Annotated in this window: 45 protein-coding genes and 2 pseudogenes (1 of these 47 only partly in view); 10 read left to right on the top strand and 37 right to left on the bottom strand. The window is 70.6% G+C overall.

Going from position 1 to position 57,671, the window contains the following annotated elements; genetic code table 11:
- Window positions 1–2,355 precede the first annotated feature (2,355 nt).
- Entirely contained in the window at window positions 2,356–2,898 is a 543-nt protein-coding gene (locus ABD808_RS10300) for a hypothetical protein (protein WP_344893541.1), read from the top strand.
- 42 nt (window positions 2,899–2,940) lie between these two features.
- Here ABD808_RS10300 and ABD808_RS10295 read toward each other — a convergent pair whose 3' ends face one another.
- From ABD808_RS10295 to ABD808_RS10275, 5 genes are all read right to left on the bottom strand, one after another.
- Window positions 2,941–3,081 (bottom strand): hypothetical protein, encoded by a 141-nt coding sequence (locus ABD808_RS10295; protein ID WP_344893538.1) that lies wholly within the window; start codon window positions 3,079–3,081, stop codon window positions 2,941–2,943.
- 63 nt (window positions 3,082–3,144) lie between these two features.
- Window positions 3,145–4,497 carry a sensor histidine kinase gene (locus ABD808_RS10290; RefSeq protein ID WP_344893535.1) on the bottom strand — a complete coding sequence of 451 codons (1,353 nt, stop codon included), beginning with the start codon at window positions 4,495–4,497 and terminating at the stop codon, window positions 3,145–3,147.
- On the bottom strand, window positions 4,494–5,180 hold the full coding sequence (locus ABD808_RS10285; protein WP_344893532.1) for a response regulator transcription factor: 687 nt from the start codon (window positions 5,178–5,180) through the stop codon (window positions 4,494–4,496). Before ABD808_RS10285 ends, ABD808_RS10290 begins: the two co-directional genes overlap by 4 nt.
- 62 nt (window positions 5,181–5,242) lie before the next feature.
- A complete protein-coding gene (locus tag ABD808_RS10280; RefSeq protein ID WP_344893529.1) occupies window positions 5,243–5,905 on the bottom strand; it encodes a PaaI family thioesterase in 663 nt (220 codons plus the stop codon).
- Window positions 5,906–6,004: 99 nt separating this feature from the next.
- Entirely contained in the window at window positions 6,005–6,925 is a 921-nt protein-coding gene (locus ABD808_RS10275; RefSeq protein ID WP_344893526.1) for a DUF8017 domain-containing protein, read from the bottom strand.
- Window positions 6,926–6,958: 33 nt separating this feature from the next.
- On the opposite strand from ABD808_RS10275, the gene ABD808_RS10270 reads away from it, so the two are divergent.
- Window positions 6,959–7,687 (top strand): DUF4870 domain-containing protein, encoded by a 729-nt coding sequence (locus ABD808_RS10270; protein ID WP_344893523.1) that lies wholly within the window; start codon window positions 6,959–6,961, stop codon window positions 7,685–7,687.
- Window positions 7,688–7,705: 18 nt separating this feature from the next.
- On the opposite strand, the gene ABD808_RS10265 is transcribed toward ABD808_RS10270, so the two are convergent.
- On the bottom strand, window positions 7,706–8,389 hold the full coding sequence (locus ABD808_RS10265; protein WP_344893520.1) for a cyclase family protein: 684 nt from the start codon (window positions 8,387–8,389) through the stop codon (window positions 7,706–7,708).
- Between the two features lie 43 nt (window positions 8,390–8,432).
- On the opposite strand from ABD808_RS10265, the gene ABD808_RS10260 reads away from it, so the two are divergent.
- Together ABD808_RS10260 and ABD808_RS10255 are read left to right on the top strand one after the other, a co-directional pair.
- On the top strand, window positions 8,433–9,308 hold the full coding sequence (locus ABD808_RS10260; protein WP_344893517.1) for a HipA family kinase: 876 nt from the start codon (window positions 8,433–8,435) through the stop codon (window positions 9,306–9,308).
- Window positions 9,305–9,709, top strand: a complete 405-nt coding sequence (locus ABD808_RS10255; protein WP_344893515.1) for a DUF3037 domain-containing protein — start codon at window positions 9,305–9,307, stop codon at window positions 9,707–9,709. Before ABD808_RS10260 ends, ABD808_RS10255 begins: the two co-directional genes overlap by 4 nt.
- Window positions 9,710–9,843: 134 nt before the next feature.
- Here the strand turns inward: ABD808_RS10255 and ABD808_RS10250 are convergent, their stop codons facing one another.
- The 11 genes and pseudogenes from ABD808_RS10250 to ABD808_RS38490 all read right to left on the bottom strand — a co-directional run.
- Window positions 9,844–10,752: a hypothetical protein gene (locus ABD808_RS10250; RefSeq protein WP_344893512.1), complete on the bottom strand. Its 909-nt coding sequence runs from the start codon at window positions 10,750–10,752 to the stop codon at window positions 9,844–9,846.
- Window positions 10,753–11,043: 291 nt separating this feature from the next.
- Entirely contained in the window at window positions 11,044–12,141 is a 1,098-nt protein-coding gene (locus tag ABD808_RS10245; RefSeq protein ID WP_344893510.1) for a helix-turn-helix domain-containing protein, read from the bottom strand.
- A 91-nt stretch (window positions 12,142–12,232) separates the two neighbouring features.
- Window positions 12,233–13,075, bottom strand: a complete 843-nt coding sequence (locus tag ABD808_RS10240; RefSeq protein ID WP_344893508.1) for a GNAT family N-acetyltransferase — start codon at window positions 13,073–13,075, stop codon at window positions 12,233–12,235.
- 174 nt (window positions 13,076–13,249) lie between these two features.
- Window positions 13,250–14,857 (bottom strand): alpha/beta hydrolase, encoded by a 1,608-nt coding sequence (locus tag ABD808_RS10235; protein WP_344893506.1) that lies wholly within the window; start codon window positions 14,855–14,857, stop codon window positions 13,250–13,252.
- Between the two features lie 141 nt (window positions 14,858–14,998).
- On the bottom strand, window positions 14,999–16,600 hold the full coding sequence (locus ABD808_RS10230) for an alpha/beta hydrolase (RefSeq protein ID WP_344893503.1): 1,602 nt from the start codon (window positions 16,598–16,600) through the stop codon (window positions 14,999–15,001).
- Window positions 16,601–16,919: 319 nt separating this feature from the next.
- A complete protein-coding gene (locus ABD808_RS10225) occupies window positions 16,920–18,569 on the bottom strand; it encodes an alpha/beta hydrolase (RefSeq protein ID WP_344893501.1) in 1,650 nt (549 codons plus the stop codon).
- Between the two features lie 322 nt (window positions 18,570–18,891).
- Window positions 18,892–20,085, bottom strand: a complete 1,194-nt coding sequence (gene ispG, locus ABD808_RS10220) for a flavodoxin-dependent (E)-4-hydroxy-3-methylbut-2-enyl-diphosphate synthase (RefSeq protein ID WP_425548908.1) — start codon at window positions 20,083–20,085, stop codon at window positions 18,892–18,894.
- 116 nt (window positions 20,086–20,201) lie between these two features.
- Window positions 20,202–21,446 (bottom strand): M50 family metallopeptidase, encoded by a 1,245-nt coding sequence (locus ABD808_RS10215; protein WP_344893499.1) that lies wholly within the window; start codon window positions 21,444–21,446, stop codon window positions 20,202–20,204.
- A 45-nt stretch (window positions 21,447–21,491) separates the two neighbouring features.
- Window positions 21,492–22,721 carry a 1-deoxy-D-xylulose-5-phosphate reductoisomerase gene (dxr, locus tag ABD808_RS10210; RefSeq protein ID WP_344895349.1) on the bottom strand — a complete coding sequence of 410 codons (1,230 nt, stop codon included), beginning with the start codon at window positions 22,719–22,721 and terminating at the stop codon, window positions 21,492–21,494.
- A gap of 78 nt (window positions 22,722–22,799) precedes the next feature.
- Window positions 22,800–23,123: pseudogene (locus ABD808_RS38495) on the bottom strand (ATP-binding protein); the annotation flags it as partial.
- 141 nt (window positions 23,124–23,264) lie between these two features.
- Window positions 23,265–23,597 (bottom strand): annotated as a pseudogene (locus tag ABD808_RS38490) (histidine kinase dimerization/phospho-acceptor domain-containing protein); the annotation flags it as partial.
- A gap of 240 nt (window positions 23,598–23,837) precedes the next feature.
- On the opposite strand from ABD808_RS38490, the gene ABD808_RS10200 reads away from it, so the two are divergent.
- Window positions 23,838–24,152 carry a hypothetical protein gene (locus ABD808_RS10200; protein ID WP_344893495.1) on the top strand — a complete coding sequence of 105 codons (315 nt, stop codon included), beginning with the start codon at window positions 23,838–23,840 and terminating at the stop codon, window positions 24,150–24,152.
- Between the two features lie 154 nt (window positions 24,153–24,306).
- On the opposite strand, the gene ABD808_RS10195 is transcribed toward ABD808_RS10200, so the two are convergent.
- From ABD808_RS10195 to ABD808_RS10180, 4 genes are all read right to left on the bottom strand, one after another.
- On the bottom strand, window positions 24,307–25,497 hold the full coding sequence (locus ABD808_RS10195) for an ABC transporter substrate-binding protein (protein ID WP_344893494.1): 1,191 nt from the start codon (window positions 25,495–25,497) through the stop codon (window positions 24,307–24,309).
- Window positions 25,498–26,021: 524 nt separating this feature from the next.
- Entirely contained in the window at window positions 26,022–26,399 is a 378-nt protein-coding gene (locus tag ABD808_RS10190) for a hypothetical protein (protein WP_344893492.1), read from the bottom strand.
- Between the two features lie 215 nt (window positions 26,400–26,614).
- Complete coding sequence (locus ABD808_RS10185; protein ID WP_344893490.1) at window positions 26,615–28,150, bottom strand: CoA-acylating methylmalonate-semialdehyde dehydrogenase; 1,536 nt, start codon at window positions 28,148–28,150, stop codon at window positions 26,615–26,617.
- Between the two features lie 86 nt (window positions 28,151–28,236).
- Entirely contained in the window at window positions 28,237–29,544 is a 1,308-nt protein-coding gene (locus ABD808_RS10180; RefSeq protein WP_344893488.1) for an aspartate aminotransferase family protein, read from the bottom strand.
- A 186-nt stretch (window positions 29,545–29,730) separates the two neighbouring features.
- Here ABD808_RS10180 and ABD808_RS10175 point away from each other — a divergent pair, with 186 nt between their 5' ends.
- Window positions 29,731–31,359 carry a PucR family transcriptional regulator gene (locus tag ABD808_RS10175; protein WP_344893486.1) on the top strand — a complete coding sequence of 543 codons (1,629 nt, stop codon included), beginning with the start codon at window positions 29,731–29,733 and terminating at the stop codon, window positions 31,357–31,359.
- Window positions 31,360–31,369: 10 nt separating this feature from the next.
- Here ABD808_RS10175 and ABD808_RS10170 read toward each other — a convergent pair whose 3' ends face one another.
- The 15 genes from ABD808_RS10170 to ABD808_RS10100 form a co-directional block, all read right to left on the bottom strand.
- On the bottom strand, window positions 31,370–32,755 hold the full coding sequence (locus ABD808_RS10170; RefSeq protein ID WP_344893484.1) for a DHA2 family efflux MFS transporter permease subunit: 1,386 nt from the start codon (window positions 32,753–32,755) through the stop codon (window positions 31,370–31,372).
- A gap of 59 nt (window positions 32,756–32,814) precedes the next feature.
- Window positions 32,815–33,555, bottom strand: a complete 741-nt coding sequence (gene fabG, locus ABD808_RS10165) for a 3-oxoacyl-ACP reductase FabG (RefSeq protein WP_344893482.1) — start codon at window positions 33,553–33,555, stop codon at window positions 32,815–32,817.
- A gap of 22 nt (window positions 33,556–33,577) precedes the next feature.
- Window positions 33,578–34,624 (bottom strand): beta-ketoacyl synthase N-terminal-like domain-containing protein, encoded by a 1,047-nt coding sequence (locus tag ABD808_RS10160; protein ID WP_344893480.1) that lies wholly within the window; start codon window positions 34,622–34,624, stop codon window positions 33,578–33,580.
- Window positions 34,621–35,865, bottom strand: a complete 1,245-nt coding sequence (locus ABD808_RS10155; protein WP_344893478.1) for a beta-ketoacyl-[acyl-carrier-protein] synthase family protein — start codon at window positions 35,863–35,865, stop codon at window positions 34,621–34,623. The genes ABD808_RS10160 and ABD808_RS10155 overlap by 4 nt, the downstream gene beginning before the upstream one ends.
- Window positions 35,855–36,130: an acyl carrier protein gene (locus ABD808_RS10150; protein WP_344893476.1), complete on the bottom strand. Its 276-nt coding sequence runs from the start codon at window positions 36,128–36,130 to the stop codon at window positions 35,855–35,857. Before ABD808_RS10150 ends, ABD808_RS10155 begins: the two co-directional genes overlap by 11 nt.
- A gap of 34 nt (window positions 36,131–36,164) precedes the next feature.
- Complete coding sequence (locus tag ABD808_RS10145; protein WP_344893474.1) at window positions 36,165–36,998, bottom strand: alpha/beta fold hydrolase; 834 nt, start codon at window positions 36,996–36,998, stop codon at window positions 36,165–36,167.
- 35 nt (window positions 36,999–37,033) lie between these two features.
- Window positions 37,034–38,605, bottom strand: a complete 1,572-nt coding sequence (locus ABD808_RS10140) for a long-chain-fatty-acid--CoA ligase (RefSeq protein ID WP_344893472.1) — start codon at window positions 38,603–38,605, stop codon at window positions 37,034–37,036.
- A 15-nt stretch (window positions 38,606–38,620) separates the two neighbouring features.
- Window positions 38,621–40,066 (bottom strand): beta-ketoacyl [acyl carrier protein] synthase domain-containing protein, encoded by a 1,446-nt coding sequence (locus ABD808_RS10135; RefSeq protein ID WP_344893469.1) that lies wholly within the window; start codon window positions 40,064–40,066, stop codon window positions 38,621–38,623.
- Between the two features lie 3 nt (window positions 40,067–40,069).
- Entirely contained in the window at window positions 40,070–46,423 is a 6,354-nt protein-coding gene (locus tag ABD808_RS10130; protein ID WP_344893464.1) for a type I polyketide synthase, read from the bottom strand.
- 77 nt (window positions 46,424–46,500) lie between these two features.
- Complete coding sequence (locus tag ABD808_RS10125; RefSeq protein ID WP_344893461.1) at window positions 46,501–46,884, bottom strand: acyl carrier protein; 384 nt, start codon at window positions 46,882–46,884, stop codon at window positions 46,501–46,503.
- Window positions 46,881–47,420 carry an FcoT family thioesterase gene (locus tag ABD808_RS10120; protein WP_344893458.1) on the bottom strand — a complete coding sequence of 180 codons (540 nt, stop codon included), beginning with the start codon at window positions 47,418–47,420 and terminating at the stop codon, window positions 46,881–46,883. Before ABD808_RS10120 ends, ABD808_RS10125 begins: the two co-directional genes overlap by 4 nt.
- 15 nt (window positions 47,421–47,435) lie before the next feature.
- The gene (locus ABD808_RS10115; RefSeq protein ID WP_344893455.1) at window positions 47,436–48,632 is read right to left on the bottom strand and encodes a cytochrome P450 family protein; all 1,197 of its coding nucleotides are present in this window, start codon (window positions 48,630–48,632) and stop codon (window positions 47,436–47,438) included.
- 14 nt (window positions 48,633–48,646) lie between these two features.
- Window positions 48,647–49,825 carry a cytochrome P450 family protein gene (locus tag ABD808_RS10110; protein WP_344893452.1) on the bottom strand — a complete coding sequence of 393 codons (1,179 nt, stop codon included), beginning with the start codon at window positions 49,823–49,825 and terminating at the stop codon, window positions 48,647–48,649.
- Window positions 49,826–49,859: 34 nt separating this feature from the next.
- A complete protein-coding gene (gene scoE, locus ABD808_RS10105; protein WP_344893449.1) occupies window positions 49,860–50,735 on the bottom strand; it encodes a (3R)-3-[(carboxymethyl)amino]fatty acid oxygenase/decarboxylase in 876 nt (291 codons plus the stop codon).
- 273 nt (window positions 50,736–51,008) lie between these two features.
- The gene (locus tag ABD808_RS10100; RefSeq protein ID WP_344893447.1) at window positions 51,009–51,803 is read right to left on the bottom strand and encodes an AfsR/SARP family transcriptional regulator; all 795 of its coding nucleotides are present in this window, start codon (window positions 51,801–51,803) and stop codon (window positions 51,009–51,011) included.
- Between the two features lie 349 nt (window positions 51,804–52,152).
- Here ABD808_RS10100 and ABD808_RS10095 point away from each other — a divergent pair, with 349 nt between their 5' ends.
- Window positions 52,153–52,803 carry a class I SAM-dependent methyltransferase gene (locus ABD808_RS10095; protein ID WP_344893445.1) on the top strand — a complete coding sequence of 217 codons (651 nt, stop codon included), beginning with the start codon at window positions 52,153–52,155 and terminating at the stop codon, window positions 52,801–52,803.
- A 245-nt stretch (window positions 52,804–53,048) separates the two neighbouring features.
- Here ABD808_RS10095 and ABD808_RS10090 read toward each other — a convergent pair whose 3' ends face one another.
- Window positions 53,049–53,549 carry a helix-turn-helix transcriptional regulator gene (locus ABD808_RS10090; RefSeq protein WP_344893442.1) on the bottom strand — a complete coding sequence of 167 codons (501 nt, stop codon included), beginning with the start codon at window positions 53,547–53,549 and terminating at the stop codon, window positions 53,049–53,051.
- A 233-nt stretch (window positions 53,550–53,782) separates the two neighbouring features.
- On the opposite strand from ABD808_RS10090, the gene ABD808_RS10085 reads away from it, so the two are divergent.
- The 3 genes in view from ABD808_RS10085 to ABD808_RS10075 are tightly spaced (each overlapping or abutting the next) and all read left to right on the top strand, a layout consistent with a single transcriptional unit that may run on beyond the window.
- Entirely contained in the window at window positions 53,783–54,988 is a 1,206-nt protein-coding gene (locus ABD808_RS10085; RefSeq protein ID WP_344893439.1) for a hypothetical protein, read from the top strand.
- Window positions 54,985–57,444: a serine/threonine-protein kinase gene (locus tag ABD808_RS10080; RefSeq protein ID WP_344893436.1), complete on the top strand. Its 2,460-nt coding sequence runs from the start codon at window positions 54,985–54,987 to the stop codon at window positions 57,442–57,444. The genes ABD808_RS10085 and ABD808_RS10080 overlap by 4 nt, the downstream gene beginning before the upstream one ends.
- Window positions 57,441–57,671: the 5' portion of a protein phosphatase 2C domain-containing protein gene (locus ABD808_RS10075; RefSeq protein ID WP_344893434.1), read on the top strand. 1,077 nt of this gene lie beyond the right edge of the window; the window shows 231 of its 1,308 coding nt (coding positions 1–231); it begins with the start codon at window positions 57,441–57,443; its stop codon lies off the right edge, out of view. The genes ABD808_RS10080 and ABD808_RS10075 overlap by 4 nt, the downstream gene beginning before the upstream one ends.

The raw sequence follows: 57,671 nt of genomic DNA, 5'->3' as shown, positions 1-57,671 counted from the left end.
CCGACTGGCGTTGGCTCCCCAAATTGGCCCCCGTGGCTCCCCCCTCAGCAGGGAGAAGGCCACCCCCATGGCCGTAGAAATCACCGCAACCACGATGACCGCCACAACAGCCGGCAAGGTCATCGCCACCGCCACACGACCGACTGCGGATCGCACGTCACCAGCTACCCTCACCTACTCGACCACAACGCAGCCATCACGGCCCTCATGCTCGCCAAGCGCCACATCACCCACGGCGAGGACGACCCATGCGCGCAGGAGTGGCGAAGGGAGCTGGCCCGTAGCTGACCGCCTCATCCGAATCACAACCGCACTCGCCGTGCTATTTGCTCTCAATGCGGTCTCGGCCCGCTTGAATCCCGCTTGCGCCTCCGTTGACAGAGGGTTGGTGGGCCAGCCCGAACGATTTGACTTACCCGCACCCCTATTCAGAAGCTTCATACCACCAAAGCCGATAGTTACAATCCCCACTATAACAACAGCGACGACGACGAAAATCCTCATTCCAACGGGTCCATGATTGTTGTATTCAGCACTTCTGAACCGCCTACCAGGACTCCTCCCCCAATGTCCCCTCACCCACCGTCCGCCCCGGAAATGACCTCGCACCCAATGTGACATCCGATACTCCTGGATATGAGATGGGCAAAGCACCATGAGTTCTGATGGTTACTTATCACAGCCCATGGCGAGGCCGCCACTATCCCGGACGTGCGAACAATGTATTCTGTCCACAATCGGCTACCCGCTTGCCAAAATTTCTGATCAATATCATTCAACTCGGTGCACCGAGAGAGCACCCAATGAAAGACAATAGTCAGGCTGGAGCCCTTTATCGTGGTGAGACCGTTGTAGCCGCCGAGCCGGACGGACGCGAGCTTGAGCGGGGGCAGACTCGCAGCCTGAACCGCCGGGCGGGCTGACGTCACCTCCCGCCCCGCATTGGGCCCATCACGAGGCCCGCGCAGAACTCCGCGGAGGGCGGGAACGAGCCAGCGGCGTGGACGAGGGAGTTCGGCCCTACGGGGCACACAGCAGAGGCCAAGGGTCAGACACCGAGTCGATAACTCATGCAGCCGATTGTCGAGCCACTTGAAGATGCGCAAGGGGCTTGACGGGTTCAGGTGTCAAATTCCAGGCACTAGGCCACGGCCTAGCTCACGAAGGACACCCCAGACCGGACGCGCTCAGAATTCTCCAAGGACGTCTGCAACTCCGTCCACCTCCGGCAGCGCGCGATAGTGGACCAAAGGCGTTCCGGATCATCGCCTGCCATGCAGTCGCCCATGCCCATGCACGTCCGTGCGGTGCGGACACGCGACGGAGTTGCCGTTCACGCCATGCTCAGTGCCTCGGACGGCGTGTGCGTTGTCGAACGCGGCTGTGCTCGGACGCTCGCATGTCGAGGTGCGGCCGCTGGTCGGCCTCGTCTCGTCCGACCAGTGACGCTAACCGGTTCCGCTGGCGTGGAGGGCACGCGCCCCGCGATCCAGCTCTGGACGGCCTTAGGACCGACACGCAACCGCGCTGCAACGTCGGCTTCGTTCATCGGACGGACACACTTGACACGCCGGACGGCAGGTCTGCGCGTAAGTTGCGTTCGCTCAGCCTCAAGCAGGCGAGCGCGCTCGCCCAAGAGGTGAGCAAGCCGGACCACAGGTTCGGGGCGTGTGGCGTCCTGGCGATCTTCTTGGGGCTCTGTGCGGAGGGACTCTGCACTCCCGAGTGGAGTGACGGCGATCCCGACGAGGCGACCGTGTACGTTCTGTGCGCCGATCGGCGCAGAGGCGAGACGAAGGCGAAGCTGAGGCGACGCGGTCTCGGCGTGGCCAACATGGCCGTGGACGCGCTTCACCTCAGGGCCACGGTCTTCTGTCACGAGGACGGTGGGGCGTGCACCCGTGTAGCAGTCTGCCGCGGTTGCGTGTGGTCCTTAGGGTGGGGAGGCTCGACGTCGGCGAGTGGTGTCACGCGGGCTGCGGCACACAGTCTTGGCCATCATGAGCGGGCGGGACGTTCTCGTGGAGGAGATCAGTGGGCTCGTTGGGTGCTCCAACAGCGAGGTCACTGAAACCGTTTACCGGTACTGGCTCAAGCCCGAGATTTGCGATGGTGCTGAGCGCGTGAACGACATCTTCAAGTTCGTGTAGGTGCGCGGGTCGCGACTTGGCCTCTCCAGGGCGTTGGGTGGCCCGGCGCCTCTTCTCCAGGTGGGGGCTCGGCCTCTAGGGCTTGCTTGGGGTGGTGGAGTTATTCGGGAGTGGTTACTCAAGAAGAGTTTTCGTTACTCTGGGTGTTGGTTTTGTGACTCCGGGTAATGCCGGTTGTGTAGGTCGGACCAACCTGGAGGAAGACATGCAAGTAGGGGTGAAGCTCGGTGTCGGGGTGGCCGCCGCCGTCATGGCCGGGAGCGCGCTGAGCGTCGGGGCGGTCGCCGGGGCTACGGAGCCGCCGCCGAACCCGGGCCAGGAGGAGTCGATCCAGCAGCCTGGGGCTCAGCAGGAGGAGGCTCAGGGGCAGGACGTCGAGGAGGCCGAGGGGCAGGAGCAGGCTCAGCCTCAGGGTGAAGAAGAGGGGCAGGGCTCCGGGGCCATCTTCGTGGGGGCCGAAGGCGATGCCGCCGCGCTCGCGCGGCTCCAGTACTACAAGGCTCAGCGGGCTCGCTGGTGCCACGGGACGGTTGTCGTCTCGACGCTGAACGTCCGGAACGGTGCGGGGCTCGAGCACCAGGTCGTGGGCAAGTACCACCGGGGCACGCACGTCACCGCCAACTGGAGCAGCATCGTCCGCGAGGACGGGTACCTGTGGGTGCGGCTCTCCAACGGTCGCTGGATCGCCGACTACATTCTCGGCAACGGCAACGGCAAGTGGTACGTCAAGTACTCCGACTGCCACTGACGGGTCGGGGCCGGCGCCCTGCGTCGGCCCCGTTTCCCGGCGTCAGATGTTGATGAGATAGCCGCTCGGGGCGGTGGGGACGTAGCCGCTCGCGAGGAGGCCGAGGACGGCGATTGTCGCGGCGACCACGAGGCCCGCGATGCCGATGAGCCCTGCGGCTGCGTATCGGGTGCGGCGGTTCATGGTGGGGACGGTAGGGGCTTCGTGGTTCTGGGTTTGGGTGTTAAGGCGGTTTTAAGCGCGTGCTTATGGCGTGCGGGAGTGGCGGCGGCGGACTAGGCGGCGGGAGCGGGGGCGGCGGGTGGGTGGTAGCCATTTGGTGCGGAACCACATCTGGATCTGGGCGCCGCCGAGGACGCTGCGATGGATGCGCAGGTAGCCGCCGGTGGATTCGGCGGCGCGGCGGGCTATGTCCAGGCCGAGGCCGGTGGAGCCGCCGCCGCTGATGCCCCGTTTGAGGGCGGCGTCCGGGTCGGCTATGCCTGGGCCGCCGTCTGCTACGAGGATGCCGGTCACGCCTTGGCCCTGGTGGAGGGTGACGACGAAGCCTGTGCCTTCGGATGTGTGACGGAAGATGTTGCCCAGGAGGGCGTCTACTGCGGCTGCTAGTTCGGTGCCGGGCACGCGGAGGGGGGCCGGGGTTTCGGCGCCCACCAGTTCGCAGGAGCGGCCCTCGTCTTCGGCCAGGACGGACCAGAACGCGACGCGGTCGCGGAGGACTTTCGCGGCGTCGCAGCTGCCTCGGCCGGTGGGGCGCCGGACGGTGCGGATGATCTGGTCAACCTCGCGTTCGATGCGGTCTACGGCCTGGCGGGTTTGTTCGGCGACCGGGCCGTCGCCGAGAGCTTCGGCGTTGAGGCGGAGGGCGGCGAGGGGGGTGCGGAGGCGGTGGGAGAGGTCTGCGGCCATTTCGCGTTCCGCCGAGAGGAGTTGGACGACGTGGTCGGCCATCGCGTTGAACGCCAGGCCCGCTTCGAGCAGTTCGGGTGGGCCGTCGGGTTCGATGCGGACTGATAGTTCGCCGTCCCCGAAAGCTGCGGCGGCTTCGGCCAAGCGGCGGGTGGAGCGGATCATGCGGTTGCCCAAGCGGTCGGCGACGGCTACGGAACCGGCGACCAGGGCGGCGGCGACCGTTGTCATGACCAGCCATGCCTTCCACACGCCTCGGGTCAGGTCGCCGTCGGGGAGGTACACCTCGACCACGGCGGTGCGGCCAGCGTCCAGGGACACCGGTTGCAGCAGCGCGTAGCCGTCGTCCACGCGGGCGGTGTAGGAGCGGCCACGGCGTTCTGCCTCGGCCAGTTGGTCAGGGTGAGCGCCGGTGCCGTCGCGGGGGCCGGTCGGGACGAGTTCGTCGTCCGGCATGTGCACGGTCATCCGGCCGGCGGCGCCCGCCTGGGTGCTGGCGACGGCGCGTTCGAGGGCGGCGCGGTCCTCGGTGACGACCAGGACGGGGCCGAGCGCGCTGGCCTGGCGTTCGGCGGTGGTGACGGCCCGGTCCCTGGCGATCTCCCGGACGGTCAGCGCGAGCGGGATGAGGAACGCCAGCGCCACCATGGAGGTGACCGCCAGCGAGACCAGGACCAGGGTCCGTCTCATGGTCGCGGGTCGGGTTCGGCCAGCCGGACCCCGACGCCGCGCACCGTGTGCAGGTAGCGGGGGGCGGCGGCGGTCTCGCCGAGTTTGCGGCGCAGCCACGACAGGTGGACGTCGATGGTCTGGTCGTCGCCGTAGGCCTGCCGCCACACCTCGGCGAGCAGCTCGCGTCGCGCGACGACCCGTCCGGGACGGGCGGCGAGGTAGGCGAGCAGGTCGAACTCGCGGCGGGTCAGTTCGAGGGCGTCGCCGTTGAGGGTGGCCTGCCGCCGGTCCAGGTCGATGTGCAGGCCGCCGACGCTGAGCTCGTTGGTCGGGCCGGACCGCGCCGACCTGCGCAGCACGGCGGCGAGCCGGGCGCTGAGGTGCTCGATGGAGAACGGCTTGATGAGGTAGTCGTCGGCGCCCGCGTTCAGCAACCGGACGATCTCCGGCTCGTCGTCCCTGGCCGTCGCGATGATGACGGGAATGTCGGAGATGCCGCGCAGCATCTTCAGCACCTCCGCGCCGTCGAGGTCGGGGAGCCCGAGGTCGAGGACGACGACGTCCGGCGGCGACTGCGTCACCTCGCGCAGCGCGTCCATCGCGGTGCCGACGCTGCGCACGACATGCGAACGGGCGCTCAGTTCCCTGATCAAGGCGGTTCGGACGTTCGCGTCGTCCTCGACCACCAGAACACTCGCCATGGCGGAACCGTATGCCACCAAATGCTCATGCGTCGCGCAATGTCGTATCTTGCCCCGTCGAATCAGGGGGGCGTGCCGGGGCCGTTCTCGGCGGGACGGTACCGGGAGGTGACGAACCGCTGTGGCATGACGAACATCGCGGTGGCCTCCACGGTAACGCGGCCGTCCGGCGCGGCGATCGTCCCGGACGCGAACACCTTGCGGCCCTCGACGTGGCTCGCCTTCGCCTCGACGAGGAGCGGGACGGCGAGCGGGGTGGGACGCCGGTACCGCAGTTCCAGGTTCGCGGTCATGCCAGGCGTGCCGGTCGCGAGGGCGGCCATCCCGAGGGCCTGGTCGAGCACCATCGCGGAGACGCCGCCGTGCGCGTACGACGGCGGGCCCTCGTAGAGGGGGCCGAGCGTGAACTCGCCGCGGACGATGCCGTCCGCGGTGACCTCCAGGTCGACGGGCGGCGCGAGCGGGTTGAGATGCCCGGAGACGGGGCTGCCGAGCTGCCGGTCCACGCGGTCGGCGGAGGGCGCGGCGAACGGCGGGTCGTCCCGGCGTTCGGTTTCGAGGCGCGCGGTCAGTGAGCGGACCTCGTCGGCCACTGTGGCGGCCTCGGCGGCGCCGATCCCGGTGAGGAGGGCGGCCTCCGCCAGCTCGCGGACGCGGGCCGCGAGGCACGCCAGCGCCGCCGCCTCGTCCTCGCCGAGTTGGTCCCGTCCCCACGCCGCGCTCATGCACTCTCCCAGCCGGGGTGTCCCCGCCCCCGATAAGCCGAACGCGATTCTAAGATACGGCCCGCGGCGGTCCGGACACTGGGGTTGTTCTACGACATTTCATGCCCCGTTGGACGTCGGCGTCGGGTTGGGCCGGAGGCTGGCCAGGATCTTCCGCATGTCCGCGTTCGGCAGCGCGTCCGGGACGCCCTGGTCGGCCAGCAGGACGAAGACCGTCGTCAGCCCGGGAGCCACGCCCGGCACGGCCACCGTGTGGACGACCGCTTTCGGCGGCGAGCACTTCTTCCCGGCCTTCACGACGACGTCGGCGCGGATGTACACCGCACGCGCGCGTCCGACCCGCACGGTCTTCGGGGCGCTCAGGGTGACCACCGGGGCCGGTGCGCCCTCCTCGCTGTAGCCGTTGGTGGCCCATTTGTTCGCCGCGTGGTTGGCGACCTTCAGCACGTCGCCCACGACGTACTGGTTGAAGCCGGTGTCCGCGCGGTCGTACTCGTCGTCGCCGTCCTTACACGCGCCCTCGCGGAACTCGGCGCCGGAGCTCATCATGACCGGATTGCCGCCGTTGACGCCTTCGTAGCCGTGGAGCGTGCCCGAGGGCAGGATGCGCCAGGACGGCGAGACGTCGTACGTCAGCCCGTACTTGGCGCTGCTGACGGCCTTCCAGCCCCGCACCCTCGGCGGGACGGTGCTGGACGGTTCGGGCTCCGGGGAGTCCGGCGGAGGTGCCGAGGAGTACTCGTCCTCGACGTCGGGGTCCTGGGACAGCTGGTAGAACTCGTACCCGGCCCACGTCGCGATGACGAGCATGAAGGCGACGAACGGGCCGAGGAACGCGAGCCAGATCCGGCTCGGCCTCGACCGCACCGAGCGGCCGCCGATGAAGGAGGACGGATCGCCCGGCGTCGGGGGCGGGGGCGTGTCGTTCTGGGGCGTTTCCCAATCCTGGCCGGGCAGCGGATACGGGTTGTCGCGTCCCGAATCGTCGCCAATGCCGCCGAAGCCCTTGTCGCCCGTCATGTCCGATGACCGTAGTGCACCGGCGGCGAGGCCATGATCTTGTCACGGTCCAAGGAGGGGACGGCGCGGTGCGCGCCTCAGACCGGCGCCGCTTCGGATTCCGATAGATTTCTGCGGTATCCCCCAGTACCGAAGGAACGACCAGTGACGGACGATCCGCCGCCCGCGCAGCCCCCGCCGTACGAAGGCTCCTACGGCGAGGTGCCGGGCGCTCCTCCCGTGGACGATCCTCCTCCTGGCGCACCGCCTCCCGGCGCGCCTCCGCCTGGTGGACCGCCTCCCGGAGGGCCGCCGTTCGGTGGACCGCCTCCCGGGGGTCCGCCGCCGCCTGGTGGACCGCCGCCTGGTGGGCCCTACGATCCGCATTGGGGATACGGGCCTCCGGGCGTCCCTCCGTACGGTGGGCCGCAACTGGAGACGACCTGGGCGATCTTCTCCTATGTCGGGATGATCGTGCTCGGCTTCCTGGCGCCGATGATCATCTACTTCGTCAAGAAGAACACCGAGCCGTTCACCAGGTACCACGCGGCGCAGGCGCTGAACCAGCAGCTCACCCTGATGATCCACTTCGTCGCGGTGCTGGCCGTCTCGATCCCGTTCGCCATCGCGCTGGACACGCCCGCGCCCCTCGCCCTGCTCATCGTCCCGTACCTGGAGGCGCTGATCGGGCAGTGGGTCTTCATCATCCTGGGCGCGGTGAAGGCGGGTAAGGGGCAGTACGTCCGGTTCCCGGCCTTCTTCTGTCTCCGGATGGTCCGCTAGCCCACCCGTCGAGCGCCGTCAGGCGGGCGGGGGCGGGTCGTCGACGCGGGCGATGGCGCGGACGGGCGCGCCGTCGGCGGCCGCCAAGGCGATCGGGAACAGGGAGACCTCGACCGCGCGGCCCGCGTCCTGCGCGGCCAGGACCCGGTCGAGGCCGGTCAGGTTCTCGCCGATCACCGCGCCCGCGCCGCAGAGGACGCGATGGGCCGCCAGGGAGAAGTCGTCCGAGCCGGGAGGCGGCGTGCGGTCGACGCTGAGGGCGTCGATGGCGACCGTCCGGGCACCGGCGGCCACGATCGCGGCGGCGGTCTCCGGGGTGGGGTACGGGTGGGCTAGGTAGGCGTCGGTCCCCCAGTGTTCCGACCAACCTGTCGCGATGAGCAGGACGACGCCGAGCGCGAGCCCGTCCGGGAGCAGGTCAGGGCCGATGGGCGAGCGTGGTGGGAGGCCGCGGGCGTCCAGGACGACGGCCGGGCCGGTGAAGCGGGACAGGGGCAGCTCGTCCAGGCGCGGCAGCGAGTCGTCGATGTGGAACGGGGCGTCCACGTGGGTGCCGGTCTGCGAACCCAGGTGCAGCCGCAGCACGTTCACGCCGGACTCCGCCGCCGTCAGCGCCGGGACGGCCTCGACCTCCGGATCCCCGGGGTACACGGGCATGCCCGTCGCGATCGGCACCGACAGGTCGAGCAGTTCAAGGCCCACAATTCGATTATCCCGGGCGCCCTCACCCGATAGCGTTTGCGGTGTGTTGCCACACGTGACAGCCATCCGCTACGTGACGCCGCTACGCGAGGGCGGGTCGCTGCCGGGCGTCGTCGAGGCCGACGACCTCGGCACCTACGTCGTGAAGTTCCACGGCGCCGGGCAGGGCCGCAAGGCGCTGATCGCCGAGGTGATCGCCGGTGAGCTGGCCCGCCGGCTCGGTTTCCGGGTGCCCGACCAGGTGCTCGTCGACCTGGACCCCGCGATCGGACGGCACGAGCCCGACCCCGACGTGCAGGACCTGCTCAAGGCGAGCCCCGGGTGGAACCTCGGCGTCGACTTCCTGCCCGGGTCGCTCGGGTTCGACCCGCTCGGCTGGCGTCCGGACCCCGGCTTCGCGTCCCGGGTGCTGTGGTTCGACGCCTTCACCGGCAACGTCGACCGCAGCTGGCGGAACCCGAACCTGCTGGTGTGGCACGGCGACGTGTGGCTGATCGACCATGGAGCGAGCCTCATCTTCCACCACGCCTGGACGAACGCGACCCGGCTGTTCTCCGGCCCCTACGACGTGGACGAGCACGTCCTCGTCCCGTACGCGACCCAACTGGAGGCCGCGGAGGCCGAGCTCGCGCCGAAGATCACCGAGGCGCTGCTGCGCGAGGTGACGGCCCTGGTGCCCGACCTCTGGCTGGAGGGCGAGCCCGGGTTCGCCTCCCCGCAGGCGCTGCGCGACGCCTACGTCGACATCCTGCTGCCCCGCGCGGGCAAGCCCCGCGACTGGCTGCCGGACCTGGACGTCGCCGGGCACTCCCCCGACACGTCAGTGCGGCGCGGAGAGAACCGAGCCGGTCCGGGGGGTGTGGGGGGTCGTCCCCCCACAAGGAACCGTCCCGGTTGGCTCGGGGGTGGCGGACGATGAGCGGCAACATCCGGACGGCGGCGGAGCCCACGGTGTTCGAGTACGCGGCGCTGCGGATCGTCCCGCGTGTGGAGCGCGGCGAGACGATGAACGTGGGCGTGGTGGTGTACTGCCGGGCCCGCGACTATCTCGGCTGCCGCACCCATCTGGACGAGCAGCGCCTCCTCGCCCTGGACCCGCTGCTGAACGTCGAGGGCGTCCGCAACGCGCTGAAGGCCGTGTCCGCCGTCTGCTGCGGCGGCGACCAGGCGGGGCAGGCGGCGAACGAGAAGCCGGGTGCCAGGTTCCGCTGGTTGACGGCGCCGCGGAGCACGATCGTCCAGCCGGGGCCGGTGCACGCGGGGCTGACCGACGACCCGGCGGCGGAGCTGGACCGCCTGCTCGATCTGCTCGTCAAATGATGCCGACCTGAAAACGAGCCCGGCTGGTCGGAAAACGAATTATCGTCAATTAATTCGTCTCCGTGTTCACACACTTACGCGGCTCGGCTCCGAGCCCCGCGGGGGCGAGGAGACGAACCGCGCAAGCCATTCATTCAATCCCATTCCCAGCGGATGCCGTGATACCCGGCGGCCATGCCGAACTCGATGAAGTGGACGCTCTGGTAGCTCGACAGCCGCAGGTCGGCCGAGTCCTTGAGCGCGGTGTGGCCGTCCGGACGCCACGTCCGGTAGCAGCGGGCGGGGAGCGCGGCCGGGTGGAACCGTATCTCGATCAGGTACTCGTGCTGGGGGGCGCGGAACCCGCGTCCCTCCTCGCTGGCGGGTGGGCTGGCCTCGTCGAACCCGAAGCCGTATTCCAGCAGATACGTCTCGCCGCGACCGAGGGCCCGGTCGAACAGCAGCTCGGCGGCGATGAGGCCGCTGGCCTCGTCCATCCTGACGCGCCCGAAGCGGCAGCCGCGGACGGTACGGGACGACGGCAGGACGCCCTGCGGATGGTGGTACACCGCGATCCACCGGTCCACCCCGCGCTGCTGTGCCTGGAACACGGCGCGGACACGGACCTCGTGCAGCTCACGGCGGCGACCGATGATGTACTGGTCGTGCATGCTGAGCCCGGTGAGCTGCCGCTCGCCGCGGTCCCCGATCTCGTCCAGCAGATCGCGGACGCCGGGCTCGGGACACAGTTCCTCCACGGGCAGCCACGGACCGGTCGCACGTTCCGCGGTCGGCTTGAGGAGGGTCAACAGGGAATGGCGCGGCAGTTCGAGGATGACCTCGAGGCCGCGGACGGCGCGCATGGAGTCAGCGCGCTCGGGCCGTGTCCGGCCGCGCTGCCAGTAGCTCAGCGTGGACAGGCTGACGGCGATGCCCTGCTCGTCCAGGCGGCGCCGCAGCGAGTCGAGGCTGAGGCCCCGCGCCTGGATCGCCGCATGCAGGGCGACATTGAACGGACCGTACTGCAAGACCTGTAGGAGATCGTCTTCTGCGACACTCTGCACTGTTCGGCCTCCGGATCAGCTCCGGCCGGCCCCCGCACAACGGCCTTGACAACTTCAATTGCGATTCAATGCTCACTGTAAGTCCCTGGTGGCTCAATGCCAACAGGCAACTTTTGACGTCTCTCCTTTCCCATTCGTCTCGTCGCGGCCACCCGGGGGCAATGCCGGGTTCATGGAGTGTAGCTCCGGCGGGCCCGCCGGTCATGTGTTTCCCGGACGAGATCATCCGCAGGTGGCGGGCGGCGGGGGTCGACCCACTCCCACCTGCCGACTCCCGCTCCGGAACCGGGCTCAATGCCACTCCCATTCGATGCCGACGATGCCGCGCCGCACGGCGCCGACGGCGATGTTGGCACTGCCCGATGTCCCGATCCACAGCTCTCCGAGGCGCTGCCGCGGCGACTGGGAGCTTTCGGCGGTGAAGCCGTAGCAGCGCGCGGGGAGCCGGTCGCCGTCGAACTGGATGATCGCGACGTAGTCGTGGACGGGATGGGAGAACCTCCGGTCGTAGCAGTCGTAGGCGGGCTCGTCGATGGGGCCGAGCTCGTACTCGACGACGGCGGTGTCGCCCGCGGACAGGACGCGGTCGAAGACCAGCTCGAACGCCACCAGCCCGCCCTCGGCGCGGATCCGTCCGGGACGGCAGTAGCGCACGTCGGCGAGACCGGCCGTCCCGATGCCCGTTCCGGAGACCATCTCGTCGTCGGGCAGGTCCTTCTTGGCGTCGCAGCCCTCGGCCGGGCGGTGGTCGGCCATGCGGCCGTCGAGCATGCCGCCGTCCTCGGCCGCGACGTCGAGCGCGTGCTCGGCGGGCGCCACGCCGTTGCCGGGGTTGCCCGTGCCGCCCGCGTTGCCCAGATTGCCGGTGTTGCCGGGCTGCTGGACGCTGCGCGTCTGGTGGACGCACACGACCCGGTCGATGTCGTCACCGGCCGCGCGCAGCACGGTGCGGACCGACAGCGTCCAGGAGCGGCGGACCTCGTCGAGCCGGAACACGTCGTGGATGCTCAGCCGCTCGAGCCGGTGGTCGCCGGACCGGTCGAGCTGCCCGACGAGGTTCGTGTACTGCTCAGGGTCGGGCCACAGGTCCCGCACGGGACGGCCGCGCTCGCCCGGACCCGGCGCCCCGGCGGTCAGCCCGCCGCGGACGGGCGTCGCGGTGGGCGCGGGGTCGTCGAGCAGGTCTGTCAGAGTCCCCGGCGGCACCTGGAGAATCTCCTCCAGGGCGACGACGACGGTGCGGGAGCGCGGACGGCTCCGGCCACGTTGCCAGTAGCTCAGCGTGGCCACGCTGACGGTGAGGCCACGCCGTCCCAGCCGGTGCCGGATCCGTTCCAGAGTCAGCCCGCTGGCCTGAATGGCCTGCCGCAACGCTCCGGCGAATTCCACGGCCGGATGGTACCGGTCCTGGACAGCCTGAATCATTGTTCGGGCGATACCGGGCAGGCAAAGACAAAATGCTAGGCCCAGCCAGCCCGATTCAGAACAGAATCGACATGAACGACCCGATCTCGGCGAAGCCCACCCGCCGGTACACGGCCCGCGCCCGCTCGTTGTAGTCGTTCACGTACAGTGACACCGCCGGTGCGATGCCGCGCAGCGCCTCGCGCACCACGGCGGACATCCCGGCGGCCGCCCGGCCCCGCCCGCGCAGATCGGGCGGCACCCAGACGCCCTGCACCTGGCAGGCGTGCGGGGTGACGGCGCCGACCTCCGCCTTGAACACGACGCGGCCACCCTCGATGCGGGCGAAGGCGCGGCCGTCGCGGATCAGCTCGGCGACCCGGGCCCGGTACAGGACGCCGCCGTCGCCGGTGTCGGGCGAGATCCCGACCTCCTCGGTGAACATCGCGACGCAGGCGGGGTAGACGATGTCGAACTCCTCCATCCGGACCCGCCGGACACCCGGGTCGGCCGGGACGGCGGGGACGGCGGAGGTCGCCATGACCGGCTGGACGGCCCGGACGGCCCGCGGCGGCCCCCAGTACGGCGCGAGGATCTCCCACAGCTCCCCGACCGTGTCGACGGGCCCGACGATGGACGAGCAGCGCCGTCCCTGCGCCTGGGCCCGTTCGGCGAACGCGCGGACGGCCCGCGGGCCCGCCGCGACGGGGATCAGGTTGGCGCCGGAGTAGCACAGCGAGACGAGCCGCCCCTCGCGCAGGTAACCCCACATCTGGGCGCCGAGGCGGCGCGGGTCGAGCCCCGCCGCGTGCACGCGGGAACTGACGAACACGTTGGACACCGGGTCGGCGTCCAGGATCGCGAGGGCCTCCGCCCGGTGCCGGTCGTCCAGCACGCGCACCGGGACCGAGCCCAGCATGCGCACGGCTACCGGCCCCCGGTGGCCGCGCGCACCCTCACCATTGAAAGCAGCACGTGCTCAAGCCTATGCCGTCTGAAGTCCGGTCATCCGCGCGAGCACCATGAACGGTCGTCCGGACCGTCCGGCAGGCGCTCGACGGTACGAGTCGGCACCGCGAATAGGCGACACGGGTCAGTGATGCGAGACGGTGTGCTTCGCCTGGCGCGGCTTCGCCACGGCGGCGGGCTCGGGACCGGCCTGGCACTCGGCGTCCGGCCCGGGACGGCTCGCGGGCACCCGGCCGCTCCCGAGGTAGGCGGCGACGGCCCCGTCGACGCACCGGTCCCCTGAGAGCGAGACACCGTGGTTGTGGCCGCCCCGCTGCACCAGGAGCCGGGACGTGGGGAACAGGCGGTGCGTCTCCACCGCGCCGTCGTACGGCGTCGCGGCGTCCTCCTGAGCCTGGACGAGCAGGATCGGCGGCAGCGACGCCGTGCCCCGCACGCGCGGGGCCGTGTCGCCGTTCACCGCCCAGAACGCGCACGGCGCGTTGTACCAGGTGTTGCTCCACGTCTCGAAGCGGTAGCCCTGCCGGTAGAGGCGTTCGCTGTCGGCGTGCCAGCGGTCCCAGTCGCGCGGCCAGGAGGCGTCGCGGCACTGGACGGCGGTGTAGACGGCGTAGTTGTTCTGGTCGAGCCGCCCGGGCGGCCGCCAGGTCTTGCGCAGCGGCCCGGCGTCGTGCCGGACGACGTACGCCGACAGCGCCCTCGCGTGCGCGGCCCAGCTCTGGTCGGCGTAGCCGTCGGCGAGGAAGACGTCGTCCAGTTCGGCGGGCCCGATCTTCCCGTCGATGGGCTTGGCCTTGAGCGCCGCCCGTGCCTTGGCGTAGGCGTGCGCGACCCGCTTCTCGGACGTGCCGAGCCGGAAGGTGTCGTGGTGGCGGGCGATCCAGGCGAAGTACGCGCGGATCCGCTTCTCGAACGCGACGTTCTGGTCGAGGTTGTCCTGGTACCAGACCCCGCTGGGACGGACGACGCTGTCGAGCACCATGCGGCGGACCCGTCCGGGGAACATCGTCGCGTAGACCGCGCCCAGGTAGCTGCCGTACGAGTACCCGAAGTAGTTGAGCTTGTCTTGGCGGAGGGCCTTGCGGATCTCGTCCATGTCACGGGCCCATTCGGTGGTGCCCATGTACGGCAGGATCTTCCGGTACTTCCTGGCGCAGTCGTCGGCGTACGCCTTGGCGCGCGCCGTCCAGGCCCGTTCCTCCCGCGCGTTCGCCGGGATGGTGTCGGGACGCGCGCGCCCGGGGTCCTGGTAGCTGGTGTCGCAGATCAGGGAGGGCTTGCTGGCCCCGACGCCGCGCGGGTCGAAGCCGATCCAGTCGTAGGACGCCGCGACCTTCGCGGGCAGGGTGCGTTTGAAGAAGCCGGGCAGGTCGCGTCCGTGCGCGCCGGGCCCGCCCCGGTTCAGCAGCACCACGCCCTGGGAGCGGGACGCGGTGTGCCGGGCCCGCGTCAGTTCGAGGGTGATCTGCTCGCCGTCCGGGCGGGCGTAGTCGAGCGGCACCCGGATGGACGCGCACTGGAGCCCCTTGACGTGCGTCCCCTCGACCGGGTCCTTGGTGGGGCACGCCTTCCAGTCGATCCCCGCCGGGCGCGGAGCCGGGTGTGTGGGCTCGGAAGCCGGACGCGACGTCGCGGCGGCGGGCGCCCCCAATGCCGCGGCACCGATGATCCCCAGCGTGACGGCGGCGGCCGCCGTCCCGGCCACGGTCCTCTTTCCAGCGTCGTTCAGCACTCCGGATTTCTATCGGAGCGGCGCCGCGAGCACCCCGAACCCCGATATCGCGCGATTCCAGCCTCAAGCCGGATGTACCTCGAACAACGCGACATGGCGCGCCCGCCGCGAAGCGGGCACGCCATGTGCGGATTCAGCGTGTTACGGGCGTCCGACCGGGAGGTCCTTACCGGTGGCGCCTCCGGCGGCCTTGGCCGTCATGGCCGTCGGGTCCGGGTCGTTCAGCGCCGGGACGGCCTTGCAGTAGGCGTCGGGGCCGCGGTGGCTCCGCGGCAGCGCGCCCGTGTCGAGGTACGCGGCGACCTTGTCGTCCAGGCAGGCGTTGCCGTTGAGCGTGTTGGCGTGCGTCTTGCCGCCGACCTCGAACACCAGCCGGGAGGACGGGAAGACCTTGTGCATCTCCAGCCCGCCGACGACCGGGGTCGCCGCGTCCTGCGTGGACTGGACGAGCAGCATGCCGGGCAGGTGCCTGCTGCCCTTCAGCCGGAACTCGGGGCCGCCCTTGAAGGGCCAGAACGCGATCGGGGCGTTGTACCAGACGTTGCTCCACGTGTTGAAGTGGTAGCCCTGCCGGTAGAGCTTCTCGGCGTCGCGGTGCCACTTGCCCCAGTTGCGCGGCCATTGCACGTCGGCGGCCTGGACGGCGTTGTAGACGGCGAAGCCGTTGTCGTCACCGCCGGTGTTGAGCCACGAGAGGAGACCCGACGGGTCCTCGTTGTTGACCCACGCCGACAGGATCTGCGCGAACGGGATGTAGTAGCCCGTGTTGTACCCGGCGGTCAGGACGATGTCGTCCAGCTCGTCCGGGCCGATCTTGCCTGCGATCGGGGACTTCTTCGCCCCGGCGCGGACCTCGTAGTACTTGGCCTCGACGGCCTCCTCGGTGGTACCGAGGTGGTAGACCGAGTCCCACTTGGCGATCCAGCCCCACCAGGACTTCATGTTGCGCTCGAACGCCTTGTCCTGTTCGAGCTGCGCGTCGTACCAGATGGTCTTGGGGTTGACGTTGCCGTCAAGGACCATCCGCTTCACGCGGCTCGGGAACAGCGTGGCGTAGGTGGCGCCGAAGTACGTGCCGTAGGAGAAGCCGTACCAGCTGATCTGCTTCTGGCCGAGCGCGGCGCGAATCGTGTCGATGTCGCGGGCGGCGTCGGTGGTGCGCATGTGCGGCAGCAGCCAGCCGAAGTTCTTCTGGCAGTCCTGCGCGTACTTGCGCGACTTGGCGATCCAGGCCGCCTCGTCCTTCCGCGAGCCGGGGACGTAGTCCGGACGGATCGGGTCGGAGTAGTGCGGGTCGCAGGTCAGCGCGGGCTGGCTGGAGCCGACGCCGCGCGGGTCGAAGCCGATGATGTCGTACTTGGCGGCGACGTCGGCGTGCCCGACACCGCCGATCCAGCGGGCGAGCGCGGGCGCGTACGCGAGGCCCGAGCCGCCGGGGCCGCCCGGGTTCACGAACAGGACGCCCTGGTAGTTCTTGTCGTCGGTGTGCTTGTACCGCGACACCGCGATGGAGATCTTGCGGCCGTCCGGGTGCCGGTAGTCGAGCGGCACCGCGACCTGGGCGCACTGGGCGGTGTTCATCGGGTCGTCCGGGCCGCTGACCTGGCACTTGCCCCAGTCGATTCCGGTGGCCGCGACCGCGGTGGCACCGGCCGGGCCGGTGTCCGCGCTCGCGGTGACGGCGGCTCCGGCGCCGCCGGTCGCCACGACCGCCGCGGTCGCGACGAGCAGGACTCTCTTCACTTGACCCCCTCAGATCGGCGGCTCCGGATGCCCGACGTTGGGGCCGGAGGGGGGAGCCACGCCGATGCATAGCGGATGCGAATTGCGTGCCAGATTCTGTCCCTTATGTGGCATATAGCGGCAGGGTCCGACCTGAGTGGATGCCGAATCGTGACAAGATCAACGGAACTTCGTGATGTTGCGGGACGTTCCGGGCCACGCGAAAGGCCCCGGAGATCACTCCCCGGGGCCTTCGGGTACGGCGTGCCACCGTCATACGGCGGTGGCACGCCGTGATGTTACATGGTGTTACGGGTGTTACGTGGTGTCCCGTGCTGGGTCAGCGGATGATGTCCGCCTTCAGCTGGGCCGCCGTCAGCGAGCCGGTGCCGGTCAGCGTCCGGGCGTTCGCGTTGGCGGACGCGGGCGGGGTCGGGTCACCGAGCTGCGGGACGTGGACGGTCCGCTCCTTCGGCCGCTCCCCCGTCAGGAAGTAGGCGTCGAAGTAGGCGTCCACCTGGGCGGAACCGCGGTGCACGATGCAGTGCGTGCGGTCGCCGTCCTGCACGACCAGGCGCGAGTCCTTCAGTCTGCGGTGCATCTCCAGCGCGCCCTCGTACGGCGTGGCCGCGTCCTCGGTCGACTGGAACATCAGGATGTTGCGGGGCAGGTCACGGGTGCGGCCGATGTCGATCGGCGTGCCGGCCTTGGCGCCCCAGTACAGGCACGGCGCGTTGTACCAGGCGTTGCCCCAGGCGTAGAACGGGTGCTTGCGGTTGATGTGCGAGTTGTCGCGCTGCCACTTGCGCCAGCTCAGCGGCCACTGGACGTCGGTGCACTGCACGGCGAGGTACACGGCGTAGCCGTTGTCGTCGGCGCCGCCGGTGGTCGGCGAGCCGTAGGTCTGCGCGAACCCGGCGGTGTCGCCCGCCTTGTAGGCGGCCAGCCCGGCGGCGTAGCCGTGCCAGAGCGCCTGGTTGCGCCGGTACCCGGCGTTGAGGATGACGTCGTTCAGCTCGTCCGGGCCGACGGCGGTCGTCTGACCGCTGTCCTTGTCGGTGTAGTAGACGGGCTTGTACTTGAGCTTGTGCCGCAGGGCGTAGAAGTAGTCACGGACCTGCCGCTGCGTCTTACCCAGGTGGTACACCGAGTCGTACTTGGCGATCCAGCCGAAGTAGTAGTCGATGTTGATGTCGAACTGGATGTCCTGGTTGAGGTTGGCGTCGTACCAGGCGTCGGAGGGGCCGACGTTGCCGTCCAGCACCATCCGGCCGACGTTCTTCGGGTAGACGGTCGCGTACGACGAGCCGAGGTAGGTGCCGTAGGACGCGCCGTAGTAGTCGAGCTTGTCGTTGCCCAGCGCGCGCCGGATCGACTCGACGTCGTTGACCGAGTCGATGGTCTTGATGTGGTCCAGGAGCCCGATCTTGTCGTTCTTCGCGCAGGCGTCGGCGTAGCCCTTGGAGAGCTTCAGCCAGGTGTGGACGGACCTGCGGTCACCGGTCCCGTAGTCGGGACGCGGGGCGTTGGTGTAGTTCCGGTCGCAGGTGAGGGCCGGGACGCTCATGCCGACGCCACGCGGGTCGAACCCGATGACGTTGAACTCCTTGCGCATCGCGGCGGAGTTCTGCGCGAACACGCGCGGCCCGAACAGCGCGCCGCCCCCGCCGGGGCCGCCCGGGTTGACCACGATGTCGCCCTTGGCCGGACCCTTGCCCGTGTGCGGGGTCTTGGTCAGCTGGAGCGTGATCTTCGTGCCGTGCGGCTTGGCGTAGTCCAGCGGGACCGACAGCTCGGCGCACTGCATGATCTCGGAGACGGGATAGATGGCGTCGTAGAGGTCATGCACGGTCTTGACGAAGTCCGCCGGACAGGTGTGCCACTTCGGGGCGGCGGGTTGGAATCCTCCGGCCGTTCCGGCGGAGGGGCTCGCGGCCTGCGCGCTTGTGGCGCCCAGGCCGGTGAGACCGAGGCCGGCCACCGCGGCCACGACAACGATCCTCTTCACAAATCCCCCTAACGTGCCGACTCCGATTGAGTCAGACATATGGGTAATGCGGGAGAATTGTGACGTCCTGGCCGTAGCGCCGACAGGGCGCGCGGCTAGTGATGCGGAATCGTGACAAGATCAACGGAACTTCGTGATCACCTTCGGCGTCTGCGAATCCCGGTCAGCGCGCACGCGAAAGGGCCCCGGATTCCCATCCGGGGCCCTGCGACCTTGGCTTTCTTCGTCGTCGGCTGGTCAGGTGACGGCGCCGACCGGCGCGGCGCCGGTCAGGTGACGACTCGGGTGACGCTCGGGTGACGGCTCAGGTGACGATGACGTCGGCGCCGGGGCCCGAGACCGTGCCGTCCTCGCCGATCTCGATGCCCATCTCGTCGGCGATGCGCATGGCCTCCTCGATCAGGGTCTCCACGATCTGCGCCTCGGGGACGGTCTTGACGACCTGCCCCTTCACGAAGATCTGGCCCTTGCCGTTGCCGGACGCGACCCCGAGGTCGGCCTCGCGCGCCTCGCCGGGCCCGTTCACGACGCAGCCCATCACGGCCACGCGCAGCGGGACGGGGAAGTCCTTCAACCCGGCGGTGACCTGCTCGGCCAGCGTGTACACGTCGACCTGGGCGCGACCGCACGACGGGCACGACACGATCTCCAGCCCGCGCTTGCGCAGCCCGAGCGACTCCAGGATCGCGGTGCCGACCTTGACCTCCTCGACCGGCGGCGCCGACAGCGACACCCGGATCGTGTCGCCGATCCCCTCGGCGAGCAGCGCGCCGAACGCCACCGCCGACTTGATCGTGCCCTGGAACGCCGGGCCCGCCTCGGTCACGCCGAGGTGCAGCGGGTAGTCGCAGGCGGCGGCGAGCCGCCGGTACGCCTCGATCATCACGACCGGGTCGTTGTGCTTGACCGAGATCTTGATGTCGCGGAAGTCGTGCTCCTCGAACAGCGAGCACTCCCACAGCGCCGACTCGACCAGCGCGTCGGGGGTGGCCTTGCCGTGCTTCTCCAGCAGCCGCTTGTCGAGCGACCCGGCGTTCACGCCGATCCGGATCGGGACGCCGGCGGCCTTGGCGGCGCGGGCGATCTCGCCGACCTTGTCGTCGAACTTCTTGATGTTGCCCGGGTTGACCCGGACGGCGGCGCAGCCCGCGTCGATCGCCGCGAACACGTACTTGGGCTGGAAGTGGATGTCGGCGATGACGGGGATCGGCGACTTGCGCGCGATGGCGGGCAGCGCGTCGGCGTCGTCCTGCGACGGCACCGCGACCCGGACGATCTGGCACCCGGACGCGGTCAGCTCCGCGATCTGCTGGAGCGTGGAGTTCACGTCGGCGGTGAGCGTCGTGGTCATGGACTGCACGGACACCGGGGCGTCGCCGCCGACCGGAACGTTCCCGACCATGATCTGTCGGGACGCGCGACGGGGAGTGCTCAGGCCCGGCGCGTCCTGGCCGTCCCCCTCGCCGTGGATACTCGGCATTCCCAGTGAAACGCTCATCCCTCTCCTCTTACTCGCGGCCCCATACAAAGCCTAAGCGCCGCGAACGGCTGCGATGACGGCAACCCCCGCGTTCTCCGCGCGACCATTCGATGGCACTGCGTGAACATTTCGCATCATTCCGGTAGATGGAGCGGATTAAGGACGTCCGCGAGGATCAGCAGCACCCCGAGCCCCACCAGAACGAGGATCGCCAGGTAGGTCAGGGGCAGCAGCCTGGTCAGGTCGACCGTGCCCGGATCCGGACGCCCCCTGACGCGGTTGAGGGCGGCGCGGGCGCGCTCGTAGCCGACGACGGCGAGATGGCCCCCGTCCAGCGGCAGCAACGGCAGGACGTTCAGCGCCCCGAGGAAGATGTTCACCGAGACGACCAGCGACAGGAACAGGGCGATCTTGTCGCGGGTGGTGGCGTCGGACGCGAAGATCTGGCCGGACACGTCGGTCGCGCCGACCACGCTGCCGACCTGCCCGCCGGGCGTGCTCTCCCGCTCGGGTGAGAACAGCTTCGGGATCGCTGTCGGCAGGTCCACGGCGACGTCGCCGATGCCCGCGACGGTCCGGCCGATGGCGCGTCCGGCGAACACGGCGCCGTTGATCGGGCCCGTCCGGTCGTAGCCGCCGCCGACGACCTTCGCGGACATGCCCACGAACGGCTGCCCGTCCACGTCCGCGAGCCTGATCGGCAACGTCACCTGCTGCCGGACGCCTGGCCTGTCCCTTTTGGGGGGACGACCCCCCGCACCCCCCGGAACGGGCCGGAGTACCACGACGTTGACCGTCTGGCCTGGCTTGGCCTTGTCGATGGCCTTGGTGAGGTCGTCCCAGTCCGAGACGGGCGTGCCGTTGAACGAGACCACCCGGTCACCGGCGCGCAGCCCCGCCGTGGCGGCGGGAGAACGCGGGCGGCCCGCCTCGCAGTCGGCCCGGAGCCCGGACGGCACGCACGGCGTGACCTCGTCGACGGTGCTGGTCGCCGTCCGCGCCAGCGGCGTGCCGACCATCATCGCCATCAGCGTGAGCAGCAGGAACGCGAACGCGAAGTTGGCGACGACGCCCGCCGCGATCACGATCGCGCGGCGCCCGGCGGGCTGCCGGTAGAACGCGCGCGGACGGTCCGCCTCGGCGATCTTCTCCAGCGGGGTGTAGCCGACGATCTTGACGAAGCCGCCCAGCGGGATCGCCTTCACCCCGTACTCCGTCTCGCCCCGGCGGGTGGACCACAGGGTAGGACCGAAACCCACGAAGTACTCAGTGGCCTTCATCCCGAACCGCTTGGCGGTCAGCAGGTGCCCACCCTCGTGCAGCATCACCGACAGCAGCAGCGCGACGACGAACGCCACCGCGCCGAGCAAGAAGGCCATCGGTTCCCTCCAGGCTCGCTCGCTCCGGAGGCGGGCCCCCGGGGTTCAGTCGGTTCGGGTCGGTTCCCCGGTCAGCTCCCTCGCCCTCGCGCGCGCCCGGCCGTCCGCCGCCAGGACGTCGTCCAGCGTCGGCGTTCCGGCGGCGCCCGGGTCGTGCTCGTCCAGCACCCGCGCGATCGTGTCGACGATGCCGAGGAACGGCAGCCGTCCCGCGCGGAACGCGTCCACACATTCCTCGTTGGCGGCGTTGTAAACGGCCGGGAACGTTCCGCCCAGCTCACCGGCCCTGCGGGCGAGCGCGACGGCGGGGAACGCCTCGTCGTCGAGCGGGAACAGCTCCCAGGTGTGCGCCTTCGTCCAGTCGACGCCGGGCGCGGCGTCCGGGACGCGGTCCGGCCAGTCGATGCCGAGCGCGATCGGCAGCCGCATGTCGGGCGGGCTCGCCTGCGCGAGCGTGGAGCCGTCGGTGAACTCGACCATCGAGTGGATCATCGACTGGGGGTGCACCATGACGGCGATCCGGTCCATCGGGACGTCGAACAGCAGGTGCGCCTCGATGACCTCCAGACCCTTGTTGACGAGGGTCGCGGAATTGATGGTGATGACGGGGCCCATGTCCCAGGTCGGGTGGTTCATCGCCTGCTCGGGCGTGACGTCGGTCAGCTCGGCGCGGGCCCGTCCCCGGAACGGCCCGCCGCTGGCGGTGAGCACCAGCCGCCGGACCTCCGCCGCGCGTCCGCCGCGCAGGCACTGGGCGAGCGCCGAGTGCTCGGAGTCGACCGGGACGATCTGCCCGGGCCGCGCCCGCTCCTTGACGAGGGGGCCGCCGACGATGAGCGACTCCTTGTTGGCGAGCGCGAGGGTCCGTCCGGCGTCCAGCGCGGCCAGCGTCGAGGCGAGGCCGAGCGCACCGGTGACGCCGTTCAGCACGACGTCGCACGGCCAGGCCGCCGTCTCGGCGACGGCGTCGGGACCGGCGACGATCTTCGGCAGCGGATAGTCGCCGGTGGCGTAGCCGCGCCGCTTCGCCTCGGCGTAGAGGGCGAGCTGGAGGTCCTGCGCGGCGGACGCCTTGGCCACGGCGACGATCTCGGGCCGGAACTCCAGCGCCTGGTCGGCCAGCAGGTCGACCCGGCCGCCGCCCGCCGCGAGCCCGGCGACCCGGAACCGGCCGGGGTTGCGGCGGATCACGTCGAGCGCCTGGGTGCCGATCGACCCGGTCGAGCCGAGGACGACGATGTCGCGGGCGGGAGCGTCGGGACTCGAAGGTGACATCACGGACCCATTGTCGGCCATCGCCCCGCTCAGGTCTCCCCGATGCCGTGAGTTCTCCCCCGCGCCATCAGCTCTCTGCTAGGGCCGGGCCAGGGGCAGGCGCAGGACGAGGCGGGCGCCGTGCGCGGCGTCGGCGGCGTAGAGGCGGCCGCCGTGGGCGACGGCGATCTGCCGCGCGACGGCCAGCCCGAGGCCGCTGCCGCCGTCGGCGCGGCTGCGGGCGGTGTCGAGCCGGGTGAAGCGCTCGAAGACCCGGTCGCGGGCGCCGGGCGGGATGCCGGGCCCGTCGTCGCGGACCTCGACGACCGCCTCACCCCGTTCGGCGCGCACCTCCACCTCGATCCCGCCGGAGGCGTGCCGCTCGGCGTTGGCGAGCAGGTTGAGCAGGAGGCGGCCGAGGCGCGGCGGGTTGCCGACGACCGGCACGGCCGGTTCGATCTTGATCGTCGTGGGCACGGGCGGCGGGACGCGGCCGCCGGTCACGGTCTCCACCAGCGCGCCGAGGTCCACGCGCTCGCGGGCGGGCAGGTCGCCCGCGTCGATGCTGGCGAGGACGAGCAGGTCGTCGACGATCTGGTGCAGGCGGTCGACGTCGTCCAGCGAGCGCCGGAGGGTGTCGTCGAGGCCGCCGTCGTCGGGTCCGTCCAGGATCAGCTCGATGCGGGTCCGCAGCGCGGTGATGGGGGTGCGCAACTCGTGTGAGGCGTCCGCGACGAACGCGCGCCGCCGCAGGGACTCCTCCTCCAGCCGGTCGCGTAGCGCGCGGACGCGCCCGGCGAGCCGCGCTCCCCAGATGACCAGCCCGAATCCGGTGAGGCCGAGGAGCGCCGTTGCCGCCGCGAGGACGCCGCTCTTCCCGTCGCTCCGGACCGACATACCTCCTTTGTACGTACTGACCGTCCAAGACAGGGCAAACGCCCTGGTCAGTGACCGTATGGGACGGGTCTGGACACGTCCCGCCCAACCCGCCGCGACACCGCCTAGCGCGGACGATCTTCACGTGCCCGCCGACACGTAAGGCTTTGCCGCGCTTTTCACCTGCGCGAAGAGTGACAACACCCTTCCCTGCCTATAAAGGAGGCACGTGACGTCGACTCCCGCCAGGGGGATGGGGACATGGGCCACACGGACGAGCCGACCGTCGACCCGGGCGGGCTCAGCACAGCCCAGCGCCTGGGCGACGCCTGTGCCGTCTGCCGCAAGAAGTGGCCCCGGCCGCGCGTTCTCGTCGGCCGCCTGCCGGACTCGACCGGGGTGTTCGCGTGCGATGACTGCGCACCCGCCCCGCCGGTACCCCGCGCTCGGCGGGGCCCTCGGGAGCCGCGCGCGAACACCGGACGGCCGGCCGTGGAGCGGCCGCCGGTGACGGCGACGGCGCCGCCCGTATGGACGGACGCCGCCGCCATGGAGGTCTCTCCAGGGAAAGGGTGACCCGGACGTTCGGGGGGAAGTCCGGGACCACCCGTGAGGCGCGCCCGGCTGGGGGCGGTCGGGCGCGCCGGAGAGCCCCTCACGCGCTGATGTCTTCTTACGCGCCCGTGTCTTGCTACGCCGTGCTTCCCACGCGGTCTGTCTGCTTACGCGGTCAGGTCTTCGTGGACTCGATCCATGTCTTCGTCCACTCGGCGTAGTCGGTGCAGTCGTTCTCGTCCGACTTGCCGCCGCACGCCCGCGTCGGCGCGTGCGCGAACATGACCTTGTCGATGTAGTCACGGTCGCCCACGTGGTAGGCGGCGCAGAAGCCGGGCTTGAGGCGGTCGCCGGAGCAGGCCTGCGGGTTGGCGGGCGCCACCCCGGTCCACTCGGCCACCTGCTGCTGGACGTCCGGCGACGCGGTCCACTGCAACCACTGGTACATGCAGTTCGGGTGCTGGACCCGGGCGCCGATCATCCAGGAGTCCATCCAGCCGGTCATGCCCTCCGACGGGACGGCGCCCTGCACGGGCCGGGACGCGCGGTTCAGGACGTCCACCTGGTAGGGCCCCGCCTGACCCAGGACGGCGCGGCCACCGGCGAAGGCGCTGACGGCGTCGGCGGGCCGCTCCCAGTAGTCCCCGACGTGCGGACGCTGCTCGGCCAGGACGCGCCCGGCCGCCGCGAGCTGCTTGCGGGTCAGCGAGTACGGGTCGTGGATCTTCAGCTTGCGCCGCTTGCCCTTGAGGTAGAGCGCGGCCTCGGCGATGGCGAGCGGGCTGTCGCGCATCTCCAGCTTGCCGGAGTAGCGGCGGGCCTGGGCGGGGTCGAACAGCGCGGCCCAGCTGTCCGGCGGCGGGACGGCCCGGGTGTCGTACATGAGGAGGTTGACGCCCCACGTGTACGGGACGCCGTACTGTTTGTCGTCCTTCTTGAGCAGCCCGCGCAGCCTCGGCTCCAGCTTCTTGTAGCCGTCCACGAGGTCGGTGTTGACGGGCACGACCTGGTTCTCGGCGATGAGCTGACCGGCGACCTCGGGCGGCGCGGCGACGCCGTCGTAGCGGCGGTCGGGGTCGCGCATCAGGTCGGCCATCTCGGCGGGCGTCTTGACGACCTTCAGGCCGACCTCGCAGCCGGTGCGCTCCTGGAACGGGGTGACCCAGTCGACCCGCGGATCGACCTGGCCGGTCTCGGTGACGCCGGGCAGGGTGAGCAGGTTGAGGACGCCCTCGCCGGGCCCGAGGGTGCTCGCGACCTGGGCGAGGCCCACCGGCTCCTTGCCGTCGTCGCCGCCGCACGCGCCGAGGCCGGCGGCGGTCAGCGCGAGGGCCGCCACCACGGCCACGCCCACCTTGACCCGCATCGTGGCCCTCAGCCGCATCTCGCTCCCCGATTGGTGCCCCGGACCTCGCGCGTCCGTGCGGGGCCCGTCCGGCGCAGCGTAGCGTCTTCGGCCCCGCGCGGGCGTCCGGACCCGCCAGGAACGGCGCCCGCGCTCCGGCCTCACGGCCATTCTCGTGCGCCCCGGCGACCGCGTACGAGTTCATCGCCGGTATCGCGGGATATCCCCTCCGACTTCGGCGCGAAACGGCTCCGGATTTGCAGTGATCGCGTCGCGCGGTCACTCCGTTACGGCCATGAGGGTAAGAACAGGGTGACCCATTGGTATGCGATTCGGCACACGATTCCCGGGCGGATGGACACGGAGAATCGCACGGGTTTCGGACGGGTTGTTAATGCAAAAACCGCCAGGGCCCCGGGGGACGGCGGGTGCTGGCGTCCGCGCCATACACGGAGGTTGCTGGAGAGGGATATGGCGCGGGCTGCCGCCCTTTTCCCGGGGCCGCGGCGGCACCGGCGGACGTGACGAGGTTGGGGAACAGCGGATCACCTTGCAGTGCTGCCTGGCCACGCGATCGCCGGTACCCGGCCGGACGGCGACGGTGTGACGCCTTCGAGACGGCGGAGGTTCGAAGGACGTCGCACGTCAGGCCGGGGGTCTTCGCGGTACGGCCGGCGGCGGCCGTGTCCCGCGGCGGGTCTGACGGGGGGTCGTGCGGGAGGTCGGGTCGGTGCGCTGCTGGTGACCACCTCGATCCGTGCGATGAGCCGGCGGGGGGTGTCGGCCTCCAGGAAGTCGCCGACGTCGCGGTCCTTCGGCGGCAACGCCCACCAGCGGCGCGTGAACGGGCCGAACCAAATGGTCCAGCCCGGAAATCGCCTTTCGAGCGCGTCCACTTCGGCGGCGTGGTCGACTGCGGTCATCGCGCGGCACTCCTGCACATCCCACTCCACCGAACCCTGTGGTCAGGACCTGGTGTTTCTGGCGGCTCACCCTGACATTTATTTCATCTCAATTAATTGAGACAGTCAGATTGTGTCGTCCGACACAGGGGCCGTCAATGGATGTTGGCATTATTCGTCCGCCGCCGCGCGACGAAAATAAACGACGGGAACGGCGGAGCGGGACGTGCGGAGGTTCAGCCGCTGGTGGGGAATCCGAGGTTCAGACCGCCATGACTTCCGGGGGGTGGTGGGGCGTGGCCATCGGGGTGAGACACAGTGAGCCAACGGGAGGTGACGGCCTTCGTCCGGGTGTAGAAGTGGACGCCCTCCATCCCGTGCGCGTGGCTGTCACCGAACAGGGAGTCCTTCCAGCCGCCGAAGGAGTAGTAGGCCATCGGCACCGGTATCGGCACGTTGACGCCGACCATGCCGACCTCCACCTCGTTCTGGAAGCGGCGGGCCGCCCCGCCGTCGTTGGTGAAGATCGCGGTGCCGTTGCCGTACGGGTTGGCGGAGATCAGCTCCATGGCCGCCTCGTACGATTCGGCCCGCACCACTGACAGCACCGGGCCGAAGATCTCGTCCTTGTAGGCGTCCATCTCGGGGGTGACGTGGTCGAGGACGGTGGGGCCGAGCCAGAACCCGTCCCCGGCGCCGCCGAGCACCTCCGGGTCGCGGCCGTCGACGGCGAGTTCGGCGCCCTGCGCGACGGCGCCGTCCAGGTAGGAGGCCACCTTGTCGCGGTGCGCGGCCGTCACCAGCGGCCCCATCTCCGATCCGGGGTGGTCGCCGGGGCCGATCTTGAGCCGGGCGACCCGCTCGCGGACCCTGGCCATCAGCTCGTCGCCGACCGGGTCGACGGCCACCACCACGGAGATCGCCATGCACCGCTCCCCCGCCGAGCCGAACCCGGCCGACACGGCGGCGTCGGCGGCGAGGTCGAGATCCGCGTCCGGCAGCACGAGCATGTGGTTCTTCGCGCCGCCGAGCGCCTGCACCCGCTTGCCGTTCGCCGCCGCCGTCGCGTAGATGTACCGGGCGATCGGGGTGGAGCCGACGAAGCTGACGGCCTTGACGTCCGGGTGGTGGAGCAGCCCGTCCACAGCCGTCTTGTCCCCGTGGAGGACGTTGAAGACACCGTCCGGCAGGCCTGCCTCCGCCCACAGCTCGGCGACCCGCACCGACGCCGACGGGTCCTTCTCCGACGGCTTCAGGACGAACGTGTTCCCGCACGCGATCGCCACCGGGAACATCCACATCGGCACCATCGCCGGGAAGTTGAACGGCGTGATCCCGGCGGCGACGCCGACCGGCTGGAGGATCGAGTAGGCGTCCACCCGGGTCGACACGTTCTCCGAGAACCCGCCCTTGAGCAGGTGCGGGATGCCGCAGGCGAACTCGACGACCTCCAGGCCGCGGGCCACCTCGCCCGCCGCGTCCGACACGACCTTGCCGTGCTCGGACGAGATCAGCCGGGCCAGCTCGTCCCGGTGCCCCTCCAGCAGTTCGCGGAACTTGAAGAGCACGCGCGCGCGCTTCGACAGCGACGTGTCCCGCCAGCCGGGGAAGGCGTCCTTCGCGGCGGCGACGGCCGCGTCCACCTCGGCTTGCGCGGCGAAGTCGACCGTCCCGGCGAGGCGCCCCGACGCGGGCTCGTAGATGTCGCCCCGGCGTTCGGCCACCCCCGCGAAGGACTTCCCGCCGATCCAGTGCGTGACGTGCTTGCTCATTTCCGCTCCTTGGTGGGGGGCGGCCCCCGCGCCCCCCGTTTCGCTCCGGTAAATCCGTCCCCCGTAGGGGACGCCCCCCACCTCGCTCAGGAAGTGGCTTGCTCGTTGACCGCCTCAAGGGAGGCGATCAGGATGCCGAGACCTTCGGCGGCCTCGGCGTCGGTCAGGGTCATCGGCGGCGCCATCCGCACCGCGTTGCCGTACAGGCCGCCCTTGCCGATCAGCAGGCCCCGCTCGCGGGCCGCCTCCATCACCGCGGCCGCCAGCGGCGCGCTCGGCTCGCCGGTGCCCGGGTCGGCCAGCTCGACGGCGAACATCAGCCCCTTACCCCGCACCTCCCTGACGATCGCGAGCCGCTCGCCCGCCGCCTCCAGGCCGCCGATGATCGTCGCGCCCTGTTTGGCCGCGTTGGCCTGGAGGTCGTGGTCCAGGACGTAGTCCAGGGTCGCGTTCGCGGCGGCCATCGAGATCGGGTTGCCGCCGAACGTGGAGATCCCGACGGCGTGCAGGCCGTCCATCAGGTCGCCGCGCGCCACGACGCCGCCCACCGCGAACCCGTTCCCGAGACCCTTGGCGAAGGTCATCATGTCCGGGGTGACGCCGTGGTCGCCGATGCCCCAGAAGCTCGAACCGGTGCGTCCCCAGCCGGTCTGGACCTCGTCGGAGATGAACAGGATGCCGAACTCGTCCAGGACGCCCTTGTACGCGGCGAACAGGCCGTCCGGCGGCATCGTGAAACCGCCGACCCCCTGGATCGGCTCGGCGATCAGCGCGGCCACGTTCCCGCCCGTCGCGGTCGCGATCACGTGCCGCAGGTCCTGCGCGCACGCCTCGATGTACTGCTCGTCGGACATGCCCGCGAACTGCGGGAGCATGCGGTCGGCGCCGTGCAGGAAGTGAACGTCGAGCGGCGAGTACGACACGTTCGTCCAGGCGCGGTTGCCGGTGACGCCCGTCGCGGCGAACGAGCGGCCGTGGTAGCTCTGCCGCATCGCGAGGACCTGCTGGCTCCGCCGCGCGTACGCGGCCAGCAGCAGCGCCGTCTCGTTCGCCTCCGTCCCGGAGTTGGTGAAGAACACCTTCGCGTCCGGGATGCCCGACAGCCGGGCGATCTTCTCCGCCAGCTCGATCTGGCCGCGCAGCAGGTACGCGGTGGAGGTGTGCACGACGCCGGTGGCGAGCTGACGCTCGACGGCGTCCCGCACCTCGGGCACGTCGTACCCGAGCATGTTCGTGAGGATGCCCGTGAAGTAGTCGAGGTAGGTCTTGCCGTCGCCGTCGGTCACACGGTTGCCCTTGCCGCCGACGATCTCGATGGGGTCCTGGTAGTTGAGAGCCATCCAGGACGGCATGACCGCCCGGTGGCGCCTGAGCAGATTCGCGTGATCCGACATGGCTCAAGTGTCATGCGCGCGGGGGTACCGCGAAAACCCGCAGAGTGTCACGACCGGGCGTCTCCCGTTAACGCTCTGCTCGCGGCAAAGGGGAATTCTTCGATTGAACGGTGGCGGGCGGGGGCTGGAGGACGGTAAGGCCTGATCAGCGCCTCTTGACATTCTGTCGGGCTAGGATCGGCGGTGATGCTGCCCACTGTCGACGACGTCCTCCAGCTCGACGCGGTACGCCGCGGCCAGCCGCACGTCGTCGCGGGCGCGGACCGCACCGGCAACCGGGTCCGCTGGGTGCACGTCGCCGAGGTCACCGACATCGCGCACCTGCTGCACGGCGGCGAGCTCGTCCTCACCACCGGGATCGCGCTGCCGGACGAGCCGGAGCGGTTGCGCGCCTACATCGCCGACCTCGCCGACGTCGGGGTGAGCGGGCTGATGATCGAGCTGGGCCGCCGGTACGCCAGCGTCCTGCCGCCCGCCCTGATCGCCGCCGCCGAGGACCACGGCCTGCCCGTGGTGGTGCTGGCCCACGAGCCCGCGTTCGTCGACATCACCGAGTCGGTGCACGCCCGGATCGTGCAGGACCAGTTCGCCGAGCTGCGGGCGTCCGAGCGGCTCCACGAGATCTTCACGCAGCTGTCGGTGGAGGGCGCGTCCACGGACGAGGTCGTGCGGCAGGTCGCCTCGCTGGGCGGGCATCCCGTCGTGCTGGAGAACCTTTCCCACCAGGTCCTCGCGGCCGACGCGGGCGGCGCGGACCCGTCGGAGCTGCTGTCGGCGTGGGAGACGCGGTCGCGCGCCGTGCGGCCGGGTCGCCGCACGGGCTACGACGAGACGTCCGGCTGGCTGATCACCATGGTCGGCGCACGTGGCGAGGACTGGGGTCGCCTGATCATCGACCTCGGCGCGCCACCGTCGGCCCGCGACACGGTGCTGATCGAGCGCGCCGCCACCACCCTCGCCCTCGGCCGTCTCCTGGACCGGCACGCCGAGAGCGTCGAACGCCAGGCGCACGGGACGATCATCGCCCGGATCCTCGCGCACGCCTACTCCGATCCGCAGGAGGCCGCCGCCCGCGCCCGCGCCCTCGGCGTCCCCCTGTCGGGGCGCCGCCTGCTCGGCGTGGTGCTGCGGCACCGCGACCCCACCGGCGCGCGGCGCGGGGCGCCGCCCCCGATCGGGGAGCTGTCCGCGCTCGCCGAGACGGCCGCCGCCGCGTGCAAGGACGCCCGCCTTTCCGCGCTCGTCGGCGTCCTGGACGAGGGCGGCCCGCACGCCCGTGTCGGCGTGCTGGCGTCGCTGCCCGCCCGCGCCGACGTCGAGACGGTTCTGACCGAGGTCGCCACCCGCATCCGCAAGCAGTCCGGCGAGACGGTCATGGCCGCCGGGTCCGTCGTGGAGACGATCCGCGACGTCCGACGTTCGTTTCTGGAGGCCGAGCAGGTCGCCGACGTCGCCGCCCGTGGCTCGGGCGCTCGGCTCTTCTACCGCCTTCCCGACCTGCGGTTGCGGGGCTTGCTGCATCTGCTGCGTGACGACGCGCGCGTCCAGACGTTCGTCGAACGCGAGTTGGGCCCCCTACTGGAGTACGACGCCCAGCGCGGCAGCGACCTCACCCACATCCTGGAGCTGTATCTCGAAGCGGGTCGTAACAAGGCCGTCGCGGCGCAGCAGGCCCACCTGTCGCGCCCCGCGTTCTACGAACGGCTGCGCCGCATTGAGCGGGTTCTGGACGCCGATCTCGACGACGTGGAGTCGTGCGTCTCCTTTCACGTCGCGTTGCTCGCGCTCAGCTCCGTCCGCTGGGAGCGTCCCTGAGCCGGTCGTTTCAGGACGACTGCGCCGGGTCAGGGGCGGGGACGGGTGCCTGGACGCGGCGGTGCAGGAACGGCGTGGGGACGAGGGCGAGCAGCGCGCCGACCGCGCAGACCAGGAACACGTCCCGGATCTGCTCGGGATGACCCGCCCGCGACCCGCTCAGCATCGCGGCCATGATCGCGATGCCCAGCGACCCACCGGCCTGCCGGGACGTGGTGAGCAGCCCAATGCTGGCGGCGAACTTCGTCGGCGGCACCGACACGGCGACCGCCGCCGAGAGCGCGGTCAGCACCAGGCCCGCCGCGACCCCGCCGCCGACGCTGAACGGCAGCCACACCCAGAAGCTCCGATGGTCGTTCAGCACCCCGTACATCGTCACCGACGTCACGAGCAGGCACGCCGCGCCCACCATCGTGGCAACGCGCTGCACCCTCGGGGTCGCCCGCTTCCCCAGGTACAGCGACACGACGAGGGACGCGAACGCGCCCGGGGTCACCGACAGCGCGGCCTCGAACAGGCTGTAGTGCCACAGATCGGTCAGGTACAGGGGGCTGACCAGCAGGATGATGTACATGGCCCCGCTGAACAGAGCGACGGCGGCGTTGGCGGCGGCGAACGTCTGGATCCGGAAGAGCCCGAGGTCGATCGCCGGGGCGCGGTGGCCACGCGACCGCAGCACCCCGGCCGCCGTCACCAGCAGCCCGCCCAGGGTCAGGGCGAGCACCCTCGCGGACGCGAGGCCCCAGTCACCGGCCTGGCTCAGTCCGACGACGAGGGACCCGATCCCGACGGTGATCAGGGCCGTGCCGAGCAGGTCAGGCAGGCGTCCGGTGCGCGGCTCCGCCGACCATCTCAGGTGACGTAACGCGCCATAGATCATCACCAGCCCGATCGGCAGGTTGATGGCGAAGATCATGCGCCAGCTCACCCAGTTGGTCACGCTGCCGCCGACCGCCGGGCCGACCACGGCGGCGACCGCGCCCGCCGCGCCCCAGTAGCCGATGGCCTTCGTCCGGCGTTCGGGGGGCGTGTTCACCAGCACCAACCCGAGCGCCGACGGGATGAGCGCGGCGGCGCCGACCCCCTGGACCACCCGTGAGATCACCAGCATGGTCAGGTTGGCCGAGACCGCACAGGACGCCGAGGCCAGCGTGAACACCACGACGGCCACGGTGAAGACCTTGCGGTGCCCGAGCGCGTCCGAGCAGCGTCCCGCCGTGGTGAGCAGCGCGGCGAACACGGTCGTGTAGCTGGTGACGATCCAGGTCAGGTGCGCGAACGACGCCGACGGGAGACTCTTCTGGATCTCCGGGAAGGCGATGTTGACGACCGTCGTGTCCAGGAAGGTCAACAGGGTGGCGCCGCAGGCGAGCGCGAGCACCAGGGAGCCGGCCACCGCTCCGTCCTGCCGCGGTGATGGTGCGGTCATGGGAATCCTCAGCGTTTGTCGGACGACTACAGGACCAGGCCGCCGTCGATGCCGAACACCTGGCCGGTGATGTAGGACGCGCGGTCGGACAGCAGGAACTCGACGAGGTCGGCGACCTCCTCTGCGGTGCCCATGCGGCCGAGCGGGATCCTCGGCCGCGTCCGCTCCCACACCCGTTCGGGCAGCTTCTCCGTCATCTCGGTGGTGATGAAGCCGGGCGCGACGACGTTGGCGCGGATCCCGTACCGGCCGACTTCCTTCGCCAGGGCCAGGGTGAACCCGGCGATGGCGGCCTTCGCCGCCGAGTAGTTGGCCTGTCCGGCGTTTCCATACCGGCCCGCGATGGACGAGAGGGTCACCACGGAGCCGCGGCGGCGCTTCATCATGCCGAACACCGCCGACCGGCAGGCGTTGAACGTGCCGTCGACGTTGGTGCGCTGCACCGCGGACCAGTCGTCGTCCGTGGTCGTGACCACGGGCGCGTCCCGGGTGATTCCGGCGGAGGTGACGGCGGCCTCGACGGGGCCCAGCTCGTCCTCGACCTTGCGGACGAACGCCGCGACCATGGCGGAGTCGGACACGTCGACCTGGTCGCACAGGACGGTGGCGCCCGACTCGCGGGCGGTCAGCAGCGTCTTCTCGGCGTCCTCCGCCCGGGATCGGTAGCAGAAGGCGACATCGTGCCCGGCCTCCGCGAGCCGCAGGACGACGGCTCGTCCGATCCCGCGCGATCCGCCGGTCACGAGGGCTACGGGACGCTTCGACATGTCACTCTCCAAGAGGAAGTCGTCAGAGGACTCGTAGTAAGGCGCACCCGACCCGTCCTTCCGCGTCCGTGGTCGTGACCGCGCCGATCCGGCCCGAGCCGCCGTCCTGGACGAGCAGCTCGACGATCTGGAACGCCGCCGACGCCGCGCCGGTGTCGCCGACCCGCTCGGCGGTCCTGGTCGCGACCGGCGCCGCGCCGAAGACGTCCGCGATGGCCTGGCGCTCCTGGGAACCGCGATGACCCGTGGACGGCGAGGGCACGACGGCGCTCACGGCGCCGGGGTCCACGGACGCCCGCGAAAGGACGCGCCGCAGGCATGCGGAGAGCGCGTCGCGGACGCCGCCCTCATCGGCCCAGACGCCGAACTCGACGCCGAGCACTTCGGCGAGGGGCTTACGGGTGGTGGCGTCGGGCGACTCCAGCAGGAACATGACGCAGCCCTCGCCGGGTGGCCTGGCGTCCTCCTCACGGGGTCGGGCCGCCTCGACGGCCACGCGCTCAGCCGTGAGTTCCTCGACCGCGCCCCACACGACGACCTTGGCGTGGCCGTTGCGCCGCAACCGCCGCGCGTAGTTCAGGGTCATCAGGCCCGTCGCGTGGCTACCGCAGATGGTGGTGTTCGGACCCTTCACGCCGAACCGGATGGCGCACTGCCCGGCCGCGAAGTTCATCAGCGTCCTCGGGACGTGGGACGGGTCGACGTCGTACGGCTTGTCCCTGGTCCAGGAGTCGCGGACGAAGGCGGACACGCTGCTGATCGCGTCGTTCATTCCGAGGACGAGGCCGACGTCCTCCGGCGCGTGCCCGCCGAGCGGCGCCCCGGGCTCGCCCGTCCTTCCCAGCAGCCGCGCGGTCGTCGCGACGGCGAGGCCCGCGACCCGGTCCATCGACCGGGTGCCACGGCGTCCCAGGATCTCGCGGGCGTCGAAGCCCTCCACGGCGGATCGTGTCTCGCCGGTGCCGTGGACGGCGTCCAGCCCGCCGGTGTGCGCCCGCGCGCCGTGCCCGAGCGGAGAGTAGGTCTCCCACGCTGTGATGACGGGCCCGGCGATGACGGGGGCGTTCACGCGGCGTCCCCCTCGTGGCGGCCGAGGATCAGCACGGCGTCGTTCCCGGCGAAGGCGAGCGAGTTGTTCTGCACGACGCGCAGGTCGGCGGGACGCGCGACGTTCGGGACGCAGTCGATCCCGATCTCCGGGTCGGTCTCGACATGGTTGATCGTCGGTGGCATGAACCCGCGTTCCAGGGCGAGGGCGCACCCGGCGGCGGCGAGGGCGCTCGCGGCGCCCATGGCGTGGCCGAGCATCGACTTCAGCGAGCTGACCGGCGGCGGGTCGCCGTCGAACACCCGCCGGATGGCCGCCGCCTCGGTCACGTCGTTGGCCTTGGTGCCGGTGCCGTGCGCCGAGACGTAGTCGACGGAGGCGGCCGTGATCCCGGCGTTGGCGTGCGCCCGGGTCATGCATCGGGCCACGCTGTCCTGGTCGGGCGCGACCGGGTGGTGCGCGTCGCACGCCAGACCGTAGCCGAGGATCTCGGCGTAGACGTGCGCTCCCCGCGCGAGGGCGGAGTCGAGGTCCTCCAGGACCAGGACGGCGCCGCCCTCGCCGGTCAGGATCCCCTCGCGGTCGCGGTCGAACGGCTGGCAGATCTTCGGGGCGATGGTGCCGAGCCGGTAGAAGGTCACGAACGTCATCCGCAGGAGCGCGTCGACACCGCCGCACAGGGCCACGTCGACCTCCCCGTCGGCGACGGCGTCGAACCCGTAGCCGATCGCGTAGTTGCCCGCGGCGCAGGCCGTCGGGATCGTCACCGCCTCGGCCTCCGTCAGCTCCAGCTCGCGCGCCACGTCGATGGACAGGCGGCTGGACGACGACTTGGCCGCCGCGTCGGGATCGACACCGCCAGGATCATCACCGTCGGACCCGGTCGCGGCCTGCCGGGCGACGATCCGGTCCAGCTCGGCGGACTCGCCGTAGGTGGTGCCGACCGCGATCAGCGCGCGCAGGTCGCGGAGCTGCTCGGGCGTCAGCGCCGCGTCGCCGAGGGCGAGGACGGCGCTGGCCACCGACAACTGTGTGGCACGGCCCAGCTCGTCGGGCTTCAGCCGCGTGATCCAGCGTTCGGGGACGAAGTCGACCACCTCGCATGCGGTGGTGTGGGCGAACCCCGTGACGTCGAACGCGGTGATCGGCCGTGCCCCCGACCGGCCCTTCCGCAGCCCCTCGGCGAACTCCGCGACGCCGGTCCCGATGCTGCTGATGACGCCGAGCCCGGTGACGACGACCCTTCTGCGGTCAGGCCCCATCGCCGGTCATGACCTCTCTGGCCCGCACGACGACCCGGTAGGTGCTCTGGACGTCCCGCATGTCCACGAGCAGTTTCTGGTCGATGGTGATCCGGAACCGGCGCTCCAGCGCGGACAGGATCTCGATGGCCTGTAAGGAGTCGGCGTCGAGGTCCTCCCAGAACCGCGTGGTCGGGCCGATCTCGTCGGGGTCCACCTCGACGACGTCCGCCACGATCTCGCGGATCTCGTTCCACAGGTCGGTGTCCGTACCCTCGATGCTCATTTCCGTTTCCCCCGTCCTTCCTGGCAAGGCTGACTCATTGGGCGACGAACTCGAGCGTCGCCGTGATGACGTCGGCGTCGGCGAGGATTCGCCGGTGGCCGAGCCCCCTGGTTTCGATGTACTGCGCCTGGCCGTAGACGGCCGCGATTTTCCGGCCCTGCTCCACGGCGATCTCTTTGTCATTCTCGTCATGAATCACCAGCAGTGGAACGGTCAGTTCCGCCGCCCGGTAGGTGGCGGAGAACCGTTCCCATATGTAGTCCTCCGAGAAGAACTCCTCGCTGCGCCGGATCAGGTCCTCTTCGATGCGCGGGTCCAAGCCCAGTTTCTGGCAGAAGACCTTCGGCACGTAGTCGAAGTCGCAGATCGACGCGATCGTGACCAGCCGGTCGGCCCGCACTCCGGACCGCAGCGCCTCGTACGCGCAGAGCGCCCCGAACGAATGGGCGACGATCGCGCGAAAAGGGCCGTACTCGGTGTCGACGACGCGCAGGGCGGCCACCAGGTCGGTGATCGTCGCCCGGTCGCCCTCGGACGCGCCGTGCCCGAAGAAGTCGAAGGCTACGGCGGACATCCCCAGGTCACCGATGCCGTCGACGAATCCGGACAGGTTCGAGGCGCGGCCCTCGAAGCCGTGCAGGAGGAGCACGCGGCCCCCGGTGTCGCCCCAGCGGTAGACGGCGAGGCTCCGGCCGTCCACGTCGACGCGGTCCACGGCGGCCCGGTCGTGCGTCGCCCGCTCGGACGGCCGGACCGGCAGCGGCGGAGGGGTCCCGGTGAACAGCGCGAACGCCAGCTCGCCCGCCGCACACGGCGATTCGGCGGCGAGCTTGTTCAGGTCGCGCCGGATTTCCTCGGGTGACGTCATGCCATACCCTCCACCATTGGTCATCGCGTGACAATTCAATTGACCTGACGCGCCCTATCCTGCCAGAACGCGTCCCGCAGCTCACGCCGGAGAATTTTGCCACTGGCGTTTCGCGGCAGCGCGTCAACGATCGAGTAGCTGGTCGGCACCTTGAAGTCGGCGAGGCGTCCACGCAGGAACAGCATCAGTTCCCGTGGTTTCACCGTCGCGCCGGGAACGGGGACGACGAATGCGTGCACCGCCTCGCCCCATCGTTCGTCCGGAATTCCGACCACCGCGACGTCGGCGACGTCGGCGTGTTCGGCCAGCGCGTTGTCGACCTCCGCCGGATAGACGTTCTCCCCGGCGACGATGATCGTGTCCTTGATCCGGTCGCGGATGAACAGGTAGCCGTCCTCGACGTAACCGGCGTCGCCGGTGCGCAGCCAGCCGTCGACGAGCGTCCGCGCGGTCTCCTCGGGCTGGCGCCAGTACTCGACCATGCGCGCCGGGGTCCGGATCCACACCTCCCCGATCTCGCGTTCCGGCAGCGGCTTCGCCCCCTCGTCCCTGATCTCGATGGCGAACCCCGGATAGGGGCGTCCGGCCGCCTTCATCCGTGGGCCGCCCACGACATGCTCGGACGGCGGCAGGCACACCGCCGTGTTCCCGGACTCGGTGAGCCCGTAGATCTGCGCGAACTCGCAGCCGACGCGGGCGAGACACTCCCCGAGCAGCGTCTCGTCGATCGGCGACCCGCCATAGACCACCTTGCGCAGGCTCGCGAAGTCGGCGTCCACGACCGACCGCTCGGCCAGCATCAGCCGCAGCATCGCGGGGACGACGCAGACGGTCGTGACCCGGTGGCGGCGGATGTGCGCGACGGCGTCGGCGGCGGCGAACGTCCGCAGGCTGACGTTGGCGACGCCCGCGTTGAGCCCCTGGATCGCCCACCACAGTCCGCCGACATGGAATCCGGGCACGCCGATCAGGCTGACGTCGCCGTCCCGGAAGTCGATCCAGGTGAGCCCGTCGTCGGCGAGCGCGTCCCGCACCTGGAAGAAGCTGCGGTGCGCGAGCACGACGCCCTTCGGCAGTCCGGTGGTGCCGCTCGTGTACATCTGGACGATCGGCGCCTCCGCGTCACCGGGCGGAACAGGGACCGACTCGGACGCCCCGTCCACCCACCCGGCCAACGCGGGCCCGCCGCCGGGCAGGTCCGGGATCAGGGTGAGCAGCGTCGGCCGTGGAGCGAGGTCGGCCGCCGCGCGTTCGGCGACGGGCAGGTAGTCCGGTTCGACGAACGCGAACCGGACGGCGGAGTCGCGCAGGACATGCTCCACCTCGGGCGCGGTGAGCTTCCAGTTGACCGGCACGAGCACCGCGCCCGCCTTCGCGCACGCGTAGAGCAGGAGGTAGAAGTACTCCGACTCCTGCCCGAGGTAGACCACGCGGGTTCCCGGACGGGCGCCGTCCGCGACCAGGGCGCCCGCCATCAGGTCGCTGCGCCGGTGCAGTTCGGCGTAGCTCACCCGGCGGTCCTGGCAGAGCACGGCGTCCTGGCCGGGGCGGTGTGCCGCGTGCTCGGCGAGGACCGCGTGGATGGTGGTCGGTTTACTGAGGTTCATCGGCGCGCCGCTCCGTCAGGACCAGTGGTGGGTGTCGGGCCAGTGGCTGTCGCCGGGGGTGGACGCGCGGGCCACGGGACGCGGGGCCGGTTCGGCGGCGACCGACTCCACCACCGCGTGGGCGCACGTCCCGGTGAAGCCATGCGAACTCACCCCGGCGAGCCGCCGCGCCCCCTCGGGCCAGCGGGTGATCTCGCGCGGGATCTCCAGGGACAGCTTCCGCCACGCGATGTCGGGATCGGGACGCTCGACGCCCGGCTGCGGCGGGATCTCCCCGTGGTGGACGGCGAGCACCGCCTTCATGAGGCTCGCCATCCCGGAGACCGTTTCGAGGTAGCCGAGGTTCGCCTTGGCCGAGCCGACGACGAGCGGCGGCGCGTCCGGGCCCCCACGGTCGTACACGTCGGCGAGCGCCTCGACCTCGATGACGTCGGCCAGCCGCACGCCGTTGGCCTGCGCCTCCACGTAGCCGACGTCGCGCGGCGCGCAGTCGGCCGCGCGCAGCGCCCGCCGGATCGCCTCGGCCTGTCCGGCGGCCGACACCCGGGAGATCGAATCCCGTGCGCCGTGCTGGTGGACGGCGGTCCCCCGCACCACGGCGTACGGGTTCACCGCGTCGCTCTGGCGGCGCAGGACGAGGACGCCGCAGCCCTCGCTGCGCGCGTATCCGTCGGCGTTCGCGTCGAACGGCCGTGACCGTCCGGTGGGCGACAGCATTCCCGCGCGGGCCTGGACGCCGAAGGCTCCCGGCGCCAGCGAGAGATGGCTCGCCCCGATGAGCGCGACGTCGCATTCGCCCGACCGCAGCGAGGCGGACGCGAGGTGCAGCGCGGTCACCGCCGAGGAGCACGCGGTGTCCACGGTCAGCGCCGGGCCGCACAGCCCGAGGCAGGTCGCGATCCGTCCGGCGGCACCGCTGAGCGCGGCACCGGGCCCCATGTGCGGGGACAGATCGTCCATGCCGACCCGGTTGCGGAGCGCGGCGTAGTTGTACTCCACCGCGCTCAACGCCGCGAACACCCCGGCCCGGAGCCCGGAGACGTCGGTGACCCCGGCGTCGGCGAGCGCCTCGGCGGCGCAGGTGACCAGGAGGCGCTGCTGGGGATCGAGGTAGGCCGCCTCCTCGGCGGGGACGCCGAACCGGTCGGCGTCGAACAGGTCGATGTCGGGCAGGTAGGCGCCTCGTCCGAGCAGGTCGGCGTAGGGCGCGAGGTCGGGCGCGGCGACGTTCCAGCGTGGCCGTCCTTTGCTGTCGGCCGGGATGCGCGGTGGTCCGCCCGTCACGACGCGGCCCTCGCGCAGCGCGGACCACAGGGACGGCGGGCCGTCGATGCCGCCCGGGAACCGCAGGGCCATGCCGTCCACCGCGATGGGCCGCGTGGCGGCCAGGCGCTGCCGGGCGAGCAGCACCACCAGCTGTTTGTGGGACAGCCGTTCGAGCGAGTCGATGTAGTCCTTCACCGGTCAGGTGCTCCGCAGGGCCGCGAGTTCGGCGTCGACGTCCTCGCCCGTCAGCGACGCGACGGCCGCGAGATCGTCGTCGTCGGCGTCCCCCGGCCGGGCGGCCGGGGCGAGTCTCTCCTCGATGAACGCGGCGAGTTGGTCGATCGTGGGATGGTCGAAGACGAGCGAGGTGGGCAGCGGTGACTGGAACATCGCCTCCAGTCCGTTCTTCAGCTCGACCGCCGTCAGCGAGTCGACGCCGAGGTCCAGGAAACGCGCGTGCGGGGATACGTCGTCGATGCCGCCGTGGTGCAGCAGGGACGCGACCCTTCCCCGAACCGCGTCCTTGATCGCCTGGCGGCGGTCCTGGCGCGGCAGCGCCGCCAGCTCGGCGAGGTCGATCTTGAGTTCGGGTTCCGCCGAGCCCCGGGCGACCTCCTGGTAGAGGGCGTTTCCGGTGACGCGCTGCGCGACGAGCCGGTCCCAGTCGACCTCACCGGCGAGGACGTGGCTGAGCGGCTGCCCGACGACCTGCCACAGCGCCCTGGCCCCGGCCCTCGGCTTGAGGAAGCGCAGCCCCTGGCCCTCGATCGCCTTGATCGACTGCGTGGACAGGTTCGCCGCCATGCCCACCTCCGCCCAGGGGCCCCAGCCGATCGACAGGCCGGGCCGTCCGGCCACCGCGCGCCGGGTCATCAGCGCGTCGACGAACGCGTTGGCGGCGGCGTAGTTGGCCTGGCCGACGGGACCGAGCACGGACGCCATCGAGGAGTAGCCGACGAAGAACCGCAGGTCTGGGACGGCTGCCAGGGCCTCGTTCAGGAGCCAGGCGCCGTAGACCTTGGCCTGGAAGACCTTGTCGATGTCCTCCCAGCGCATCGCGGAGATCGGACCGTCCTGGAGCACGCCCGCCGCGTGGACGACGCCGCCCAGCGGACGGCCCTCGGCCGCGATCTCCGCCATGAGGCGCTGGACGTCCGCCGCGTCGGAGATGTCGCCCTGGCAGAAGGAGAGCTGGACCTCGTCGCCCAGTTTCGCCCGCAACGCGGCTGCGTCGTCGTCCGCGATCGGCCTGCGGCTCACCAGGCCAATATGGCGGGCGCCCTCGGCGGCCAGCTTCCGCGCGGTCACCGCGCCCAGCGCGCCGAGCCCGCCGGTGATCAGGTAGGTCTCGCCGGGGTCGAGCACCGGTTCGGGACGCGAGCCGAGCCCGTCCCGTCCGCGCAGGTCGATGACGAGCTTGCCGATGTTCGCGCCCCGGCTGAGCACTCCGAACGCCTCTGCCGTCTCGTCGAGGGTGTACGTGGTCGTGGGGAGGGGTGGGAGTGATCCGTCCGCCAGCAGGTCCGTGACCTTTCGGAGGATGCGGTTGTTGATGCGGAGCAGCTCGTCCGCCTCGAATTCGCTGAGGTCGAAGTTGTGGTACGCGACGTCGGGGCGCGCCTCCCGCGCCCGCTCCGGCGACCAGACCCCGAGTTTGCCGAGTTCGACGAACCGTCCGCCTTCCGCAAGCACGCCGATCCCGGCCGGGATGTACTCGCCGTTCAGGCTGTTGAGGACGATGTCGACCCCGGCGCCCCCGGTCCGCTCCCGGATCTCGTCTGCGAAGTCGAGCGTCCGCGAGTTCATCAGGTGCTCGACGCCCTGGTCGCGCAGGAAGGCGTGCTTGCCGGGGCTCGCGGTGGCGAACACCTCCGCCCCGGCGAGCTTGGCCAGGGCGACCGCCGCCTGGCCGACGCCGCCCGCCGCCGCGTGGACGAGCACCCGGTCGCCCGCCTTCATCTCGGCGAGGTCGTGCAGCGCGTAGTAGGCGGTGATGTAGGCCGTCGGGAGACCCGCCGCCTCGGCGAAACCGAGGTTCGGCGGCTTGCGCACCGCCGCCCCGGACGGCACCGTGACCCGACCGCGCAGGCATCCGAGATGGCTGACGACGACCTCGTCACCGACCTCGAACTCGGCGTCGGGACCGGCGGTGACGACCGTTCCCGCCGCCTCGAACCCGAGGGGCAGCGGACGGTGTTCCACACCGGCGGCGTCGGCGTGCTGCTTGAGCATGCCGAGCGCGTTGAGCACGTCCTTGAAGTTGAGACCGGCCGCGTGGACCCGGACCTCGATCTCGTCCCCGCTCGGCGGCCGTCCCGGCGCCGGTACGCGCCTGAGGTCGGTGAACTCGCCGGGGTTCGGGCTCGCGATCTCGAACTCGCCGTCCTCGTCGGCGGCCCGGGTCGTGGGGTGGACGCGCAGCACATGGCGCATGCCGTTCCGGTAGGCGACCTGGAACTCCTCGCCCTCGGCCGCCTGGCATTCGGACAGCAGCGACGTGTAGTCCACGCGGCTCCCGCCCGGCAGGTCGACCATCGTGACCCGGTAGGCCGGGTTCTCGTTGCCGACCGACCGTCCGAAACCCCACAGCGTGGCCGCCGCCAGGGACGACTCCTCGGCGGGTTGGTCGTCCGGTAGTAGTTGGGCGCACTCGGTGACGAGCCACAGCCGCCGTCCGTCGCCGAAACCGCCCGCGCCCAACGTCGTGAGCAGCGTGAGCAGGTCGCGGTAGTTGCGCTCGCACTCCTCCCGCAGCGACGCGGCGGTCACCGGCCCCTCCCCCGGGGTCCAGAACCAGCAGATGTCGGACGGGTTCGCCTCCGCCAGCAGGGCTTCGACCTGGGACGAGTCGGCCGCGTGCACCAGACGCACATCGTCCGGAGCCTCGAACCGGTCGGCCGATCGGTTCACCACCAGGACGTCGCGCGGGCGCCCCTTGCTCACCAGCGAACGCTTCACCCACCGAGCCTCGTGGAGGAGGCTTGCGCGGCTTCCGTTGTCGGTCGCGACGACCCGCCGGATGACGAGCCCGCGAACGATCGTCACCGGACGGCCGTCGTCGAGCAGCAACATGTCGGCGGTCAGCTCGCGGCGCTCGGCGTCCTCGCCGGTGATCCGCAGCAGGCTGCGCAGGGTCGCGCCCTTGGGCTTCTTCAGCAGTTGCAGCTCGGCGAACCCGACCGGCAGGTAGCTGCCGTCACGGTCGAGCACCCCGGCGATCGACTGGATCACGTTGTCCAGCAGGACGGGCGGCAGGTACTCGGCGATCCCCGTCCGGTGGCCGCGCAGCAGCGCGACGGCGACATCCTCGCCCTCCCGGCGCAGGGACGTGATCCGCTGGAACTGCGGCCCGTAGGCCAGGCCCAGGTCGTCGAAGTCGGCGTACAGGTCGTCGATCGCGGCCTGGTCGCCGGGCGGACGCGGCGCGGCGGCGGCAGCGATGAGGGCGTCGGCGGACGCGGACAGCGCGGGAAGCCGACCGGTCGCGGCGCCGATCCTTGCCGTGACGTGCAGCCGCTCGATCGCCTCGCCCTGACCCGCCGCCGCCCGGCTGGAGATCTCCACGGTCGAGCCGTCGCCCTCGGTACGTAGCCGGGTGAGTACCTCGACCTCGGAGCCATCGGGGACGATCAGAGGTTCGTGGATGGCGACGTCCGCCAGCGGCCGGCCGGTCTCGCCGAACACCTCGTCCTGGAGGGCCAGCAGCAGGTCGACGTAGCAGGCGGCCGGGACGACGACCTGCCCGAGCACGACGTGATCGCGCAGGTAGCCGGGCCGGTCCTGGTCGATCGTGGACACGAACTCGCGCGCGCCGCCGTCCTGCCGCGCCGGGTCGGAGACCTCGACGCCGAGCAGCGGATGCCGGGCCTCCGCCGCCGGGCCTAACCCCCGGCCCCGGCCGTTCGGCAGCCAGTGGCGGCGGCGGTCGAAGGCGTAGAAGGGCAGCGCGACGCGGCGTCCCTCACGTCCCCGGTGGTAGTCGGCCCACGAGATCGGGGCGCCCGCCGTGTACAGCGCGGCGAGGGACCGGCGGAAGACGTCGCCGACCTCGTCCTCGGGGCGGGCGCTGGCCAGCCAGGTGTGCTCGGACGCGGGCACGCACCGGCGGCCGAGGCCGAGCAGCGTGGAGGACGGGCCGATCTCCAGGAACACGTCCGTCCCTCGTTCGGCGATGGCCCGCGTCCCGGCGGCGAACTGGACCGGCGCGCCGATGTGGCGCACCCAGTACTCCGGCGTCGCGATCTGGTCGAACGCGGCGGCCTGTCCGGTGACGTTGGAGATGAGGGTGATGTCGGGTTCGTGGAACCGGACGCCGCTGATCGCGTCCGCGAACTCCGCGAAGACCTCGGCCATCAGCGGCGAGTGGAAGGCGTGCGACACGTCCAACGCCTTCGTCCGCACGTCCCGCTCGTCGAGCGCCTCGACGATCTCCGCGAGAGAGCCCGTCCCGCCGGACAGCACGCACGAATTCGGCGTGTTCACCGCCGCGACGGCCACGTCCGGGCGGCCTTTCAGGAGGGGTGCGACCGACTCCACCGAGGCCTGGACGGACACCATCCCGCCCGGGGCCGACACCGACTGCATCAGTCTCGACCGCGCCGCGACCAGGGTCACCGCGTCGTCGAGCGAGAACAGCCCGGCGATCGTCGCCGCGACGACCTCGCCGATGCTGTGCCCCATGAGCACGCTGGGCTGGACGCCCATGCTCATCCACAGCCTCGCCGTGGCGTATTCGAGCGCGAACAGGGCCGGTTGGGTGTAGCCCGTTTGGCGGAGGTCGCCGTCCGGGTCGTCACCGAGCATGAGCGCCTTGACCGAGCGGCCCAGGTACGGCGCGAAGAGACGGTCGCACTCGTCGAGTTGCTCGCGGAAGACCGGATAGGTGTCGTAGAGCGCCCGGCCCATGCCCGCGTACTGCGAACCCTGCCCGGTGAACAGGAACGCCACCCTCGGCAGACCGGCGGCGACGCCATGCGGATCGGCCAGAAGCGCTTCCAGTTCGCCGACGTCGTTCACCAGACCGGCGATGCGGTGGTCGAAATGCGCCCGTCCGACCGTGGCGGAGTAGGCGATGTCCCGAAGTTCGGCTCCGGGCCCGGCCCGCAGGAACCCGAGATACTTCTCCGCCTGAAGGCGCAGGGCCTTCTCGCTCTTGGCCGACAGCACGAACACCTCGCCGCCGCCCCCGACCGGCCTCTCGGGGGCCGGTTCGGGTTTCCGCTCGGGCGTCTGTTCGAGCACCGCCGACGCGATCGTCCCCGCGAAGCCGAACGAGTTGACGATCGCCCGGCGCACCCCCGCCCGCCAGGGCCGCCCCTCCGTCGGCACCGTCACCGGCGACCTCGACCAGGGAATGCGTTCGGACGGCCGATCCAGGTTGACGTGCGGATAGACGCGCGCGTCACGCAACTGGAGCACGGTCTTGATGACACCGCCGACCCCGGCGGCGGCCTCCATGTGACCCAGGTTCGACTTCAGCGACGCGACGACCACCGGCTCGTCCGTCGTGTGCGACTCCGCGAACACCGCCGCGATCGACTGCATCTCGATCGGGTCCCCGAGGGAGGTGCCGGTGCCGTGCGCCTCGACGTACTGGATGTCGGACGGCTCCAGCGACGAGTTGCGCAGCGCCGCGCGCATCACCGCCTGCTGGGCGGTGCTGTTCGGCACGGTCAGACCGCCGCTCTCGCCGTCCTGCCGCACGGTCGTGCCCCGGATCAGGGCCAGCATCGTGTCGCCGTCGCGTTTGGCATCGGAGAACCGCTTGAGGACGAGCATCCCGCAGCCCTCGCTGCGCGCGTAGCCGTCCGCCGCGTCGTCGAAGGTCTTGCACCGGCCGTCCGCCGAGAGCATGCCCGCCTGGGAGAACACGATGTGGTTGAGCGGGTGGTGGATGGCGTTCACCCCGCCGCACAGGGCGATCTCGCAGTCCCCCTTGCGCAGCCCGGCGACCGCCAGGTCGAGCGCCACGATCGACGACGAGCACGCGGTGTCGACGGCGATGCTCGGCCCGTGCCAGCCGAGGAGGTAGGAGAGCCGTCCGGGCACCGCGCTGTGCGCGGTGCCGGTGCCCGTGTACGCCCCGAGGTCCTCCCTCGCGAGTTCGCCTACCTCAAGGAGATAGTCGAAGCAGGAGATGCCGACGTAGACGCCGCCGCCCGACCCACGCAGCGTGCCGGGGTCGATGCCCGCCGACTCCAGCGCCTCCCAGGCGCTCTCCAGCACCAGCCGGTGTTGCGGGTCGACGTAGGCGGCCTCCTTCGGCGAGATGTTGAAGAACGCCGCGTCGAAGCTCGCGATGTCGTCGAGGAAACCGCCGCCCACCGCCGTGATCCGGCCCTTCTCCGCCGGTCCGTCGGTGTGGAGGCCGTCGACGTCCCACCGGTCCGCCGGGATCGGGCCCGTGCCGGAACCGCCGGAACGCAGGAACTCCGCGAATCCCTCCAGGGTCGTCGCCCCGCCCGGGAACCGCAGACCCACCCCCACGATCGCGATCGGCTCGCACTTCTCCAGCAGGAGCCGACGAAGTAAGTCCTCACTGCTGTCGGACATGCCTGGTCCCTCAGATCTAGAAGTCTCGAACGAGTCGCGCCGACCACCGCCCGGGACGGGCGGCGGGCTGACACGGCTCAGGATCCGTACAGGTCCGCGATCAGATCGTTGACCTGCTGACGGTGGTCCGGCCCCCCACGGTCGGACGCGGACGGCGCGGCCAGCTCCGGCAGCACGGCCGCGGCGAGATGCTCGATGACGTCCCGCACCGTCGCCGCACCGAACATCGCCGCCGTGTCGAGCTCGCAGTCCAGCTCCTCTTCGAGCCGCTGCCTCACCGCGGACGCTGTCAGCGACGTCAGCCCGAGATCGAAGTAGTTCTCGTCGAGGGGAAGGACGTCGTCGTCGGACATCAGCAGGGCGCCCCTGAACTCCTGGACCACCAGGGCCTCCAGGGCGCCGCGCCGCTCCGACCGTGGCAGCCGCCCCAGGCGCGAGGCGGCGTTGGGACGTTCCGTCATCGTGCCGAGTCCGTGATGGCGAGCCGCACGTCGCCGCTGCTCCGGCCGCCCGTCTCGTCCCAGAACCGGCACACCGTGTGCAGCACGACCAGCGGGTCCCAGCGGTCGGACTTCTCCAACCGGACGGAGTCGGTGAGCGACACGCTTCCGAAGAACCGTTTGCCGCGCATCCTCTGCTTGAACCGGCTACGGAAACTGGTGATCAGGATGTTGGGGAGCTGGTGCCGCCAGAAGTCGTCCAGCTCCCACTCCCCGAGCACCGGGATCAGCCGCTCCTTCACCGACTTGGCGATCAGGTAGTAGGCCAGCTGGTTGTAGCAGATGTTGAACTCGACGGCGTTGAAGTGCCCGGTGTCGTCGATGTAGCAGGAGTCGCCGATCGCGAAGTCACCGGAGACGGTCGGCCGCCCCGGCGGCTCCACGGCCACGACCGCGGACCGCATGTACTTGCAGTGGTCGCGGTAGGGCCGCAGCACCAGCGGCAGCAGCTCCCGGTCGGTCTCGAAGGTCACGCCCTCGGTGAGGTCAACGCTCATGGTCGGCGCCCCGCATCACACCGTCACCACGATCTTGCGCGGTGACCGGATCAGGTAGTTCGGCCGCCACTGGATCTGCTCCTCGACGTCCGCGAGAGCCATCCCGGGGAAGCGTCGCAGCAGCATGTCCAGCATGATCTGCATCTCGATCCGCGCCAGCTCCTTGCCGGGGCAGTGGTGCGCGCCGCGACCGAACGACCAGTGCTGCTTGTCCTCGCGGTCGAAGTCGAGCACGTCCGGCTCCGGGAAGCGCTCCGGGTCGCGGTTGGCCGAGGCGATGCTGAGGATCACCGTCTCGCCCTTCTCGATCCGCGTCCCGGCGATCTCCATGTCCTCGATGGCGAACCGGCGGAAGGCGTTGTGCGCGGAGCCGTCCCAGCGCAGCAGTTCCTCGACGGCGTCCGGGATCAGCGCGGGATCGTCGCGGAGCCGCCGGGCCTGGTCGGGCTGGGTGAGCAGGGCCAGCAGGCTGCTGCCGATCGACCCGACGGTCGTGTCGTAGCCGCCGATGACCAGGAAGAACGCCATGCCGACGATCTCCTGCTCGGTCAGGTGCTCGCCCTCCTCGTCGACGCTGTGGATCCAGTGCGACATCAGGTCGTCGTCCGGCTGCTCGCGCTTGCGCTCCACCAGCCGGTAGACGAACTCGATGAGCGACTGGCCCGCCGCCTGGGCGTTGGCGAGCACCCCGCCGAGCAGGGCGTCGCTCCACTCGCGGTACGGGGCGGTCATGTCGTCGGGGATTCCGAGCAACTGGACGGTCACGGCGATCGGCAGCGGCGCCGCGAGCGTCTGCATGAGGTCGCCGCCGCCCTCCTTCTCGATCTCGTCCAGCAGCCGCGTCGTCTCCGCGACGATCCAGGGCCGCAGCACCTCGATGCGCTTGGGCGTGAACGCGAAGTTCATGAACCGGCGCAGCCGGGTGTGGATCTCGCCGTCCTCCATGTGCAGGTTCCCCGCCCGGACGAAGTCGGGGAGCACCTCGTTCCTGTAGTCCTTCGCATGCCGGACGTTGCGGACGAGCCGCCGGTCGTTCAGCAGCCTCGTGACGTCGTCATAACGCGTGACCAGCCAAACCTCAGGACCCTCGGGCAGGCACACCCGGTGGATGGGCGAGTCCTCGCGAAGCGCGGAGTACACCGGGTACGGGTCGGCGTAGAACGCGGCATCGAACGGAACATCACGCTGGTGTACTGGGCATTTGGTTGCCATGTCATCACCTCTGGTCACACCGTGACGGGCAGGACGCGCGGGGCTCGGAAGGTGTAGTTCGGCCGCCAGGTGATCGACTCGGCGGGCACGGCGAGCGCGAGATCGGGGAACCGGTCCAGCAGTTTCGCGATCATCACGCGCAGCTCGACGCGGGCCAGTTCCTTGCCGGGACAGTTGTGCGCGCCCTTGCCGAACGTCAGATGCTGTGCGCTGTTCTCGCGGTCGAACCGCAGCTCCTCAGGGTCGGGGAACTTGCGCGGGTCGCGGTTGGCCGAGCCAAGAGAGAGCAGAACCGTGTCTCCCTTGGGGATGAGCGTCCCGCCGATCTCCATCTCCTCGATCGCGAAGCGGCGGATCGCGTTCTGCGCGGACCCGTCCCAGCGGAGGAACTCCTCGACGGCCGCGCCCATCAGTTCCGGCCGCTCCCGCAGCCGCGCGGCCTTCTCGGGCTGAGTGAGCAGACCGAGGACGGCGGTCCCGAACGAGCCGAAGGTGGTGATGTAGCCGCCGAGCAGCAGGAAGAACGTCATGCCGACGATCTCGTGGTCGGTCATGCCGCGCCCCTCCTCGTCCTTGCCGTGCACCCAGTGGGAGAGCAGGTCGTCGGCGGGGTCGGAGCGCTTGCGGGCGATCAGCTGGTACGTGTACTCGATCAGCGCGCCCCCGGCCGCCTGCGCGTCCTCGATCACCCCGCACATGATCATGTCGCTCCACACATGGAAGTCGCCCTCCATGTCGCGCGGGATCCCGAGAATGTCCACGATGATCGCGATGGGCAGCGGCTCGGCGAAGTCCGCCATCAGGTCGCCGCCGCCCTTGACCGCGATCCTCTCCAGCAGGTCGTCGGCGACCTGCTCCATCCGCGGCCGGAGCGCCGCGATGCGGCGCGGGATGAACGCGAAGTTCATGAACCGGCGCAGGCGGGTGTGGACGTCGCCGTCCTCCATGTGCAGGTTGCCGTCACGGACCGCCTCCGGCAGCAGTTCGCTGTGGTAGTCGGCGTTCGCGTGCCTGCGGTTGCGCACGAGGCGCTTGTCGTTGAGCGCGGCGTAGACGTCCTCGTACCGCGTGACCAGCCACACCGGGATGCCCTCGGGAAGCCAGACGCGGTGCACCCGCGCCTCGTCCCGGAGCGACCCGTACCTCGAATACGGATCGTCGAAATACGCGGTGTCAAAAGGACACTTCTTCATGGAGACCCCCCGTGTCCGTGGCGAGAGTGGGTGTTCAGTTCTCGACCGAAGCGTCGAACGGGTACTCGTCGTACACGGTCACCCGGTGCGAGACCGCGGGCTCCGGGGTGTTCGTGTGCAGGGCGCGGTGGACGAGACTCCGGTTGTCCCAGATCAACAGGTCTCCGGCGTCGAAACGCTGAAGGTGGATGTTGGGGTGCTCGAACGTCGTGTCGCGCTGGCCGGTGGCCGTGAGCAGCGCGTCGAGGAGACCGGGATCGAGGTCCTTGCCCTCCGCGTCGGTGAGCCCGACGGTGAACCCCTCGCTGATGTACAGGACCGCCTCGCCCGTGTGCGGGTGCTTGGTCACGGCGTTGTGGGTGACGGCGGGCGTCTTGGCCTCGATCTCCGCCATCAGCTCGCCGATCGGCCGGTAGACGTCCGACGGACGGATCTTGAAGAACCGGCGCGGGCTGTGCACCGCCCTGGCGCTGGCGGCGGCGTCCTTGAGGTCCTGCGGCAGCGCCTCGAACGCCTTGCCGAGGTCGATGAAGTAGGTGCCGCGGTTCTTCTGCGGCACAACCTGTGGATAGATCAGCGTGAATCCGAACGGCTCGGCCATGAACTGGTAGTCCGAGTGCCAGAACTTCCCGGTCTTCGGAACCCCGATCTGCTTACCGTTCTCCGGAAGGTTGGACGAGACGAACACCAGATCATTCTCAGGATGGTGGTACATGGGCTCGTAATAGGAGGCGGGCGTACCCAACCTCTTACCCAGCTCGACGAACGCACCGGTCGAGAGCTCCTGTCCCCTGAGCCGGACGATCTTGTGCTGGTAGACGAGTTCCTTGAGTTCCGCGATGTCGGCCTCGGTCGCGGTCGAGTGATCGAATTCCGTGACGACGGCGCCCAGCAGGGCGTCATGAGGCATGCTGACGATCAATGTAAACCCCCAGTCAGCGCGTGTCCCCGCGCGCTATCGAACCCCGTGGCCGTTAAGGGCCCGTTTATCGGGCGCCTTTCCCCCGGCCTCGGAGAACATTACCCAATGCCCCTTAACCACCTCCGTCCGCGCCCCATAAGACCCACTACTCACCCCACTAAAGCCTCGAATAACGCCCACAACAAGTAACCTTCCAAGAACACAAAGTGACACAGATCGCCCGGCCAGTGACCACGCGATCTCACTAGGTATCGACGGGCCTCAGCCGTCGGCGCGCAACACGGGCAGCCCCGGACCGACGAGACAGGGGTCGTGATCGAGGATCGCCCGGTGCAACTGCCGCAGCCGCGGCGAGGGCTCGACCCCGAGGTCCTCGGCGAGGACCCAGCGCAGCTTGCCGTAGGCCTCCAACGCGTCGACCTGCCGCCCGCTCCGGTAGAGCGCGATGAGCAGGTACTCGTAGAGGTTCTCCTGCGTCACATAGCGGTCGAGCTGCGAGTAGATCTCCCTGATCAGCGCCTTGTGATGGCCGAGCTGGAGCTCCAGCTCGAACCGCTGCTCGCAGGCGTACACGCGCTGCTCGTCCACCCGGCGACCGATGATCTCGAAGGTCGGATTCCCCCGGAGGTCCTCGAACGCGGGCCCGCGCCAGAGCGATATCGCGCCCTTAAGGGTGTCGGAGGCGTGCTCCCCTCGCCCCATCGCGATGAGTTGCGCGGACTTCTCCAACGTCTGCTCAAGAACGTGGATGTCAACTTCGCAGTTCGACGGGTCGAGCCGGTACCCGCACACTTCCGTGGTGATTACGGAGTCCGCGTCAACACCGAATTCCCGAATGAATTTCCGAAGCTTCGACATATGGACGTGAAGGGCCGTCGATGCCGTCCGAGGAGGAACGCCCGACCATAACGCCTCAATGATTCGGCTCGGCGAGACCGCCTTCCCCTGGTACGCGGCGAGATAGGCCAGCAGCGACCTGACCTTCACCGACTTCGGCGTCGTCACGTATCCGGACAACGTCTCCATCTCGACCGGACCAAGCACCTTTACGTACACGGATCCCCTAGCAAACCCGTTATCTGGCGACACCAGCGAAACAATGACAACAGAAGCACGTGGCACCAGACCAGGCTGACTCGGCGACGACGCCGACGGCGTTTCGCACATCTGACGGAGAGCGGTTCAACTATTCATTAGACTTGGATGAAAGACAAGACCTGAACAACGTTCTCCACGACGACCTCCGACCCGTCCCCGCAATCGCGCCCCTCAGACCATATCTGTCACGACCGTAACTATTTCGGTCAGCACAGAACACCCCCACAAACCCCTCGCCCACCCACATCTATAGAATCCACTTTCATCTCCAGATAATGGGTCCACGACCTGAGGCAGAATCACCCCCATGACCCACCTGGACGATGCCACGCTCGAACAGTCACCGGTCGTGGCCAACCGCGCCATGAACCGCGAGCGCACCCTCGCCTCCTACCAGCGCGAACTCGGCATCGACATACCCACCCAGGTCGGACCCGGCAGCTGGCTCGACCTCTGCTGCGGCTCGGCCCGAGCCCTGTTCGAGGCGGCCCCGACCCTCCCCACCACCGCGAAGATCGTGGGCGTCGACCTGGTCGACTTCTTCACCCCCGCCCCACACCCACCCTCACTCCGCCTGGTCACAGCCTCGATCACAGCCTGGCAGCCGGACACCCCGTCCGACCTGATCACCTGCGTGCACGGTCTCCACTACATAGGCGACAAACTCGCCGCCCTCACCCGCGCCGCGTCCTGGCTAACGAAGGACGGCCTCCTAATCGCGAACTTCGACCCCCAAAGCGTCCGCCTGCCAGACGGCACCCCGCACGGACGCCGCCTAATAACAGCCCTACGCCAGGCAGGCTTCACCTACGACCCCCGCCGCCACCTCATCTCCCTACGCGGCCACCAAATCATCGAACTCCCCTACCACTACCAAGGCGCCGACGACGCAGCAGGCCCCAACTACACAGGCCAACCCGCCGTCAACTCCTTCTACACCCCCACCCCAGGGCTCTAAGCCCAGCCACAGGAACACGGGTGGGCACGCGGAGCGAGCTCTGCGAGCGCAGCGGGCACACCCGCGCGCGGGCGCGTCCCCGCAACGGAGCGAGCTCTGCGAGCGCAGTGAGGAGACCCGAACCGCGCAGCCGGGGGTCTGGGGGTCGCCCCCCAGATAAACACGGGCACTAACCGCGACCGTGGCCACGGACCCCGACCCCATGCTTGAACCCCAGCCACACGAGGGCCGCGCCAAAAAGCCAGCTAGCTGGCTTTCCGGCGCTGGAACGGGAGGTATCGCTCGGCGCGGCGGTGGCGGGCCAGGAGGCCGGTGGATTCGACGGCGAGGATGCGGTCGAAGCGGAAGGCGCGGACGCCTCGGCGCATGCGGCACCAGCCGACGAGGTACCAGTGGTCGCGGTGGACGAGGCAGGTGACGGGTTCGACCTCGCGGATCGTGACGTTGGCGGCGGCGTCGCCGTAGCAGAGGCGGACGACGCGGTGCTCGGTGATGGCGGCGGCGATCACGCGGGCGCGGTCGGAGGTGGAGGTGTCGAGGGGTGTGGTGAGGGTGGCGAGCGTGGTGGTGACCACGTCGTCGTGGGGGGCGGCGTCGAGGAGGGTGTGCAGGGCCCGGCGGGCGGTGGTGGCCTGCGGGCCGGTGCCGAGGTGCGCGAGCGACAGCGCGAGGGCGGCGATCTCCGCCGCGGTGAGCGCGGCGCTCGTGGTGGGCGCGGTCTGTGGGTGCGTCGCAACGTTCGCCATGGTTCGATTGTATGTTCGAACACTGACATTTGTGAGCCTCCGCCCGGCACTCGGAAAGAGTCGCGTGACGCAGGCCGGGCCCATGGGGGCGCATGATCGGCATCGCGGTTGAGAACGCGGGCTTCGATGGGGAAAACTTGGGCTCCAAATGTGCTCTGTCCGGGGGAATTGGGGGCCGACCATGGGGCGAGCGGAGTCCGGTGTTGGCTGACGCGCGGGTGGGCCAGCCTCCGATGAGCCGCGCCGAGGCGGACGCAGCGCTGGCACGGCTCCGGGACGAGCGTGAGCGCATCAGCGCGGCTTTGCTCGAACTGGAGGCCCACCATGGCTACCAGTTGCTCGATGGCGCGTCCCTCGATGGCGAGACCCGCCGCGTCCAGTCCGAGGTCAGGGCGGGGGTGGCGTCGCTGTGGACGCTGTTCGACGTGTACGGGCGCGTGCTCGGCGCGGCGGAGGAGCTGCGGTCCCGGCACGCGAAGCCGGGGCAGGCGCAGCTCACCGAATTGACCCGGTTGCTCGCTGGCCCGTCGGTCGAGTTGCCCGCCGAGGAGGTGCCGCTGGAGCGGCGGACGCTGCTGTCCGTCCCGTCCGGCGAGCGGCTGACCCTGCGGGAAGCGGTCGAGCGGATGACGCCCCTGTATGAGGAGGCCGCCCGAACCGTCGCGGCGTTGGACGCTGTGTGGTCGGCACTGCTGTCGCGGCTCGCCGAGGTGGAGGCGGAGCGGCGCGCGGCGGAGGAGCTGCTGGAGTCTCTCGACGGGGCGGAGCCCGACCTTGATCGGTTGCGCGCAGACCTTGACGCCGTCGCCGTCGTGGTGCGCGCCGACCCGATGGCGCTGGCCCGCGACGGCCAGGTCGACACGACCCGGCTCGACGAGATCCGGACCGGGATCGCCGAGGTGCGGCGCGGCCTCGAAGAGGCGGAGCGGTTGCGCGACGGGTTCGCCGACCGGATCCGCGGCGTCGCGTCCGTCCTGGACCTGCTGCGCGAGGCGGAGGCGGCGGCGCGCCGGGCCCGCCACGAGGTGCTCGCCAAGATCGTCGCCCCGGCGCTGCCCGACCTGCCCGAGACGTCGGCCGCGCTGGCCGACCGTCTCACCGCGGTCGGCCGTCCGGCGCGCGACGGAGCTTGGAACGACCTGGCGGCGCGGGTCGCCGACCTGGAGAAGGCGGCGAACGACGCGCTCGAACGGGCGCGGGACGCCGCCGGTGTGATCAGCGGACTGCTGGACCGGCGCGAGGAACTACGCGGCCGCCTGGAGGGGTACCGCGCGAAGGCCGCGAGACTCGGCCATGCCGAGGACGCCGAGCTGGCCCGCATCCACGAGCAGGCCCGCGAGCTGCTGTGGACGTCCCCCTGCGACCTCCGGAGTGCGACAGTGGCGCTCGCCGGATACCAGCAGGCCATCAACTCGCGGGCGAAGGGAGTTGACCGATGAGCCGGTGCACCGAGCCGGGCTGCGGCGGAACGATCGAGGGCGGGTACTGCTCCGTGTGCGGGGTGGCCGCCGCAGCGGGCCCCGCCTCGAATCCGCCTCCGGCGGGCCCGTCCACACCGGGCGCGTGCGCGCAACCGGGCTGCACCGGGACGATCTCGGACGGCTACTGCACCATCTGCGGAAGCCCCCCGGCGAGCGGCCCGGCGCCGAGCGTGCCCGCGCCGAGGCAGCCCGTCGCCGTGCCCGACGACTCGTGTCCCATGCCCAACTGCGGCGGCACGATCATGGACGGTTACTGCGACGTGTGCGGTGCCCCGCCCAGCCACACCAAGCTCACCTCGCGCGCGGGATCCGGCACGGCGGGCACGGCGGGTTCCGGCGCGACCACGCGGACGGGCAGCACCCGCACCGGGTCGGGGCGCGGGTCCGGCCGCCGGGGCATGCTCGGCGCCGGGCTGGTCGAGGTGCCGCGCGTCCCCTACCGCGACCCCTCGACAGCGGTGATGAGCGACCCGCAGGTCGCGGAGGGCAAGCGGTTCTGTAGCAACTGCGACCATCCGGTCGGCCGGGGGCGCGGCGGGCAGCCCGGACGGTCCGAGGGTTTCTGCCCGAAGTGTCGCACCAGGTTCTCGTTCCGGCCGAAGCTCGGACCCGGCGACCTCATCGGCGGGCAGTACGACGTCCTCGGCTGCCTCGCCCACGGCGGCCTCGGCTGGGTCTACCTGGCCAAGGACAGGAACGTCAACGACCGGTGGGTGGTGCTGAAGGGCCTGCTGGACAGCGGCGACGCCGACGCCATGGCGGCCGCGGCGGCCGAGCGGGCCTTCCTGTCCGAGGTCGAGCACCCCAACATCGTCAAGATCTACAACTTCGTCCAGCATGACGGCGACGGCTACATCGTCATGGAGTACGTGGGCGGCCAGTCGCTCAAGGACATCCTGCTGCGGCAACCGCAGCCCGCCGGCGAGAAGCATCTGCCGCTCGCGCAGGCCATCGCGTACGGGCTCGAAGTGCTGCGCGCGTTCGAGTACCTGCACGCGCAGGGCCTCGTCTACTGCGACTTCAAGCCGGACAACGTGATCCAGTCCGAGGAGCAGCTCCGGCTGATCGACCTCGGCGGCGTCCGGCGGCTGGACGACCAGACCGGCGCGATCTACGGCACGGTCGGCTACCAGGCGCCCGAGATCGCGGCGGACGGGCCGTCCATCTCGTCCGACCTGTACACGGTCGGCCGGTCGCTGGCCGTGTTGAGCTTCCCGTTCCGGGGTTTCACCCGGGCGTTCGCGAACTCGCTGCCGCGCCGCGAGGAGGTCCAGGTCCTCCAGCGGTTCGAGTCGTTCGACCGTTTCCTGCGGCGGGCGACGCACGACGACCCGGAGCAGCGGTTCCAGGACGCGGCGGAGATGGCCGAGCAGCTCACCGGCGTGCTGCGGGAGGTCCTGGCCGCCGACGACGGGACGCCCCGTCCCTCCCCCTCCGGGCTGTTCGGCCCCGAACGGTTCGCGACCCGGATGGCGGGCGGCGACGGCGACGAGTCGGCGCTGCCGCCCGTCCCGCCCGCGGTGGCCGCCGCCGCGCTGCCGGTGCCGTTGGCGGACGGGTCCGACCCGGCCGCCGCGTTCGTGTCCGGGCTGAGCGCGCTGGGGCCCGAGCAGGTCGTGGAGGCGGTGAAGAACGCGCCGGAGCGCACGCCCGAGGTCAGGCTGGCGCTCACCCGCGTGAAGATCGAGCTTGGCGCGGCGGACGAGGCCGACCAGCTGCTCGCCGAGCTGGCCGCCGAACGTCCCACCGACTGGCGGGTCGACTGGTACCGCGCGGTCGGGCTCCTCGCGCGGGGCCGCGTCGCGGAGGCCGAGCCCGGCTTCGACCGGCTCTACGGGCTGCTGCCCGGCGAGCCCGCGCCCAAGCTGGGCCTCGCCTACTGCCGCGAGCGGACGGCGCCGTACGACGCGATCCGCCTGTACGAGATGGTGTGGCGCACCGACCAGAGTTACATCAACACGGCGTTCGGCCTCGGCCGCGTCCATCTGACGGCGGGCGACCGGGCGGCGGCGGTCACCGCGCTCGACTCGGTGCCGACGATCTCGATCCGGTTCCTGCCCGCGCAGGTCGCGGCGGTCGCGACGGTGGTGCGCGGCCGCAATCCCGTGGAGCTGACGGCGGCGCAGCTCGTCTCGGCGGGCGACCGCCTCACCGGCCTCGACCTGGACGCCGAACGCCGCGACCGTCTCGCCGCGGAGGTGTTGGAGGCCGCGCTCGACTGGCTGTTGTCCGGGCCGGGGGCGGCGGGCGGCGCGCGGGGCGGGTCCGTCCTCGGCACGCCGCTCACCGAGCCCCGGCTGCGCCGCCTCCTGGAGTCGACGTACCGGGAGATGGCACGGCGCACCCGCGACCGGGACGAATGCCGCAGGCTGGTCGACTCCGCAAACGCCGTCCGTCCGAGGACGCTGCTGTGACCGGGGCCCAGAACGGCGACCAGAACGGCGGCCAGAACGGCGCGAAGGCGTCGGAGCTGTCCTGCCCGGCGTGCGGCGAGATCGTGTACGCGGGCGAGATCTTCTGCGAGGAGTGCGGGCACCGCCTCGTCGACGCGCCGCCTCCGGAACGGGCCGCCGAACCCGTCCCGGAGCCCGTGGCCGAACCGTCCGCTCCCCCATGCCAGGGGTGCGGCGGGACGGCGATC

This window comes from Actinomadura meridiana, from assembly GCF_039537545.1.
GTDB classification, from domain to species: domain Bacteria; phylum Actinomycetota; class Actinomycetes; order Streptosporangiales; family Streptosporangiaceae; genus Spirillospora; species Spirillospora meridiana.
The sequence above is the reverse complement of the archived record's forward strand: the minus strand, read 5'-3'. Positions and strand labels throughout refer to the sequence as shown.

What these genes read in the sequence shown, in the direction of transcription:
- ABD808_RS10300 (WP_344893541.1), top strand. Translation starts at nt 2,356, where the DNA reads ATGCAAGTAGGGGTGAAGCTCGGTGTCGGGGTGGCCGCCGCCGTCATG.
- ABD808_RS10295 (WP_344893538.1), bottom strand. Translation starts at nt 3,081, where the DNA reads ATGAACCGCCGCACCCGATACGCAGCCGCAGGGCTCATCGGCATCGCG.
- ABD808_RS10290 (WP_344893535.1), bottom strand. Translation starts at nt 4,497, where the DNA reads ATGAGACGGACCCTGGTCCTGGTCTCGCTGGCGGTCACCTCCATGGTG.
- ABD808_RS10285 (WP_344893532.1), bottom strand. Translation starts at nt 5,180, where the DNA reads ATGGCGAGTGTTCTGGTGGTCGAGGACGACGCGAACGTCCGAACCGCC.
- ABD808_RS10280 (WP_344893529.1), bottom strand. Translation starts at nt 5,905, where the DNA reads ATGAGCGCGGCGTGGGGACGGGACCAACTCGGCGAGGACGAGGCGGCG.
- ABD808_RS10275 (WP_344893526.1), bottom strand. Translation starts at nt 6,925, where the DNA reads ATGACGGGCGACAAGGGCTTCGGCGGCATTGGCGACGATTCGGGACGC.
- ABD808_RS10270 (WP_344893523.1), top strand. Translation starts at nt 6,959, where the DNA reads ATGATCTTGTCACGGTCCAAGGAGGGGACGGCGCGGTGCGCGCCTCAG.
- ABD808_RS10255 (WP_344893515.1), top strand. Translation starts at nt 9,305, where the DNA reads ATGAGCGGCAACATCCGGACGGCGGCGGAGCCCACGGTGTTCGAGTAC.
- ABD808_RS10240 (WP_344893508.1), bottom strand. Translation starts at nt 13,075, where the DNA reads ATGCTGGGCTCGGTCCCGGTGCGCGTGCTGGACGACCGGCACCGGGCG.
- ispG (WP_425548908.1), bottom strand. Translation starts at nt 20,085, where the DNA reads ATGAGCGTTTCACTGGGAATGCCGAGTATCCACGGCGAGGGGGACGGC.
- ABD808_RS10215 (WP_344893499.1), bottom strand. Translation starts at nt 21,446, where the DNA reads ATGGCCTTCTTGCTCGGCGCGGTGGCGTTCGTCGTCGCGCTGCTGCTG.
- dxr (WP_344895349.1), bottom strand. Translation starts at nt 22,721, where the DNA reads ATGTCACCTTCGAGTCCCGACGCTCCCGCCCGCGACATCGTCGTCCTC.
- ABD808_RS10200 (WP_344893495.1), top strand. Translation starts at nt 23,838, where the DNA reads ATGGGCCACACGGACGAGCCGACCGTCGACCCGGGCGGGCTCAGCACA.
- ABD808_RS10195 (WP_344893494.1), bottom strand. Translation starts at nt 25,497, where the DNA reads ATGCGGGTCAAGGTGGGCGTGGCCGTGGTGGCGGCCCTCGCGCTGACC.
- ABD808_RS10190 (WP_344893492.1), bottom strand. Translation starts at nt 26,399, where the DNA reads ATGACCGCAGTCGACCACGCCGCCGAAGTGGACGCGCTCGAAAGGCGA.
- ABD808_RS10185 (WP_344893490.1), bottom strand. Translation starts at nt 28,150, where the DNA reads ATGAGCAAGCACGTCACGCACTGGATCGGCGGGAAGTCCTTCGCGGGG.
- ABD808_RS10180 (WP_344893488.1), bottom strand. Translation starts at nt 29,544, where the DNA reads ATGTCGGATCACGCGAATCTGCTCAGGCGCCACCGGGCGGTCATGCCG.
- ABD808_RS10175 (WP_344893486.1), top strand. Translation starts at nt 29,731, where the DNA reads ATGCTGCCCACTGTCGACGACGTCCTCCAGCTCGACGCGGTACGCCGC.
- fabG (WP_344893482.1), bottom strand. Translation starts at nt 33,555, where the DNA reads ATGTCGAAGCGTCCCGTAGCCCTCGTGACCGGCGGATCGCGCGGGATC.
- ABD808_RS10155 (WP_344893478.1), bottom strand. Translation starts at nt 35,865, where the DNA reads ATGGGGCCTGACCGCAGAAGGGTCGTCGTCACCGGGCTCGGCGTCATC.
- ABD808_RS10150 (WP_344893476.1), bottom strand. Translation starts at nt 36,130, where the DNA reads ATGAGCATCGAGGGTACGGACACCGACCTGTGGAACGAGATCCGCGAG.
- ABD808_RS10145 (WP_344893474.1), bottom strand. Translation starts at nt 36,998, where the DNA reads ATGACGTCACCCGAGGAAATCCGGCGCGACCTGAACAAGCTCGCCGCC.
- ABD808_RS10140 (WP_344893472.1), bottom strand. Translation starts at nt 38,605, where the DNA reads ATGAACCTCAGTAAACCGACCACCATCCACGCGGTCCTCGCCGAGCAC.
- ABD808_RS10130 (WP_344893464.1), bottom strand. Translation starts at nt 46,423, where the DNA reads ATGTCCGACAGCAGTGAGGACTTACTTCGTCGGCTCCTGCTGGAGAAG.
- ABD808_RS10125 (WP_344893461.1), bottom strand. Translation starts at nt 46,884, where the DNA reads ATGACGGAACGTCCCAACGCCGCCTCGCGCCTGGGGCGGCTGCCACGG.
- ABD808_RS10120 (WP_344893458.1), bottom strand. Translation starts at nt 47,420, where the DNA reads ATGAGCGTTGACCTCACCGAGGGCGTGACCTTCGAGACCGACCGGGAG.
- ABD808_RS10115 (WP_344893455.1), bottom strand. Translation starts at nt 48,632, where the DNA reads ATGGCAACCAAATGCCCAGTACACCAGCGTGATGTTCCGTTCGATGCC.
- ABD808_RS10110 (WP_344893452.1), bottom strand. Translation starts at nt 49,825, where the DNA reads ATGAAGAAGTGTCCTTTTGACACCGCGTATTTCGACGATCCGTATTCG.
- scoE (WP_344893449.1), bottom strand. Translation starts at nt 50,735, where the DNA reads ATGCCTCATGACGCCCTGCTGGGCGCCGTCGTCACGGAATTCGATCAC.
- ABD808_RS10095 (WP_344893445.1), top strand. Translation starts at nt 52,153, where the DNA reads ATGACCCACCTGGACGATGCCACGCTCGAACAGTCACCGGTCGTGGCC.
- ABD808_RS10090 (WP_344893442.1), bottom strand. Translation starts at nt 53,549, where the DNA reads ATGGCGAACGTTGCGACGCACCCACAGACCGCGCCCACCACGAGCGCC.
- ABD808_RS10085 (WP_344893439.1), top strand. Translation starts at nt 53,783, where the DNA reads ATGAGCCGCGCCGAGGCGGACGCAGCGCTGGCACGGCTCCGGGACGAG.
- ABD808_RS10080 (WP_344893436.1), top strand. Translation starts at nt 54,985, where the DNA reads ATGAGCCGGTGCACCGAGCCGGGCTGCGGCGGAACGATCGAGGGCGGG.